General features: G+C 69.8%; 55 protein-coding genes, 5 tRNA genes and 2 pseudogenes (1 of these 62 running past the window's edge). 38 read left to right on the forward strand and 24 right to left on the reverse strand.

The window, feature by feature from the left end:
• Positions 1 to 123: 123 nt before the first annotated feature.
• The 4 genes and pseudogenes from AB0C75_RS16280 to AB0C75_RS16295 form a co-directional block, all read right to left on the reverse strand.
• Positions 124 to 858: pseudogene (locus AB0C75_RS16280) on the reverse strand (cellulose-binding protein); the annotation flags it as partial.
• 180 nt (positions 859 to 1,038) lie between these two features.
• Positions 1,039 to 1,977, reverse strand: a pseudogene (locus AB0C75_RS16285) (glycoside hydrolase family 5 protein); the annotation flags it as partial.
• A 266-nt stretch (positions 1,978 to 2,243) separates the two neighbouring features.
• Positions 2,244 to 2,489 (reverse strand): DUF397 domain-containing protein, encoded by a 246-nt coding sequence (locus AB0C75_RS16290; RefSeq protein WP_362891212.1) that lies wholly within the window; start codon positions 2,487 to 2,489, stop codon positions 2,244 to 2,246.
• Positions 2,486 to 3,307 carry a helix-turn-helix transcriptional regulator gene (locus AB0C75_RS16295; RefSeq protein ID WP_362891214.1) on the reverse strand — a complete coding sequence of 274 codons (822 nt, stop codon included), beginning with the start codon at positions 3,305 to 3,307 and terminating at the stop codon, positions 2,486 to 2,488. The genes AB0C75_RS16290 and AB0C75_RS16295 overlap by 4 nt, the downstream gene beginning before the upstream one ends.
• A 112-nt stretch (positions 3,308 to 3,419) precedes the next feature.
• Between AB0C75_RS16295 and AB0C75_RS16300 the strand changes: the two genes are divergently transcribed.
• From AB0C75_RS16300 to AB0C75_RS16310, 3 genes are read left to right on the forward strand one after another with little or no spacing between them, the layout of a single operon-like run.
• Positions 3,420 to 3,875 carry an ATP-binding protein gene (locus tag AB0C75_RS16300; RefSeq protein WP_362891216.1) on the forward strand — a complete coding sequence of 152 codons (456 nt, stop codon included), beginning with the start codon at positions 3,420 to 3,422 and terminating at the stop codon, positions 3,873 to 3,875.
• 15 nt (positions 3,876 to 3,890) lie between these two features.
• Complete coding sequence (locus tag AB0C75_RS16305; RefSeq protein ID WP_362891218.1) at positions 3,891 to 4,928, forward strand: NAD(P)/FAD-dependent oxidoreductase; 1,038 nt, start codon at positions 3,891 to 3,893, stop codon at positions 4,926 to 4,928.
• Positions 4,925 to 5,560 carry a class I SAM-dependent methyltransferase gene (locus AB0C75_RS16310; RefSeq protein ID WP_362891220.1) on the forward strand — a complete coding sequence of 212 codons (636 nt, stop codon included), beginning with the start codon at positions 4,925 to 4,927 and terminating at the stop codon, positions 5,558 to 5,560. Before AB0C75_RS16305 ends, AB0C75_RS16310 begins: the two co-directional genes overlap by 4 nt.
• Before the next feature lie 180 nt (positions 5,561 to 5,740).
• Here AB0C75_RS16310 and AB0C75_RS16315 read toward each other — a convergent pair whose 3' ends face one another.
• The gene (locus tag AB0C75_RS16315; protein WP_362891222.1) at positions 5,741 to 6,358 is read right to left on the reverse strand and encodes a YceI family protein; all 618 of its coding nucleotides are present in this window, start codon (positions 6,356 to 6,358) and stop codon (positions 5,741 to 5,743) included.
• Between the two features lie 261 nt (positions 6,359 to 6,619).
• On the opposite strand from AB0C75_RS16315, the gene AB0C75_RS16320 reads away from it, so the two are divergent.
• Positions 6,620 to 7,144: a hypothetical protein gene (locus tag AB0C75_RS16320; RefSeq protein WP_362891224.1), complete on the forward strand. Its 525-nt coding sequence runs from the start codon at positions 6,620 to 6,622 to the stop codon at positions 7,142 to 7,144.
• Between the two features lie 90 nt (positions 7,145 to 7,234).
• Here the strand turns inward: AB0C75_RS16320 and AB0C75_RS16325 are convergent, their stop codons facing one another.
• Complete coding sequence (locus AB0C75_RS16325; RefSeq protein WP_362891226.1) at positions 7,235 to 8,566, reverse strand: amidohydrolase family protein; 1,332 nt, start codon at positions 8,564 to 8,566, stop codon at positions 7,235 to 7,237.
• Positions 8,567 to 8,703: 137 nt separating this feature from the next.
• Positions 8,704 to 9,915 carry a glycoside hydrolase family 64 protein gene (locus AB0C75_RS16330; protein ID WP_362891517.1) on the reverse strand — a complete coding sequence of 404 codons (1,212 nt, stop codon included), beginning with the start codon at positions 9,913 to 9,915 and terminating at the stop codon, positions 8,704 to 8,706.
• Positions 9,916 to 10,470: 555 nt separating this feature from the next.
• Between AB0C75_RS16330 and AB0C75_RS16335 the strand changes: the two genes are divergently transcribed.
• Both AB0C75_RS16335 and AB0C75_RS16340 read left to right on the forward strand, forming a co-directional pair.
• Entirely contained in the window at positions 10,471 to 12,054 is a 1,584-nt protein-coding gene (locus AB0C75_RS16335; protein WP_104789386.1) for an acyl-CoA carboxylase subunit beta, read from the forward strand.
• Between the two features lie 66 nt (positions 12,055 to 12,120).
• Entirely contained in the window at positions 12,121 to 12,324 is a 204-nt protein-coding gene (locus tag AB0C75_RS16340) for an acyl-CoA carboxylase subunit epsilon (protein WP_362891228.1), read from the forward strand.
• 113 nt (positions 12,325 to 12,437) lie between these two features.
• On the opposite strand, the gene AB0C75_RS16345 is transcribed toward AB0C75_RS16340, so the two are convergent.
• The 8 genes from AB0C75_RS16345 to AB0C75_RS16380 form a co-directional block, all read right to left on the reverse strand.
• Positions 12,438 to 13,019: an ATP/GTP-binding protein gene (locus AB0C75_RS16345; protein ID WP_362891230.1), complete on the reverse strand. Its 582-nt coding sequence runs from the start codon at positions 13,017 to 13,019 to the stop codon at positions 12,438 to 12,440.
• Positions 13,000 to 13,695, reverse strand: a complete 696-nt coding sequence (locus tag AB0C75_RS16350) for a DUF742 domain-containing protein (protein ID WP_362891232.1) — start codon at positions 13,693 to 13,695, stop codon at positions 13,000 to 13,002. Before AB0C75_RS16350 ends, AB0C75_RS16345 begins: the two co-directional genes overlap by 20 nt.
• A gap of 89 nt (positions 13,696 to 13,784) precedes the next feature.
• Positions 13,785 to 14,198 (reverse strand): roadblock/LC7 domain-containing protein, encoded by a 414-nt coding sequence (locus AB0C75_RS16355; protein WP_006127847.1) that lies wholly within the window; start codon positions 14,196 to 14,198, stop codon positions 13,785 to 13,787.
• Between the two features lie 10 nt (positions 14,199 to 14,208).
• Positions 14,209 to 17,463 (reverse strand): nitrate- and nitrite sensing domain-containing protein, encoded by a 3,255-nt coding sequence (locus tag AB0C75_RS16360; protein WP_362891234.1) that lies wholly within the window; start codon positions 17,461 to 17,463, stop codon positions 14,209 to 14,211.
• A gap of 349 nt (positions 17,464 to 17,812) precedes the next feature.
• The gene (locus AB0C75_RS16365) at positions 17,813 to 18,394 is read right to left on the reverse strand and encodes an ATP/GTP-binding protein (RefSeq protein WP_015611636.1); all 582 of its coding nucleotides are present in this window, start codon (positions 18,392 to 18,394) and stop codon (positions 17,813 to 17,815) included.
• Positions 18,375 to 18,782 (reverse strand): DUF742 domain-containing protein, encoded by a 408-nt coding sequence (locus tag AB0C75_RS16370; RefSeq protein WP_003966010.1) that lies wholly within the window; start codon positions 18,780 to 18,782, stop codon positions 18,375 to 18,377. Before AB0C75_RS16370 ends, AB0C75_RS16365 begins: the two co-directional genes overlap by 20 nt.
• 134 nt (positions 18,783 to 18,916) lie before the next feature.
• On the reverse strand, positions 18,917 to 19,339 hold the full coding sequence (locus tag AB0C75_RS16375; RefSeq protein WP_003966009.1) for a roadblock/LC7 domain-containing protein: 423 nt from the start codon (positions 19,337 to 19,339) through the stop codon (positions 18,917 to 18,919).
• Positions 19,340 to 23,173 (reverse strand): nitrate- and nitrite sensing domain-containing protein, encoded by a 3,834-nt coding sequence (locus AB0C75_RS16380; protein ID WP_362891236.1) that lies wholly within the window; start codon positions 23,171 to 23,173, stop codon positions 19,340 to 19,342.
• A 608-nt stretch (positions 23,174 to 23,781) separates the two neighbouring features.
• Here AB0C75_RS16380 and AB0C75_RS16385 point away from each other — a divergent pair.
• The 10 genes from AB0C75_RS16385 to AB0C75_RS16430 all read left to right on the forward strand — a co-directional run bounded on the left by AB0C75_RS16385 (position 23,782) and on the right by AB0C75_RS16430 (position 29,271).
• A complete protein-coding gene (locus tag AB0C75_RS16385) occupies positions 23,782 to 23,964 on the forward strand; it encodes a hypothetical protein (protein ID WP_362891238.1) in 183 nt (60 codons plus the stop codon).
• Positions 23,965 to 24,068: 104 nt separating this feature from the next.
• A complete protein-coding gene (locus AB0C75_RS16390) occupies positions 24,069 to 24,845 on the forward strand; it encodes a fumarylacetoacetate hydrolase family protein (RefSeq protein WP_362891240.1) in 777 nt (258 codons plus the stop codon).
• On the forward strand, positions 24,838 to 26,310 hold the full coding sequence (gltX, locus tag AB0C75_RS16395; RefSeq protein ID WP_362891242.1) for a glutamate--tRNA ligase: 1,473 nt from the start codon (positions 24,838 to 24,840) through the stop codon (positions 26,308 to 26,310). The genes AB0C75_RS16390 and gltX overlap by 8 nt, the downstream gene beginning before the upstream one ends.
• 232 nt (positions 26,311 to 26,542) lie before the next feature.
• On the forward strand, positions 26,543 to 27,910 hold the full coding sequence (gene mgtE, locus AB0C75_RS16400) for a magnesium transporter (protein ID WP_362891244.1): 1,368 nt from the start codon (positions 26,543 to 26,545) through the stop codon (positions 27,908 to 27,910).
• A gap of 61 nt (positions 27,911 to 27,971) precedes the next feature.
• A complete protein-coding gene (locus AB0C75_RS16405) occupies positions 27,972 to 28,691 on the forward strand; it encodes an HAD family hydrolase (protein ID WP_362891246.1) in 720 nt (239 codons plus the stop codon).
• A gap of 85 nt (positions 28,692 to 28,776) precedes the next feature.
• Positions 28,777 to 28,848 (forward strand) — tRNA-Gln (locus AB0C75_RS16410).
• Between the two features lie 19 nt (positions 28,849 to 28,867).
• Positions 28,868 to 28,940, forward strand: a tRNA-Glu gene (locus AB0C75_RS16415).
• An 81-nt stretch (positions 28,941 to 29,021) separates the two neighbouring features.
• Positions 29,022 to 29,094, forward strand: a tRNA-Glu gene (locus AB0C75_RS16420).
• A gap of 12 nt (positions 29,095 to 29,106) precedes the next feature.
• Positions 29,107 to 29,178 (forward strand) — tRNA-Gln (locus tag AB0C75_RS16425).
• A gap of 20 nt (positions 29,179 to 29,198) precedes the next feature.
• Positions 29,199 to 29,271, forward strand: a tRNA-Glu gene (locus AB0C75_RS16430).
• 67 nt (positions 29,272 to 29,338) lie between these two features.
• Here the strand turns inward: AB0C75_RS16430 and AB0C75_RS16435 are convergent.
• A complete protein-coding gene (locus tag AB0C75_RS16435; protein WP_362891248.1) occupies positions 29,339 to 29,983 on the reverse strand; it encodes a MerR family transcriptional regulator in 645 nt (214 codons plus the stop codon).
• A 123-nt stretch (positions 29,984 to 30,106) separates the two neighbouring features.
• Here AB0C75_RS16435 and AB0C75_RS16440 point away from each other — a divergent pair, with 123 nt between their 5' ends.
• Positions 30,107 to 30,682: a DUF4188 domain-containing protein gene (locus tag AB0C75_RS16440; protein WP_362891250.1), complete on the forward strand. Its 576-nt coding sequence runs from the start codon at positions 30,107 to 30,109 to the stop codon at positions 30,680 to 30,682.
• A gap of 78 nt (positions 30,683 to 30,760) precedes the next feature.
• Here the strand turns inward: AB0C75_RS16440 and ndgR are convergent, their stop codons facing one another.
• On the reverse strand, positions 30,761 to 31,477 hold the full coding sequence (ndgR, locus tag AB0C75_RS16445) for an IclR family transcriptional regulator NdgR (protein ID WP_024490257.1): 717 nt from the start codon (positions 31,475 to 31,477) through the stop codon (positions 30,761 to 30,763).
• Between the two features lie 173 nt (positions 31,478 to 31,650).
• Between ndgR and leuC the strand changes: the two genes are divergently transcribed.
• The 4 genes from leuC (at position 31,651) to AB0C75_RS16465 (ending at position 34,796) form a co-directional block, all read left to right on the forward strand.
• Entirely contained in the window at positions 31,651 to 33,075 is a 1,425-nt protein-coding gene (leuC, locus tag AB0C75_RS16450; RefSeq protein ID WP_362891252.1) for a 3-isopropylmalate dehydratase large subunit, read from the forward strand.
• Between the two features lie 5 nt (positions 33,076 to 33,080).
• On the forward strand, positions 33,081 to 33,674 hold the full coding sequence (gene leuD / locus AB0C75_RS16455; RefSeq protein ID WP_362891254.1) for a 3-isopropylmalate dehydratase small subunit: 594 nt from the start codon (positions 33,081 to 33,083) through the stop codon (positions 33,672 to 33,674).
• A gap of 104 nt (positions 33,675 to 33,778) precedes the next feature.
• Positions 33,779 to 34,006, forward strand: a complete 228-nt coding sequence (locus AB0C75_RS16460) for a hypothetical protein (protein ID WP_362891256.1) — start codon at positions 33,779 to 33,781, stop codon at positions 34,004 to 34,006.
• A 142-nt stretch (positions 34,007 to 34,148) separates the two neighbouring features.
• Positions 34,149 to 34,796: an HU family DNA-binding protein gene (locus tag AB0C75_RS16465; RefSeq protein WP_362891258.1), complete on the forward strand. Its 648-nt coding sequence runs from the start codon at positions 34,149 to 34,151 to the stop codon at positions 34,794 to 34,796.
• Between the two features lie 83 nt (positions 34,797 to 34,879).
• Here AB0C75_RS16465 and AB0C75_RS16470 read toward each other — a convergent pair whose 3' ends face one another.
• Both AB0C75_RS16470 and cofC read right to left on the reverse strand, forming a co-directional pair.
• Entirely contained in the window at positions 34,880 to 35,083 is a 204-nt protein-coding gene (locus AB0C75_RS16470; RefSeq protein WP_147959669.1) for a hypothetical protein, read from the reverse strand.
• A 10-nt stretch (positions 35,084 to 35,093) separates the two neighbouring features.
• A complete protein-coding gene (cofC, locus tag AB0C75_RS16475) occupies positions 35,094 to 35,777 on the reverse strand; it encodes a 2-phospho-L-lactate guanylyltransferase (RefSeq protein ID WP_362891260.1) in 684 nt (227 codons plus the stop codon).
• A gap of 150 nt (positions 35,778 to 35,927) precedes the next feature.
• Between cofC and AB0C75_RS16480 the strand changes: the two genes are divergently transcribed.
• The 3 genes from AB0C75_RS16480 to AB0C75_RS16490 are packed head-to-tail and all read left to right on the forward strand — an operon-like array spanning position 35,928 to position 38,906.
• On the forward strand, positions 35,928 to 36,680 hold the full coding sequence (locus AB0C75_RS16480; RefSeq protein WP_362891262.1) for a lysophospholipid acyltransferase family protein: 753 nt from the start codon (positions 35,928 to 35,930) through the stop codon (positions 36,678 to 36,680).
• Positions 36,677 to 37,687, forward strand: a complete 1,011-nt coding sequence (locus AB0C75_RS16485; RefSeq protein ID WP_362891264.1) for an NAD(P)H-dependent glycerol-3-phosphate dehydrogenase — start codon at positions 36,677 to 36,679, stop codon at positions 37,685 to 37,687. The genes AB0C75_RS16480 and AB0C75_RS16485 overlap by 4 nt, the downstream gene beginning before the upstream one ends.
• 34 nt (positions 37,688 to 37,721) lie before the next feature.
• Entirely contained in the window at positions 37,722 to 38,906 is a 1,185-nt protein-coding gene (locus AB0C75_RS16490) for a D-alanine--D-alanine ligase family protein (RefSeq protein WP_362891266.1), read from the forward strand.
• Positions 38,907 to 38,962: 56 nt separating this feature from the next.
• Here AB0C75_RS16490 and AB0C75_RS16495 read toward each other — a convergent pair whose 3' ends face one another.
• Together AB0C75_RS16495 and AB0C75_RS16500 are read right to left on the reverse strand one after the other, a co-directional pair.
• Positions 38,963 to 39,451: a DUF3515 domain-containing protein gene (locus tag AB0C75_RS16495; RefSeq protein WP_362891268.1), complete on the reverse strand. Its 489-nt coding sequence runs from the start codon at positions 39,449 to 39,451 to the stop codon at positions 38,963 to 38,965.
• Between the two features lie 20 nt (positions 39,452 to 39,471).
• Positions 39,472 to 39,705 (reverse strand): Lrp/AsnC ligand binding domain-containing protein, encoded by a 234-nt coding sequence (locus tag AB0C75_RS16500; RefSeq protein WP_104789405.1) that lies wholly within the window; start codon positions 39,703 to 39,705, stop codon positions 39,472 to 39,474.
• Between the two features lie 252 nt (positions 39,706 to 39,957).
• Between AB0C75_RS16500 and AB0C75_RS16505 the strand changes: the two genes are divergently transcribed.
• The gene (locus AB0C75_RS16505) at positions 39,958 to 40,929 is read left to right on the forward strand and encodes a thiamine-phosphate kinase (protein ID WP_362891270.1); all 972 of its coding nucleotides are present in this window, start codon (positions 39,958 to 39,960) and stop codon (positions 40,927 to 40,929) included.
• Positions 40,930 to 40,939: 10 nt separating this feature from the next.
• Positions 40,940 to 41,749 (forward strand): bifunctional hydroxymethylpyrimidine kinase/phosphomethylpyrimidine kinase, encoded by an 810-nt coding sequence (gene thiD, locus AB0C75_RS16510; protein WP_362891272.1) that lies wholly within the window; start codon positions 40,940 to 40,942, stop codon positions 41,747 to 41,749.
• An 86-nt stretch (positions 41,750 to 41,835) separates the two neighbouring features.
• On the opposite strand, the gene rpmB is transcribed toward thiD, so the two are convergent.
• Positions 41,836 to 42,021 (reverse strand): 50S ribosomal protein L28, encoded by a 186-nt coding sequence (gene rpmB / locus AB0C75_RS16515; protein WP_003965989.1) that lies wholly within the window; start codon positions 42,019 to 42,021, stop codon positions 41,836 to 41,838.
• A 339-nt stretch (positions 42,022 to 42,360) separates the two neighbouring features.
• Here rpmB and AB0C75_RS16520 point away from each other — a divergent pair, with 339 nt between their 5' ends.
• The 9 genes from AB0C75_RS16520 to mutM all read left to right on the forward strand — a co-directional run bounded on the left by AB0C75_RS16520 (position 42,361) and on the right by mutM (position 51,449).
• Positions 42,361 to 43,983 (forward strand): DAK2 domain-containing protein, encoded by a 1,623-nt coding sequence (locus AB0C75_RS16520; protein WP_362891274.1) that lies wholly within the window; start codon positions 42,361 to 42,363, stop codon positions 43,981 to 43,983.
• Positions 43,984 to 44,034: 51 nt separating this feature from the next.
• Complete coding sequence (gene recG, locus AB0C75_RS16525; protein ID WP_362891276.1) at positions 44,035 to 46,269, forward strand: ATP-dependent DNA helicase RecG; 2,235 nt, start codon at positions 44,035 to 44,037, stop codon at positions 46,267 to 46,269.
• Between the two features lie 89 nt (positions 46,270 to 46,358).
• Entirely contained in the window at positions 46,359 to 46,943 is a 585-nt protein-coding gene (gene rsmD / locus AB0C75_RS16530) for a 16S rRNA (guanine(966)-N(2))-methyltransferase RsmD (protein WP_362891278.1), read from the forward strand.
• Between the two features lie 26 nt (positions 46,944 to 46,969).
• Positions 46,970 to 47,449 carry a pantetheine-phosphate adenylyltransferase gene (gene coaD, locus AB0C75_RS16535; protein ID WP_362891519.1) on the forward strand — a complete coding sequence of 160 codons (480 nt, stop codon included), beginning with the start codon at positions 46,970 to 46,972 and terminating at the stop codon, positions 47,447 to 47,449.
• A 97-nt stretch (positions 47,450 to 47,546) separates the two neighbouring features.
• Complete coding sequence (locus AB0C75_RS16540; protein ID WP_362891280.1) at positions 47,547 to 48,695, forward strand: cell division initiation protein; 1,149 nt, start codon at positions 47,547 to 47,549, stop codon at positions 48,693 to 48,695.
• Positions 48,696 to 48,831: 136 nt separating this feature from the next.
• Positions 48,832 to 49,503 (forward strand): DUF177 domain-containing protein, encoded by a 672-nt coding sequence (locus AB0C75_RS16545; RefSeq protein ID WP_362891282.1) that lies wholly within the window; start codon positions 48,832 to 48,834, stop codon positions 49,501 to 49,503.
• A 2-nt stretch (positions 49,504 to 49,505) separates the two neighbouring features.
• Entirely contained in the window at positions 49,506 to 49,679 is a 174-nt protein-coding gene (gene rpmF, locus AB0C75_RS16550) for a 50S ribosomal protein L32 (protein WP_003965982.1), read from the forward strand.
• A gap of 19 nt (positions 49,680 to 49,698) precedes the next feature.
• The gene (rnc, locus tag AB0C75_RS16555) at positions 49,699 to 50,511 is read left to right on the forward strand and encodes a ribonuclease III (protein ID WP_362891284.1); all 813 of its coding nucleotides are present in this window, start codon (positions 49,699 to 49,701) and stop codon (positions 50,509 to 50,511) included.
• An 80-nt stretch (positions 50,512 to 50,591) separates the two neighbouring features.
• Complete coding sequence (gene mutM, locus AB0C75_RS16560) at positions 50,592 to 51,449, forward strand: bifunctional DNA-formamidopyrimidine glycosylase/DNA-(apurinic or apyrimidinic site) lyase (protein ID WP_362891285.1); 858 nt, start codon at positions 50,592 to 50,594, stop codon at positions 51,447 to 51,449.
• Between the two features lie 6 nt (positions 51,450 to 51,455).
• Here the strand turns inward: mutM and AB0C75_RS16565 are convergent, their stop codons facing one another.
• Both AB0C75_RS16565 and AB0C75_RS16570 read right to left on the reverse strand, forming a co-directional pair.
• A complete protein-coding gene (locus tag AB0C75_RS16565) occupies positions 51,456 to 51,839 on the reverse strand; it encodes a VOC family protein (protein WP_362891287.1) in 384 nt (127 codons plus the stop codon).
• Positions 51,840 to 51,882: 43 nt separating this feature from the next.
• The gene (locus tag AB0C75_RS16570; RefSeq protein ID WP_362891289.1) at positions 51,883 to 52,842 is read right to left on the reverse strand and encodes a CAP domain-containing protein; all 960 of its coding nucleotides are present in this window, start codon (positions 52,840 to 52,842) and stop codon (positions 51,883 to 51,885) included.
• Positions 52,843 to 52,997: 155 nt separating this feature from the next.
• Between AB0C75_RS16570 and AB0C75_RS16575 the strand changes: the two genes are divergently transcribed.
• The 3 genes from AB0C75_RS16575 to AB0C75_RS16585 all read left to right on the forward strand — a co-directional run.
• Positions 52,998 to 53,279, forward strand: coding sequence for an acylphosphatase (locus AB0C75_RS16575; RefSeq protein ID WP_362891291.1), 282 nt, complete (start codon positions 52,998 to 53,000; stop codon positions 53,277 to 53,279).
• Positions 53,280 to 53,715: 436 nt separating this feature from the next.
• Positions 53,716 to 53,928: a hypothetical protein gene (locus AB0C75_RS16580; RefSeq protein ID WP_033304037.1), complete on the forward strand. Its 213-nt coding sequence runs from the start codon at positions 53,716 to 53,718 to the stop codon at positions 53,926 to 53,928.
• A gap of 221 nt (positions 53,929 to 54,149) precedes the next feature.
• Positions 54,150 to 55,034: the start of an AAA family ATPase gene (locus AB0C75_RS16585; RefSeq protein ID WP_362891293.1), read on the forward strand. 2,829 nt of this gene lie beyond the right edge of the window; the window shows 885 of its 3,714 coding nt (coding positions 1-885); the start codon lies at positions 54,150 to 54,152; its stop codon lies beyond the right edge, outside the window.

Consider the following 55,034-nt stretch of genomic DNA (forward strand, 5'->3'; position numbering starts at 1 on the left):
GGGTGGCGCTGGCTGTCGTGGTCTGGGGCGCTGTTTCTCCTCGAGTCCGGGGGGGCGGGGGGGGGGGGGGGGGGCCCCCCCCCCCCCCCCCCCCACCGCCCCGAGGGGCCGTCGGGGCGTCGGTCAGCAGTTGACGGGGGTGGAGTCGACGGTCACGTCGTCGAACCACAGGGTGTCGTCGCCGGTCGCGTAGCTCTCCCATCCCAGCCGCAGAGCGGTGGGCCGGGGCGGGGTGGTGTTGACGAGCCACTGCTGGTCGATGTCCGGTGTGGGGTCACCGTCGGCGTGCAGGCCCGGGACGAGTTCGTCGTCGAGCCAGGTGTCGAGGGCGGGGGCCGTGGTGTCGATCGCGAAGCGCAGGCACTGCCAGGTGTCCGTCGGCAAGGGCTTGCTCAGCGCGACACCGGCCGGGCTCTGCGCCGGGAGCGTGGCGTCGTCGCTCTCCCGGTTCCACTGCAACGCGCCGTTCTGGCCGCCGACGCGCAGGCTGCGTCCGTCCTGGGATGCGTCGGGCAGGGAGACGAAGGCGACGTGGTCGGGAGGGAGGGCGGTGGTGTGCCGCACCCACATGCGTACGTACACCACCGGACCGGCCGATGACAGGTCCGCGGCGGCGGCGACGAAGGCGTGGTTGCAGTAGCCGGCCCGGCCGTCGATGCGCAGTGACCGGCTGCCGCTGTGCGCGACCTCGGTGTCGACAGCGGCTGTGCCGGTGCCCTCGCAGTCGGGCGCGGTGAACTGCCAGTCGCCGGACGGGGTGGGACCGGCCTGGTCCTCGAAGTCCGAACAGATCACCGCGCTGCCGCACTCCGCGGCGGGGGACAGGGCGGTGGGGGACGAGGGGGTGAGGGTGGTGGGGGATGTGGCCGGCTCCGCGCTGCTTGCGGTCGTTGCCGTGAAGCCGGATGTCAGCAGTACCGCGGCCGTGAGGGCAGCCGCCCATGGCCGGCGTGGTAAGTGGGGGAGAGGGATGCGCACGTGTGCCTCCGCGTGGGGGGAGTGGGGGTGAGGTGGGGTGGTTTGCGGCCGGCGCCCGGGTCAGCTGGTGGGGAAGTCGTCGGGAGCGCTGATCCGGTTCTTGAGCAGTACGCCGGACTCGGTCAGCACGCCGTCGCTGCTGTAGTCGCCGCCGGCGCAGGTGCCGGGCTGGAACGCCGCGCTGCCCTCGGGGGCGTCGGAGTACGTCCAGTTCGCGTAGCTGATCTTCAGCTGGTCGAGCAGGTCCAGCCACGCCGTGGTGCCCGCCTGGTCCACCGCTCCGTCACCGGTGGCGCTCACCGTGCCGAACTCGGTCACGAACAGCGGCAGTTGTGATGCCGCCCGGCTCACCGTGTCGCGGTAGGAGTCCGCGTGGCTCGCGGCGTAGAAGTGGAAGGCGTACATGAGGTTGGTGGCGTTGACAGGATTGTTGACGACCTCGCTCTCGTCGGAGCCGTCCGAGACCCCCAGCGAGGACCAGCCGCGGGTGCCCACGATGACGACCGCGTCCGGGTCGGCGGCCCGGATCACCGGGATGACCTGCTCGGCGTAGTCCTTGATGGCCGACCAGCTCACGCCGTTGGGCTCGTTGGCGATCTCGTAGATCACGTTGTTCTTGTCGGCGTTGCGGGCGGCGACGGACGCGAAGAACGTCTTGGCGTTGTCGAGGTTGAAGTTGGGGTCGCCGGGGGTGAGCGTGTGAAAATCGATCAGGGAGTAGAGGCCACGGGCCTCGGCCGCGTCGACGAGGTCGTTCACCTGGTTGGTGAAGGCCTCCGGGTCGGTCTCGTAACCGTCCTCCTGTACGTACATGGCGACGCGCAACAGGTCCGACTTCCAGTCGTTCGCCAGCGCGTCCAGGGATGCGTCGTTGTAGCACTCGCTGAACCACTGGATGCCGTGCGTGCTCATGCCCCGGAGCTGGATGGGGTTGTCGTGCTCGTTGCACAGGTTCACGCCGCAGACGTGAAGCTTGCCGTTGACGTCCACGGGGGTGCCGTCGGCGGCCGATGCCGACGCCTGCGTGGAGAGGGATGCTGCCGTGAGGCAGAGGATCGTCGCGCAGGTCGCCAACAAGGCGCGTAGGTGTTTCATGCGTCCTCCTCGTGCTCGTGCGAAGCGGAATCGGTGCGAGGGCAGGGGAGCGCGGATGGTGGGAGCGCTCCCATGAGCCATCGGGTCGAGACCGTACACGGCGTGCCCACGCGCGTACAGAGATACGGCAGGGTTCGGCGAGAGAGGAGTGGTGAGGGGGAGGCGGCGCCTCAGGCGGCGGACGCGACGAAAGTGGCCCAGGCGGCCGGGGGCACGGTGAGGACCGGGCCGTCGGTGACCTTGGAGTCGCGGATGTGCACGGCGGAGGGGTGCGCGGCGACCTCGACGCAGTTGCCGCCCTTGCTGCCGCTGTAGCTGGACTTGTGCCAGTCGTACGCGACTTCCAGGCAGTTGCCGCTGGCGCTGTAGCTGGACTTGAACCAGGTGAGGTATGTGTCGTGTGCTGCGCGCGTCATGACTCTCCAGCCAGGTCGTCCAGTAGGCGCATGCTTTCCTCGGGGGAAATGGCCTGCGAACGCAGCATCCCATATTTCTGTTGCAGCGCGCTGACCTCATCGAGGTCGTCGATCAGGATGCTGACGTGCTGCCCTTCGATATACGCCAGTTGGTCGTGGTCGGGGGTCTCCAGCAGCACCATCGGGCCGTCGAGAGCGGCGTGGGTCTCACGGTTCGTGGGCATGATCTGGAGTCCCAGGAAGGGGAGTTCCGCGCATCGTCGCAGATGCGGGATCTGCTGGCGCAGCACGGACCGGCCTCCGAGAGGCCGGGCAAGGATGGACTCCTCGATCAGGAAGTTGGTCATAGGCCAGGGTTTACGGTCGAACACCCGCTGCCGGTCGAGACGTGCGGAGATCTGCTCCTCCAGCTCGCCACCCTCCGGGGGCGGGTAGAGGCTCGTGAAAACCGCTCGTGCGTACTCCTCGGTCTGTAGAAGCCCCGGCACTACCTGAGTCTCGTACGACAGCAGCGTCACCGCCTCCTGTTCGTACTCCACGAAGTCCTGCACGAACGCCGGGAATCGCTCCCGCTGCGGCACCTTCGCCACCGCGACTCGCAACACACCCTTGGTGCCCAGCAGTTCGTCCAGTTGCGCCGCGAAGTCCCCCTGGAGTGGGCGGCGCCCCTGCTCGATCGAGGCGATCGTGTCCTCGCCGACGCAGAACCGGTCGGCCAGTGATGTCTGGGTGTGGCCGGCCGCGCGGCGGAACGCGGCGAGCTGGGCGCCGATCACATGCCAGGACGTGACCCGCTTGTTCCTCTTTGCCGAGTGCATGAAGTGCCTCTCCCCGTACGCGAACCCCGCCGGACCCGTCAGGGCTCGTACAAACGCGGTGTACGACCTGACGCGGTGACCCACAGTAGTGACGTCCTGTGACAGTCGTCCTGTGAACGAATCAACACAACTCCCCGCCTTCCGCGAGGCGTTCTACCGCCGTGAGCGCAGGTCCGTGCCCCTCGTGCGTCAGTTCGTCCGGGAGGCCCTGATCGACTGGGCGTGCGAGGTGGATGCCGATGACGTACTGCTCTGCGTGAGCGAACTCGCGACCAACGCGCTGGTCCATGGAGTCCCGCCAGGGCGGGGCTTCCGTGTGCAGCTCACCTGGGGCGGCGTGCTCCGGATCGAGGTGCACGACAGCGGGGGCGGCGTGGTCCCGGAGGGGTCTGCCCGTCATCCCCTGCTGCCCGACTCGGAGGGCGGGCGTGGGCTGACGCTGGTCGGGGCGCTGGCCGATGCGTGGGGGGTAGGGGAGCGGGATCCAGGGAAGATCGTGTGGTGCGAGTTTGCTGATTCGGCAAGCAGGTTTGTCGAAAAGGACTCGTGCGCGCACCATCTCCAATAACAGGAGGTGCTCCGCATGAGCGAGAAGAATCAGCGGTACGACGTCGTGGTGATCGGTGGTGGAGCCGCCGGGCTGAGCGGGGCGCTCGCCCTGGCGCGGGCGCGGCGTTCCGTGCTCGTGATCGACGCGGGCAGCCCGCGCAACGCGCCGGCGTCCCACGTGCACAACTACCTGGGCAGGGAGGGCACCCCGCCCTCGGAGCTGCTGACCATCGGCAGGGCCGAGGCGGCGGATTACGGGGCGGAGATCGTCCGGGGAAGCGTCGTGTCGGCCGAGAAGTTGGCCGACGGCTTCCGCGTCGTGCAGGAGGACGGGAGTGCCGTCCACGCCCGTCGCCTGCTCGTGACCACCGGAATCGTCGACGAGCTGCCCGATGTGAAGGGCCTGGCCGAGCGCTGGGGCAACGAGGTGCTGCACTGCCCGTACTGCCACGGGTGGGAGGTGCGGGATCAGGCCATCGGCATTCTGGCGGTCAGCCCCATGGCCGTGCACCAGGCACTGCTCTGGCGGCAGTGGTCGGACGACGTGACGCTGTTCCGGCACGACCAGCCCGACTTCAGCGACGAGGAGTACGAGCAGCTCGCCGCCCGGGGCATCTCCGTGGTCGACGGTCAGGTGGCCGCGCTGGAGGTGGCCGAGGACAAGGTCACCGGTGTGCGGCTGGCTGGGGGCACGGTGATCCCGCGCGAGGCGCTCGTGGTCCAGCCCCGCTTCACCGCACGGTCAGCGGTCCTGGAGAGCCTGGGCCTGGTGCCGACCGAGATGGCGATGGGTGACCAGATCATCGGTACGTACATCGCGGCCGACCCCGCCGGGGCCACCGACGTGCCCGGTGTGTGGGTGGCCGGTAACGTCGCCAACCTCATGGAGCAGGTCGTCGGTGCCGCCGCTGCCGGCCTGAAGGCGGCCTCGATGATCAACATGGACCTCGTCACCGACGACACCGGCTGCGCGGTCGACGCCCGCCGCGCGCCCTTCTCGGCCGAGGCCGAGCGCCAGGTCACCGAGCGTGTGCTCGGGGACCGCCGTCACGGACTTCAGGAGACACGATGACCACCGACAGCACCCGTACCGACGCCGAGATGTGGGACGACCGCTACCGCGAGAGCGACCGGATCTGGAGCGGAAACCCCAACGTCGTCCTGGTCAGGGAAGTGGAGGGCGTCGAGCCCGGGCGCGCCCTTGACCTCGGGTGCGGCGAGGGCGCCGACGCGGTCTGGCTCGCGCGGTCCGGCTGGCGGGTCACCGCCACCGACATCTCGCGGGTCGCCCTGGAGCGGGCGGCGGTCCACGCGGCCGATGCCGGGGTCGCCGACCGGGTCGACTGGCAGTGGCACGACCTGGGGGCCTCGTTCCCCGAGGGGGAGTACGACCTGGTCTCCGCCCAGTTCCTGCACTCGATGGGCGACCTGCCCAGGGAGGAGATCCTGCGCCGGGCGGCCGCGGTTGTCGCGCCCGGCGGCGTACTCCTGATCGTCGGGCACGCGGGCTTCCCGTCCTGGGAGCACGACCACGCGGACATGCACCTGCCCACCACGGACGAGGTGCTGGCGTCCCTCGAACTGCCGGAAGGGGAGTGGGAGGTGCTGCTCAGCGAGGAGCACGAGCGCATCCAGAACGACCCGGACGGCAACCCCACCACCCGCACGGACAACGCACTGAAGCTCCGCCGCCGAGTGCGGTGACCGGAGGGCGCTCGGATTGTTCACGGAAGCGTACTGAAGCGTACTGAAGCGCACCCCTGAGAAGTACGCTTCCGTAACTCCGCGTAGTGATGTCAGGCCTGGGTGCCCAGCCGAGCGCCCGCCGTCTCTCCGGGAGGAGAGGCCGGCGGGCGCGCTCGGGGCAGGGGTTGGTGCCAGGGGTCAGGACTGCGGGGCGCTCTTGATCGCGGAGATGTCGAAGTTCAGCTTGATCTTGTCGCCGACCAGTACGCCGCCGGTCTCCAGCGCCGCGTTGTAGGTCAGGCCCCAGTCGGAGCGCAGGATCTCGGCGCTGCCCTCGAAGCCGACGCGCTGGTTGCCGTAGGGGTCGGTGGCGGTGCCGTTGAACTCCAGGTCGATGGAGAGCGGGCGGGTGACGTCCTTGATCGTGAGGTCGCCGGTGACGCGGTAGCTCTCGCCGCCGAGCTGCTCGGCGGAGGTGGAGCGGAACGTCATCAGCGGGAATGTCTCCGCGTCGAAGAAGTCGCCGCTGACCAGGTGGCCGTCGCGGTCGGCGATGCCGGTGTCCACGCTCGCGATCTTGACGTCGATGGAGGCGGTGGAGGCGGCGGGGTCCGTGCCGTCCAGCGCGAGGGTGCCCTCGTGCTCACCGAAGGAGCCCCGCACGTTGGTGACCATGGCGTGCCGCACGGTGAAGCCGATGCTGCTGTGTGCCGGGTCGATCGTGTAGGTGCCGGTCAGGGCGGCGAGCGCCGGGTCCACGGCAAGGGTGGCGGTGGTGGACGGGGCGTCGTTGTTCTTGCGGTTGAACAGAGCCATGGCTCCTCCTCGGGGGACGGATTCGGACGAGTGGATTCGGACGAATGGATTCAGACGGGTGGGCGTCGAAGCTTCAACCTTCGGCTTTGGTTTAACCTTCAACGACTTTGACTGTAGGCCTCTTTTGTTCAAAGTTCAACATCTGTGTTCATGGTCGTTCTGAGTTCCGTGGAAGGGGGCGGGTGAACCCCTGGCGGACGCGCGTAGAGCTGGGGCACTATCTTCCTGCCATCCATTGTCATGAGCAGGAGGACTCCCCCCATGCAGACCCGTCCCCGACTCCGCTCCGCTCTCGCCGCTCTCGCCCTCGTGCTCGGCGCGCTCTTCGCGCCCGGCGTCGGCATCCTGGGCGGTGGCGCCACCGAGGCGCATGCCGCCACCAAGCTGACCCACTCCGAGGCGACCTCGCGCTTCACCTCCTCCGGTGTCACCTGGTCGTCATCGGGCGGCTGTTCCGACCGGAACGTCTCCACCTGCACGTCCTTCGACCAGCTGAACCTGGCCAGTGCCCAGGGCGCCCAGACCCTGAAGAGCGCCACGGGCTGCGCGCTCAACATCACCGGGGGCACCGAGACCGGGCACGCCGACGGCACGTACTCGCACTGGAACGGCTACAAGCTGGACTTCGGCAAGAGCACCTGCCTGACGAACTACGTGACGGGCGTGTTCACCTACATCGGGCAGCGCGGCGACGGCGCCGCGCAGTACGAGTCCGGCTCCGGCAACGTCTACGCGGACGAGGGCAACCACTGGGACGTGACGTACTACAACTGCGGCGGCTGCTGAGCCGCTCCGTACGCACGAGGTGCCCCGTCCCCGGCATGACGGGGACGGGGCACCTCGTGCGTCGTGGTGGCGACGGTCCAGGCCTGCGGCTCAGGGGCAGAGGGCGGGCAGGACGCTGTCGCCGAGGACGCCGGCGCGGTCGACGGCGATCCGGCCCTCCTTCAGCACGGCCAGGATGTGGGCAGGCTCGCCCAGGGACGCGATGTCGGACAGGGGGTCGACGTCCGTGACCACGAGATCGGCCGCCCGGCCGGCCACCAGGGTGCCGGTGACCTCGTCGACACCGCACAGCCGCGCGGCGTCCCCTGTCGCCGCCACGATCGCCTCCATGGGCGTCAGGCCTGCGATGTCCACGAGCAGCCCCAGCTCCTGGAGGTTGCGGCCGTGTCCGACCGCCAGGCCGCTGTCGGTGCCCATCGCCATCCTGACCCCCGCCGACGCCGACCTGGCGACCGACTCCTGGGCGATCCGGTGCCAGCGCACCCCCTTCTCGTACGCCGATGGGGACGTGCGCGCCGGGTCCAGGTCCTGGGTCGTCTCCAGCAGCGTGGGCACCAGATACTGGCCCCTCGCCACCATTTCCGCCCGCAGCTCGTCGTCCAGGGCGTAACCGTGCTCGATGCTGGTCACACCCCCGTGGACGGCGGCCTCGATGCCGGGCCGCCCGATGGCGTGCGCGGCGACCGGCAGACCGCCGTAGGCCTGGGTCTCCTCGACCGCCGCCCGGATCATCTCGGGGCGCAGACCCAGCCACTCGGGCTGGTCGTGCGGGGAGGTCACCCCGCCGCTGCTGGCGAGCTTGACGCAGTCGGCGCCCGCCGCGACCAGGTCACGGACCCGGGCGCGCATGTCGTCGACGGAACCGACCAGGCTGCGTGGGCTCTCGGGAAAGGTCACGGCCACGGCGAGTCCGTCGATCCCTCCGGCGAGGGTGAAGTCGGCGTGGCCGGCCCGCTGGCTGAGCATGGTGACCGAGACCAGCAGCCGGGGTCCGGGGACCCTCCGCTCCGCCACGGCCTGCCGGAAGCCCGCGTCCAGGCCCATCAGGTCCCGGGCGGTCGTCACCCCGTTCTCCAGGGTGACGCGCAGCCGGTCCAGGACCTTCAGGGTCCGGTAGGTCGGCAGTTCGAGCAGGCCTTGCAGGGGGTTGCCCGCCGGGCCCGGCAGGGCGAAGTGCACATGGGTGTCGATGAAGCCGGGGCACACCGTCCGGCCGCCCAGGTCCAGGCGCGTCGGCGGGCTGAGGTCCGCGGGCAGGTGTGCGGCGGGGCCGGCCCAGCGGATGACGGCCCCCTCGATCAGCAGTGCCGCGTCCGGTACCGGGGCGCTGCCGGTGCCGTCGATCAGGCGCAGGCCGTGGAGGAGGACCGGGCGGCCGGAGTCGCCGGGACCGCCGGCCGGTGTCTCGTGAGGGGAGGGCATCTTGCAACGTTCCGCCGAGAGGGCCGCCGGTGCAGGCCTGACGGGGCCGTACGGGTGGAGGACGCGGCCGTGCCCGCCCGCCGGGAAGGGCGGCGGGCGGGCACGGCATCACGGGCAGGAGCAGGGGCGGGGAAGGGTCAGGAGCCCACGCTCACCGTGAAGCGCTGCGGGTTGCCGTCGTGCGCCGCACCCGACACGTCGGGCTCGCCGTCCGGGCGTACGTCGTCGTACGGGAAGGCGTAGCCGATCGGCGAGTTCGCGTGGACGACGCGCGACCAGTGGTTGGTCACCGCTTCCTTGTAGTAGTCCTCCACCGATGTGCCGTTCGGCTGGCTGGGGTGGCTCAGCATGATCGAGCGGTTGAAGCCCGCGGCGATCCTGGCCAGCAGTGCCTTCTTGTCGTCCGAGTCGGCCGGGTCGTTCGTGAAGGGACCGTGGTTGCAGGTGAAGATGTCCTTCGACGTCGGCTTGACGAACGTGTGGCCTCCGTCGAAGGTCAGCGTGTCGCCGTTGACCCGGCCCGTCAGGGTGCCGCGGCCGCCCTGGAGGTCGATCTGCAGGTCGGTGGAGCTGTACTTCTCCCAGACCTCGTCGATCTGCGCGGTGAACAGATCGCGGAACGGCATCTCGTCCGGGCGGTCGAAGAACGGCGCCATCAGGTTCTGCGGCGAGATGACCCGCAGGACCTCCCCGTCCTCGCCACGGGTGATCAGCTCGTCCCAGGGCTGCCCGTCGGCGGCGGCCTGGGCCGTGAGGTCGTCGGCGATGCGCTGGACCGCGCCGTCAGGGAGCGGTGCCACGGTGTGGCTCTCGTCGCCGTCCAGCGTCAGCCCGATCGGCAGCGCCGTCACCAGGTCGACATAGCTGATGTTCGCGTACAGCTGCTCCGGATTGAAGGTGAACTCGCAGAACGACCAGGTCCTGCCGTAGTTCGGGTCGGTGGGCGTCGCGAAGGCCGGCTCGACCAGGGACGGGCCCGGGTTGACGTAGAAGTCCAGCTTGTCGTCGCGTACGAAGTAGACCCTCGCCCCGTACATCTGGGGCAGGGTCAGGACGACCGGGTCGCCGCCCGCGGCGTTCAGCGGGATGGCGCAGTCCACGGGCAGCGGGGTCTGCGCCTCGGCGGGGGATTCCGGGTGGTAGACGCTGCCGTCGGGCCGCAGCAGCACCCAGGCGTCCGTGCCCTGCTCGTGGCCGGTGACATACGCGTGCACCGTGCCGGGCAACGAGCGGTTCTCCAGGGCCAGTTCGCAGGTCGCGGCGGCTGCCGACGTACGCGGGCTCAGGGAGCTGCCCCAGAGGGGGTAGGTGAGAGCGGTCGCGGAGGCGGCGGCGCCCGTCAGGAACATTCTGCGCGAAATCACGAAGGAACTCCCGAGGTGTGGGGGGTGGCAGACAGGGACAGGAGTGGTGCGGGGAGATGGAGCGGTGGGGCTGCCTGCGGTGCGACCACTCTCGCGATGCCTCCGGTGGGCGTCAAGAGTTAGGACTGAGAGCGCTCTCAAGAAGTCATTGTTCTTCACAACTCGACGTCGTCGGGCGGCGTTTGGCCACGCCTGGTCGATCGTCGGGAGCATGGAGTGAACAGGTACTGAACGCGTCGGCGGCCGGCGGCCCGGCCGTATGCGGGTACCGTCTGCCTGACCCGGGGCCGGGGACCTCCGGGGGCCAATTGCGGTGCCCCGGGGTCGCCCGCCCCGGTGGATCCGCGGCGTGGCGCGCGGAGTGCCATGTGGCCGGGGCCACACTCCCTGCTTTGTCGAAGGCCTACAACGCACAAGCCCTGGGAGCTGGCAGATGGGATGCATGACGCCCGGCTTCTGTCAGGTGCCACCAGGAAACCGGGCAGGAGACTGTCCGGTGTGGACGGCAGATTTGTGCGACCGGGTTCGTAGGGTCGACGTATGACCGTTGTGGACGAAATCCCGGGCGAGCCGAGTGACACGCGTGGCCGGGTGGCCGAACTGCTGGCGCTGCGCGAGCAGGCCCGGCGTGGACCGAGCGACCGGGCGACCGAGGCGCAGCACGCCAAGGGCAAGCTGACGGCACGGGAACGCATCGAGCTGCTGCTGGACGAGGGATCGTTCAAGGAGGTCGAGCAGCTGCGCAGGCACCGGGCGACCGGCTTCGGCCTGGAGGCCAAGAAGCCGTACACCGACGGTGTCATCACCGGCTGGGGCACGGTCGACGGGCGGACGGTCTTCGTCTACGCGCACGACTTCCGGATCTTCGGCGGGGCGCTCGGCGAGGCGCACGCCACGAAGATCCACAAGATCATGGACATGGCCATCTCGGCCGGTGCCCCGCTGGTCTCGCTGAACGACGGAGCCGGCGCCCGTATCCAGGAGGGCGTGAGCGCGCTCGCCGGATACGGCGGGATCTTCCAGCGCAACACCCGTGCCTCAGGTGTCATCCCGCAGATCAGCGTGATGCTCGGCCCGTGCGCCGGCGGCGCGGCCTACAGCCCCGCCCTCACCGACTTCGTGTTCATGGTCCGCGAGACCTCGCAGATGTTCATCACGGGCCCTGACGTCGTCAAGGCGGTCACCGGCGAGGAGATCACCCAGAACGGCCTCGGCGGCGCCGATGTGCACGCCGAGACCTCGGGCGTCGCGCACTTCGCGTACGACGACGAGGAGACCTGCATCGCCGAGGTCCGCTACCTGATCGGCATGCTCCCGTCCAACAACCGGGAGAACCCGCCCGTCGTCCCCAGCGACGACCCGGCCGACCGGCGCGGCGACGTCCTGCTGGACCTGGTTCCGGCCGACGGCAACCGCCCGTACGACATGCACAAGGTCATCGAGGAGCTCGTCGACGACGGCGACTTCCTGGAGGTCCACGAGCGCTGGGCCCGCAACATCGTCTGCGCCCTGGCCCGGCTCGACGGCCAGGTCGTCGGCATCGTGGCCAACCAGCCGCAGGCGCTGGCCGGTGTCCTGGACATCGAGGCGTCCGAGAAGGCCGCGCGATTCGTCCAGATGTGTGACGCCTTCAACATCCCCATCGTCACTCTCCTGGACGTACCCGGCTTCCTCCCCGGCGTCGATCAGGAGCACGGTGGGATCATTCGGCACGGCGCGAAGCTGCTCTACGCCTACTGCAACGCCACCGTGCCGAGGATCTCGCTGATCCTGCGCAAGGCCTACGGAGGCGCGTACATCGTCATGGACAGCCAGTCCATCGGCGCCGACCTCACCTACGCGTGGCCCACCAACGAGATCGCCGTGATGGGCGCCGAGGGCGCCGCCAACGTCATCTTCCGCCGTCAGATCGCCGACGCCGAGGACCCCGAAGCCATGCGGGCCCGCATGGTCAAGGAGTACAAGGCCGAGCTGATGCACCCCTACTACGCGGCCGAGCGCGGCCTGGTCGACGACGTCATCGACCCCGCCGAGACACGCGAGGTACTGATCGCCTCGCTCGCCATGCTCCGCAACAAGCATGCCGACCTGCCGTCCCGCAAGCACGGCAACCCCCCGCAGTAGTCGCGGCCGCCGCGGCGACCCCGCCCGCGTACCGTGACCCACCTGCCCACGAAGACGGAGACATCCATGAGCGTCACCCCCGCCGATTCAGTCCTGCGTGTCGAGAAGGGCCAGGCCGGCCCCGAGGAGCTGGCCGCCATCACCGCGGTGCTGCTCGCCCGTGCGGCAGCCAGGACCGACGAGCCCGCCCACCGCGGCCGTACCACCGCCGGATGGCGCCGACTGGAGCGCACCCCCGGATTCCGTGCTCCGCACAGCTGGCAGGGCTGAGAGCGGCCGGACAGGCCGCTCCACGGCCCACCGGGCCCAGCGCGACGAAGGCCCCGTACTCCTCCTCCGAGGAATACGGGGCCTTCGCCGTGCGCCGGGATGTGGCCGGGAGGTCAGCGCAGCCGGGCCATGAGTGCGTGTTCGACCAGGGTGATCAGGCCGCTCTTGGCGTCGGCGCGGTGCCGCGCGTCCGTGGTGAGGATCGGGGTGTCCGGCCCGATCTGGAGTGCTTCGCGTACTTCGTCGGGTGTGTAGGGCTGGTGTCCGTCGAAGCCGTTGAGGGCGATGACGAAGGGCAGGCCGCTGTTCTCGAAGTAGTCGACGGCGGGGAAGCAGTCGGCGAGGCGGCGGGTGTCGACGAGGACGACGGCGCCGATGGCGCCGCGGACCAGGTCGTCCCACATGAACCAGAAGCGGTCCTGTCCGGGGGTGCCGAACAGGTAGAGGATCAGGTCCTGGTCCAGGGTGATGCGTCCGAAGTCCATGGCCACCGTCGTGGTGGTCTTGTCCCCGGTGTGTGTCAGGTCGTCGATGCCCGCGGACGCGGACGTCATCACGGCTTCGGTGCGCAGCGGATTGATCTCCGAAACGGCACCGACAAACGTGGTCTTACCCACGCCGAAGCCCCCTGCCACCACGATCTTCGCCGAGGTAGTGGAGCGGGCCGCTCCGCCGCTAGAGCTTGCGAAGTCCACTGAGCACCCTTTCGAGCAGTGTCACATCTGGTTGGCCGCCGGCGGTCTCGTCGCCGCCGGGCTGATGGATAGCGACGAGTCCGGCCTCGGCCAGGTCGGCGACGAGGATCCGGGCAACGCCGAGGGGGATCGAGAGCAGGGCCGAGATCTCGGCCACCGACTTGATCTCGATGCAGAGCCGGCAGATCCGCTGGTGCTCGGGCAGCTGCCCTTGCAGCCTGGCGGGATCTGCCGTGGTGCTGACCAGTGCCTCGATGGCGAGCTGGTACCGCGGCCGGGTCCGGCCGCCGGTCATGGCGTACGGACGGACCAGCGGGTTGTGCGTCGCGGGCTTGGCGGGCTGAGGGGCCTGCCGCTGCACGGGCTGGATGCGGGACGGCGGTGCCTCGTACCGCTGCGGCGGCTGATGCTGCTGCGGCGGCTGCTGGTGGTGAGGCTGCTGCTGGTGGTGAGGCGGCTGCTGGTGGTGAGGCTGCTGCGGCCACCCCGGGCCCGGCTGCTGCGGCTGCTGCTGCCAGCCGCCCTGCTGGGGCTGCTGGTAGGGCTGATACGGCTGGTAAGGCTCTTGCGGGCCCTGTCTGCCGGTCATGGAGGGGTTGTCGAAACGGTTGTCACCCTGCTCACCCGGAACCCGCTGACCGCCCTGGTACGGGTGTCCGCCTGTGGGTGCTGCCACGTTTCCTCCTCCGCCTGCCGTTCGCCATCCCAGTGGTATCGCGCCACCGCACCTTATGGCGCGGTGACGAGAAACGCACTGTCTGTCTGTTAGTTAAGAAGACTTCCCTGGAGTTCGGCGCGCAGATCCGGGGTAAGGACACTTCCTGCACGGTCCACGAGAAGTGCCATTTCATACCCAACCAGGCCGATGTCGGCGTCCGGATGGGCAAGAACGGCGAGTGAAGATCCGTCAGAGATGGACATGATGAAGAGGAATCCTCGCTCCATCTCCACAACGGTCTGATTCACGGCGCCGCCTTCGAAGATCCGTGAAGCTCCCGCGGTGAGCGACGTCAGACCGGAGGCGACAGCCGCCAGCTGATCGGCGCGGTCGCGCGGGAAACCTTCGGACATCGCCAGCAGGAGTCCGTCGGCGGAGACCACCACCGTGTGCGACACCCCAGGGGTGTTGTCCACGAAGTTGGTGATCAACCAGTTGAGATTCTGCGCCGCCTGGCTCATCGGGCTCACACTAACGCTCCTGGTTGTAGGTATTACTTGTGTCCGACCCCGCGGTACGTCCCCGCAGGACACCCCGGCGCAGGTTGCTCAACCTGCCCCGTACGTCCTCGGGTGCGCGGGAGACCTGTGGGCCGCCCTGCTGGGTCTGCTCCGCCGTGCCCTCGACCAGATTGGCCTTGGGCACGCGCCGGGGGAGTCCGGAAGGAGTGATCCCGCCCGCCTTCGGATCCCGGAGCTGCTCGGCCCGCTCCCAGCGCTCGTCGTTCGCCGAGCGCCAGTCGTCGGGGCTCTCCCCTTCGGCGTGCTCAGCCTGCTGCTGCGGCTCTTCCTGCTGCGCCTGCGGCTGCTCCCGCTGCTCGGGTGCGGCGGGCCGCTCGTTTCCGCGGCCGGTGGGCTGCCAGTGCTGCTGGCCCGCACCGCGCCGAGGGAGACCCGCGTCGGTCAGGTCGAGACCGGGGCTCGGGGCGGGCCCCGGGCGTTCGAAGCCTACGCGGTCCTCGGTCTGCGCGGGAGAGCTCGCGGCAGCCTCCGCTTCGGGCTGCGCCACGGGCTCGAAGGCCCCCTGGTAGCCGCCCTGTGCTGCCCAGTCGCCCTGGTGGGAAGGGCTGTCCTGCGAAGCGAAGGAGCCGGCGTACTGCTCCTGCCCGCCGTCCGGAACGGCGTACGTGGCTTCCGTATAACCGTTCTGGCCGTTCTGCTGCGGATCCTGGTAGCCGTTGCCCGTGGCGTACGGGTCGTAGCCGCCCTCGTAACCGGGCTGCGTGAACTCCTGCCGCTGGTCAGGGGCGAACTGCTCGGGGGCGTACTGCTGCTGCTCCTGGCCGTACTGCTCCTGGCCGTACTGCTGCTCCGGCGCGTACTGCTCCTGGGAGTAGCCCTGCCGCTGTCCCGCGCCTTCGTCCTGGAACGCCGGCTCGCCGCCCGCCTGCGCCTCCAGCGCGGCCCGCCGCTCCTCACGCATGAGCGAACGGTTGACCGGGTCCAGCTGCGGAGAGTCCGCCACCGAGGTCTCGTACCGGGAGTCGTCGAAGCCGAGCTCCGCCGCCGTGCGCATCGGAAGCTGCTGTGGCCTCGGGTCGAACGCCGGCTGTTGCTGCTGCTCGGGCATGATCGAGGAGACGGTGAAGTCGTCCTGTGCGATCCCCTCGCCGCCGCCGCCGCCGTGGGTGATCGCGTCGGGCAGCATGACCAGCGAGGTCGTGCCCGCCTGCTCGCCCGAGGGGCGCAGCTGGACGCGGATGCCGTGCCGGTCGGCCAGTCGGCCGACCACGAACAGACCCATCCGCTGGGACACGGCGGCATCCACGGTCGGCGGGTTGGCCAGCTTGTGGTTGATGTCCGCGAAGTCCTCGGCGGTGAGACCGATGCCCTTGTCGTGGATCTCGACCATGACGCGGCCGTCGGGCAGCCGGGTCGCGGTGACCCGCACCTTGGTCTGCGGCGAGGAGAACGTGGTGGCGTTCTCCAGCAGCTCGGCAAGCAGGTGCACGAGGTCGGTCACGGACTGGCCGTGGATGTCGGTCTCCGGCACCCCGGTGAGCTCGATGCGCTCGTAGGACTCCACCTCGGAGGAGGCGGCCCGCAGCACGTCGACCAGCGGCACCGGCTGGTTCCAGCGGCGGCCGGGCTCCTCGCCCGCGAGGACGAGGAGGTTCTCGCCGTTGCGGCGCATACGCGTGGCCAGGTGGTCCAGCTTGAAGAGGGTCTCCAGCTGGTCCGGGTCGGCCTCGTTGTTCTCCAGGTCGGTGATGAGGGTCAGCTGACCCTCGATGAGTGACTGGTTGCGGCGCGAGAGGTTGGTGAAGATCGCGTTGACGTTGCCCCGCAGCATGGCCTGCTCGGCGGCGAGCCGGACGGCCTCGCGGTGCACCTGGTCGAAGGCGCGGGCGACCTCGCCGATCTCGTCCTGGCTGTTGATCGGGATCGGCTGCACCCGGGTGTCGACCCGGCCGGGCTCGGTCCGCGACAGCTGGTCGACCAGCATCGGCAGCCGCTGCTCGGCGATGCCGAAGGCGGCCGTACGCAGCCGGCGCATCGAGCGGCTCATCTGGCGGGCCATGAGACCGGCGATGATGAAGGCCGCCAGCAGCGAGACGATCACGATCGCCGCGTTGGTGATGGCGTCGTTCCTGGCATCGGACGAGATCTCCGCGGCCTCGGCCACGGCCTTGTCGACCAGCTCGTTCTCGACCGTCGTGTAGCCGTCGAACTTGGCGGTGGCAGCGGCCATCCAGGTCTCGGGAGTGATGCCCTTGGCCTTGAGCTCGTCGGGCTGCTTGCCCTGGCCGATCTGCTGGGCCATGCCGTCGAAGACGGAACCGTCGACGCTCGGCGGCGTCACGAAGGGCTTGCCGGCCGCCTTGGCCTGCGCCTTGGCGGCCTTGAGCTGCTCCGCACCCTCGGCGGCCTTGCCGGCCATGACCTCCTTGAGGCGTGCCGAGTCGGCCTCCGTACCACCGGAGACGAACTCACCGAGGGCGATCTGCTCCAGATAGTTGTACGAGCTGAACGCCGTCACCTGGCCGTTGAAGTGGCGCTCCTCCTGGCTCGGGCGCACCAGCAGATGCGTGCCGATCGAGCGCTGAAGCGATTCTGCGGCCTTGGCCAGCTCGATCGCGTACACGGTCCGGCCGTAGCTGGTGATGTTGCCGGTACCCAGGCCGAGCTCGTTGGAGAACTCCATCAGCGAGTGCTGGACCGAGGTGTAGCCCTCTTCCGTCTTCACCGGGTCCATGGCCTCGGCGTAGGCGGACTTACGCAGGTCGGGGAGGAGCGGCTCCTCCGCCTTGAACAGCTTCAGGCGGCGGTGGAGGCCCGCCTTGTCCGGCATGTCCTGCACGGCGGCGTCGAACTTCGCCGCGGCGCCGTCCGTGGTGGCCCGCACCTTCTCCACCTCGGCGGCGGTGCGCTCGTTGGACAGAAGAGGTACGGCGGTGAGGTCGCGCTCGTTCAGCAGTGCCTGTCCGTACGCCGCGGCCGCGCGGACGACGAGGGCCGTCTTCTCCGCCTCCTGGGCCTCGTTCCAGGTGTCGATCGACCCCTTCACCTGGAAGCCGCCCATGACCAGACCGACGAGGGCCGGAATCAGGAGGATCGCGTTCAGCCGGGTGGGCACCCGCCAGTTACGCGGGGACAGCCGACTGGTGCTGCCACCTGCCGGCTCCGCCACGGACGACGTGTCCGCGGGCGGGGGCAGCGTGGCGCGCGGCGGCGTGAAGTTGCCCCGCTCCGGCTGCGCCGCGGAGCCCTCGTTGCTTCGCCTCACTCGACCAACAACCTCTCGGCGTCGGCACCTACGCTGTGCCGGATTATCGTTCAGGGGCCGTACTACTGGGTAGTTCGAGGCATTGCAGCACGGGGACCGGTCGCGTTCCAAACAGTCGGAATGATTGATTCCGGCTGTGAGTCACCTCCGATAAAACGGGCATAAAGAGCGAGCCCCGCCAAAAGGCGAGGCTCGTATGAGCGCAGCGGTACCGGCCGTGTGCTGCGGGTATCGATGCGCCTTCAATTCTCTTTCGAAATGTTATGAACACGGGGGCGGATCGTGTCGGACGACACAGGCCGCCCCCGTGTGACTACAACAACTTCCGTAGATCGCTACCGACTTACGACTACTTCAGCCGGGCCATGAGTGCGTGTTCGACCAGGGTGATCAGGCCGCTCTTGGCGTCGGCGCGGTGCCGCGCGTCCGTCGTGATGATCGGGGCGTCGGGGCCGATCTGGAGTGCTTCGCGTACTTCGTCGGGTGTGTAGGGCTGGTGTCCGTCGAAGCCGTTGAGGGCGATGACGAAGGGCAGGCCGCTGTTCTCGAAGTAGTCGACGGCGGGGAAGCAGTCGGCGAGGCGGCGGGTGTCGACGAGGACGACGGCGCCGATGGCGCCGCGGACCAGGTCGTCCCACATGAACCAGAAGCGGTCCTGTCCGGGGGTGCCGAACAGGTAGAGGATCAGGTCCTGGTCCAGGGTGATGCGTCCGAAGTCCATGGCCACCGTCGTGGTGGTCTTGTCCCCGGTGTGTGTCAGGTCGTCGATGCCCGCGGACGCGGACGTCATCACGGCTTCGGTGCGCAGCGGATTGATCTCCGAAACGGCACCGACAAACGTGGTCTTACCCACGCCGAAGCCCCCTGCCACCACGATCTTCGCCGAAGTGGTGGCGCGGGCCGTACCGCCACTAGAGCTTGCGAAGTCCACTGAGCACCCTTTCGAGCAGTGTCACATCCGGCGCGCCGCCGGCCTCTCCGTTGCCCGGCTGGTGGATGGCCACCATGCCGGCTTCCGCCAGGTCAGCCACGAGGATCCTGGCCACGCCCAGGGGCATGGACAGCAGGGCCGAGACCTCGGCCACCGACTTGACCTCGCGGCACAGGTGGCAGATCCGCTGGTGCTCGGGGAGCAGCGTCCCGAGGTGGGCGGGGTCCGCTGTGGTGCTGACCAGTGCCTCTATCGCGAGCTGATAGCGCGGCCGGGTCCTGCCGCCGGTCATGGCGTAGGGACGGACCAACGGCTGGTCGCCTTCACCGTCGTACGACGCGTGATGCAGCGCGCCGTACGGATCGGGTGAGGCGGGTGGCGGGGTCATAAATCCTCCGGGCGTGACAGCAGGATGTCGGCTTGCCGTCTGAAGGTGGCCGGTGAGGGGCTGTGTCGGCCGGACGGGTGAGGGTTTTGAGTAGTACCTGGGGGGATCGCGTCAAGTGTCTGCCGCATGGCCGTCTAGTGCAGCAGACTTCCTTGTAGTTCGGCACGGAGGTCAGGGGTGAGGACGGTCCCCGCACGGTCGACGAGGAGTGCCATCTCGTACCCGACCAGACCGATGTCCGCGTCCGGGTGGGCAAGGACGGCGAGTGACGAACCGTCGGAGATGGACATGAGGAAGAGGAAACCTCTCTCCATCTCCACAACAGTCTGGCTCACGGCGCCGCCTTCGAAGATCCGTGAGGCTCCCGCGGTGAGCGACGTCAGACCGGAGGCGACAGCCGCCAGCTGATCGGCGCGGTCGCGCGGGAAACCTTCGGACATCGCCAGCAGCAGGCCATCCGCTGAGACCACCACCGTGTGGGACACCCCTGGGGTGTTGTCCACGAAGTTGGTGATCAGCCAGTTCAGATTCTGCGCGGCCTGACTCATGGGGCTCAACTAACGCTCCTGCTGGTGAGTGGGGCCGAGTTGGAAACTGCCGGTAGACGAGCCTGTGTTGGCCTGTCGTCCCTGCTGGATGCCCCGGCGGAGATTGGTCAGACGGCCGCGTACGTCATCCGGCGCACGCGAAACCTGAGGTCCGGACTGATGATTCTGCTGCTGAGCAGTGCCCGGCACCAAATTGGCACGTGGGACACGGCGGGGCAGTCCGGAAGTCGTGATGCCGCCGGCGGCGGGCTTCTTCGCCCGTTCCGCCTGGCGTACGAGGTCGTCGTTGGGTGAGGCGCGCCAGGAACTGGTGACCCCGGTGTCGGCCGCACCACGCCTGGGCATGGGCGGCGGCGGTATGTCGGCGGGCTGGGGAGCGGCCGGTGCCGGCGGCTCCGCGGCGGGCGGCTGCTGGCCGCCCTGCTGCGGTCCGTGGAACCAGTTCGTCTCCAGCGTGTCGTACAGCGGTGTACGTCCGTCACCTGGACCGGCCGGCGGCAGCGGTGCGCCGAAGTCGGCGTTGTCGTCGCGGCGCGGTTCGGGAGCCTGCGGGCGCTGCTGGTTGCCGAAGCCGTCGTCCTGCGGCGGGCGCTGGTTGCCGAAGCCGTCGTCCTGCGGACGCTGCTGGCCACCGAAGCCGTCGTCCAGCGGGCGCTGGTTGCCGAAGCCCTGCTCGCCCTGCGGGGCCGGGGCACGGAAGCCCTGGTCCTGCTGGGGCCGGTTGCCGAAGTCCTGGTCGCGCTGTGGCAGTGGGGCGTTGAAGTCCGGGCGGGCGAACTGCGCGGTGCCCGCCGGGTCCTGTGCCTGAGGTGCCTGCGGCGCTTGCGGCGCCGGCGGAGCGGAGTAGTCAGGACGGGCGAACTCCGAGGTGGAGCCCGGGCCCTGGCGGTCGTCCATCGGCGGGCTGAACGACTGGTCGGGCGGGCTGAACGGCTGGTTCGGTGCGGAGGTGCCGGGCCGGGCGAACCGACCGGCGTCGTGCTCCTCGTGACCACGTGGCGAGTCCGGCTGTGTACGCCGGGGAGCACCCTGCTCCTCGACACCCCAGCTCGTGCTCTGCGGGCGCTGGGGCTGCGGGTTGCCGCCGGGCAGCTCGGCCCGGGGGCCGCCCACGGGCGGCAGCTGGCGACCGGGGCCGCCGGGGCCGCCGGCACCACCGGGGCCGCCGGACTGCTGCGGACCGCCCTGGCCGAGCTGAGCCTGCTGGGACTGCGGAGTCTGCCGTGCGGGCGGGCCGCTCGGCGGGCCGGAGTGGCCGAAGAGGTTGGGCCGGCCCGAGTCCGCACCGCCCGAGGGGTCCTGCGGGGGGCGTGCGCCGGGGCGGGCACCGCCGGCGAAGGCGCCGGCGAGGCCGCCGCCCTGACGCGGCGGAGGAGCGTCCTGGCCGCCACGGGTGGGCAGCCCGGGGTTCTGCCGGCCGGGTCCCTGGCCCTGCTGCGGCTGACGCTGTCCGACATCACGCGAGGGCAGCGCGGCCCGGGCGGACGAACCCGCACCGACCTGGCCGCGCGGGGCGCCCGATGCAAGACCCTTGGCGGGAGCCTGCGTGGGGCCGGCGAGCCCGGGACGCTGACCGCCGCCGGCGGCGGGAGCACCCGCACCCGCGAGGAGTCCACCGGGGGTACCGGCCTGCGGCCCCTGCTTCGACGGCGGCTGCTTGCCGCCGTGCGCGACCTCCATGGGCAGCATGACCAGCGCGGTCGTGCCGCCGGAGTCGGAGGGCCGCAGCTGGATACGGATGCCGTGACGCAGGGACAGCCGGCCGACCACGAACAGGCCCATGCGGCGGGAGACCGAGACGTCCACGGTGGGCGGCGACGCGAGCCGCTCGTTGATCGCGGCCAGGTCCTCGGGGGAGAGGCCGATACCGGTGTCATGGATCTCGACGAGCACACGGCCGTCGGGCAGCGCGTGACCGGTGACCCGGACCTTCGTCTGCGGCGAGGAGAACGACGTGGCGTTCTCCAGCAGCTCGGCGAGCAGGTGCACGAGGTCGTTGACGACGCGGCCCGCGACCTCGGTGGCGGGCACCGCGGCCAGTTCGATGCGCTCGTACTGCTCCACCTCGGAGGCGGCGGCACGGAGCACGTCGACCAGTGGCACGGGCCGGGTCCACCGGCGGCCGGGCTCCTCGCCCGCGAGGACGAGGAGGTTCTCACCGTTACGGCGCATACGGGTCGCGAGGTGGTCGAGCTTGAAGAGCGAGGACAGCTGGTCCGGGTCGGCCTCGCGGGACTCCAGTTCGGAGATGAGCGAGAGCTGGCGCTGGATCAGGCCCTGGCTGCGGCGCGAGAGGTTGGTGAACATCGCGTTGACGTTGCCTCGCAGCAGCGCCTGCTCGGCGGCCAGTCGGACCGCCTCGCGGTGCACGTCGTCGAAGGCCGCGGCCACCTGGCCGATCTCGTCCCTGGAGTGCACACCGACCGACTCGACGGAGGTGTCGACGTCCTGCGGGTCCGTCTCGGAGAGCTGCTTGACGAGCTCGGGCAGCCGGTCCTGGGCGACCCGGGTCGCGGTCTCCTGGAGCCGGCGCAGCGAGCGGATCATGGACCGGGCCACGACGAAGGCGCCGACCAGCGACACCCCGAGGACGATCAGGATGATCGCACCGTTGATGATCGCCTCGCGCTGCGACTCCTCCTTGAGCTCGCGGGCCTTGCTCTCCATCTCACCGAGGAGCGTCTCCTCGATGGTCTTCATGGCCTGGATCTTGTTGGAGCTCTGGTCGTACCAGTCCATGTACGTGCGGGCCTTGCCGCTGCCCTCCATGCCCAGCGGGCTGTCGAGCACCTTCTTCGCGTACATGTCGGCGGCGGTGATCTCGGGATTACCGTTGTCCAGCGGTGCCAGCAGCTCGGTGGAGCTCTTGCCGGTGGACTCGTAGGTCGTCTCGAACGTCTTGAGGGTCGTGCTCGCCTTGCTGAGCGCGTTGCGCCCGTACGCCTGGTCGTTGTCGTTCAGGTGCGTCTCGTTGCTGTCGCCGCCCGGCAGCGCCGCGGCGATGATGGCGCGCTCGACGGAGGCGTACTCCTTCGAGGACGAGAAGGCGGCCAGCGCACGCGTTCGCTTGATCATTTCCGGGTTGCTGGTGGCCTGCGCCATGTCCTGCGAAAGGCTCAGCAGCGAGGTGATCAGCTGACTGTACTGGTCGATGGTGTTGAGACTCGGGCTCTCGCCCGCGTACGCGTCCTTACGGATGCTGGTGATGGCGCCCAGCTGGTTGCCGATCTGGCTGACGCTCGAGTGGATGCTGTCCAGGGCCGCGTCGCCGGGGGTGTTGCCGATCTGGTCGGTCGCCTCGAAGAAGGCGTCCCTGGCGCGGTCGGTGCGCTCCCGGGGCTGGGTGACCTTGTAGTCGGTGGCCTTCACGCCGTTGGTCAGCGGGCCTGCCGACTTGTCGCGCTCGTCCTGGAGCGCTGTGGCGAGCGCGGTCGCCTTCTTGGTCATCTGGCTGAGCAGCTGCATGTGCTCCAGCTGGTCCATGTCGTTCATGGACTCGTTGATCCGCAGCCCGCCCAGTGTGGTCGCCGCGACCACGGGGAGGGCGAGCAGGGAGACCAGACGCGTACTGATGCGCCAGTTGCGCAGTGCGATCCGTGAGCCGGCGGTGGTGGGGCCGGCCGGCTTGAGGGGCGGCGTGGTGTCCGCGCCGCCGGCGCTCGCCGTGCCTGCGCTCGTACCGCCGGGGCTCGGGGTGCCGGAGCGCTGCGCGCGGTCGCCGCCATCACCCGCCGCGCCGGGATTCTGGGCGTGCTGGGGCGAGGAGCCGCGGTCGTTCCCGCCGCGCGGCTCCTGATCCGCCGGAGTTTCCCCTCGGCCCTGGCGGGGCTGGGGCGACCCCATGCCATCCCTCTTGAAACGTCCCTGCACTAGCGTCGCAACCTCTGGACCAGGCGTCCCTCCGCGCATGGCGCGACCGGACGGTGTCGGCGTCGTGGGGCGCTGGACGCGCCCCATGGTGGTCGTGAGTGACCGGCGTACTTCCCCCTCCCGCCGCCACTCGGCGCTGCGTTGCGCCCCTGCGCACCGGGCCTGAAACCCGCGGCGGTGCGTGGAATTCCAGCACAGTGGAGGATCTCCAACAAGGCCCGCGTACCGGGCTGTGACCTGGGTGACACGGTGTGATGGCTGAGTAACAAGGTGTGGAGCGTGTTCACGGTCAAAGTGGACGATTACGGGTGAGTTCCGCGCGGGGGCCAGGTGTCCCAGACGCCATGATCGGGAGCGGAATAGTGGATTCAGCCCCGTATTGTCTGCTTTGCATCCCATGGTCAACTGCCTGGAATGGACGTTTTGTCGTCAACTTCGTGAGCAAACTCACATCATGATCGTGGTCTTATCCCGGCCGGGGCGGGGAATCGGATGTTTAGCCTGGCGCTTTACAGGGATAGCGAATCCGACAACCGGCGCACCTCAGGGCAGCGCCCCAGCGGCAAGGACGCACACGGCAGATGAAGACGACGACGACGTTCCGCAACATCGCCAACCCCCGGCGCACGACGCTCGCGCACCTCGACGACGCGGGAGCACTGGAGACGCCGGAGCGGCAGGAGCACAGCGTCGACCTGCCCACCCGGACCGCCAACCCGCGCCGCACCATCCTCATGGAAGCCCCGGCCGCCCCCGCGGCGTGACGCGCTGAGGGCCCCCTCTCGCCGCGCGGGCGCCTCGCCCGGCGAGGCGCTAGCCTGGAGCGTCAGTCTTCAGTCAGCCAGCAAGTGAGGGGCGACAGCATCCCGTGCGCATCGCCAGGTTCTCCATCGACGGCAATGTCGCCTTCGGCGCGGTCGAGGGCGACAGCCCCGACAGCCTCGTGCTCGACATCATCAAGGGCATCCCGTACAGCGACTTCGAGCTCTCCGGGACCAAGGTCCCGCTGAAGAAGGTACGGCTGCTGCCGCCCGTGCTTCCGAACAAGGTCGTGGCCATCGGCCGCAACTACGCGGAACACGCCGCCGAGTTGGGCAACGAGGTCCCGGATGTGCCCGTCGCCTTCTTCAAGCCCACCACTTCGGTGATCGGCTCCGGCGACGCCATCGAGTACCCCTCCTTCTCCGAGGAGCTGCACCACGAGGCCGAGCTGGCCGTGGTGATCGGCCGCATGTGCCGGGAGGTCCCGCGCGAGCGCGTCAAGGACGTCATCTTCGGCTACACCTGCGCCAACGACGTCACCGCGCGTGACGCCCAGCGGCGCGAGAGCCAGTGGGCCCGGGCGAAGGGCTTCGACACCTCCTGCCCGCTCGGCCCCTGGGTGGAGACCGACGTCGACCCCGGCAACCTGGCCATCCAGGCCACGGTCAACGGCGAACAACGCCAGCTCGGCCGGACGAGCGACATGATCCGCTCCGTCGAGGACCTTGTCGTCCACATCACGGAAGCCATGACGCTGCTCCCGGGCGACGTGATCCTCACCGGGACCCCCGCAGGGGTGGGACCCCTGCACGTCGGCGACGAGGTCGCCGTCACCATCGAAGGCATCGGCACTCTCACCAACAAGGTGATCAAGCGTGGTTAACGGACCTGTCCGTGTACGTTTCTGTCCCTCCCCGACCGGTAACCCCCACGTGGGCCTGGTCAGGACAGCCCTCTTCAACTGGGCCTTCGCCCGGCACCACCAGGGCACCCTGGTCTTCCGTATCGAGGACACCGACGCGGCCCGTGACTCCGAGGAGTCCTACGAGCAGCTGCTCGACTCGATGCGCTGGCTCGGCCTCGACTGGGACGAGGGCCCCGAGGTCGGCGGCCCGCACGGCCCGTACCGCCAGTCGCAGCGGATGGACCTCTACAAGGACGTGGCCCACAAGCTCCTGGACGCCGGACACGCGTACCACTGCTACTGCACCACCGAGGAGCTCGACGCCCGCCGCGACGCCGCCCGCGCGGCCGGCAAGCCGTCGGGTTACGACGGGCACTGCCGCGACCTGAGCGACGAGCAGAAGGCGGCGTACGAGGCCGAGGGCCGCACCTCGATCGTCCGCTTCCGGATGCCCGACGAGGCGATCACCTTCACCGACCTGGTCCGCGGCGACATCACGGTCCAGCCGGAGAACGTCCCGGACTACGGCATCGTCCGTGCCAACGGCGCTCCCCTCTACACGCTGGTCAACCCGGTCGACGACGCCCTGATGGAGATCACCCACGTCCTGCGCGGCGAGGACCTGCTCTCCTCCACCCCGCGGCAGATCGCCCTCTACCGGGCGCTCACCGAGCTGGGTATCGCCAAGGACACCCCCGCCTTCGGCCACCTCCCGTACGTCATGGGGGAGGGCAACAAGAAGCTCTCCAAGCGCGACCCGCAGGCCTCGCTCAACCTCTACCGCGAGCGCGGCTTCCTGCCCGAGGGGCTGCTCAACTACCTCTCGCTGCTCGGCTGGTCGATCGCCGAGGACCGCGACATCTTCGGCCGCGACGAGCTGGTGGCCGCGTTCGACATCGGCGACGTCAACGCCAACCCGGCACGCTTCGACTTGAAGAAGGCCGAGCACATCAACGCCGAGCACCTGCGCATGCTCGACGTGAAGACCTTCACCGAGGCCTGCGGCCCCTGGCTGAAGGCACCCTTCGCCCCCTGGGCGCCCGAGGCCTTCGACGCGGCGCAGTTCGCCGAGATCGCCCCGCACGCCCAGACCCGTGTGACGGTTCTCTCGGACATCACGGCCAACGTCGACTTCCTCTTCCTGGACGAGCCGGTCGAGGACGAGGCGTCCTGGAACAAGGCCATGAAGGCGGGCTCCGACGCCCTGCTGGTCACGGCCCGTGCCGAGCTCACCGCCGCCGAGTGGAACGCCGACGCGCTCAAGACGGCCGTTCTCACCGCCGGTGAGAAGCACGGCCTGAAGCTCGGGAAGGCGCAGGCCCCGGTCCGCGTCGCCGTCACCGGCCGCACGGTCGGTCTGCCGCTCTTCGAGTCCCTGGAGATCCTGGGCCGCGAGAAGACGATCGCCCGCATCGACGCCGCGCTGGTCAAGCTCGCCGCGTAGCTTCGCCGCGTGGTTCCGTACGCACGCCGGAGGCCGGGATTCCCCCAGGGGGTCCCGGCCTCCGGCGTCGGCCGTCCGGGATAGCCTGCGACCCGTGTCCGCCAGGTGGCGCGGTGTACGGCGATGGATCAGGGAACGGGGGTGGTGCTGCGATGAGCAGCGAGCCCCCTCCACGTCCGTAGTCCTGTCGACGTCGATGTTCTGATCCCACCGCTGTGCCTAAGGACCCGCCATGCCGCAGTCGAACGTGCCCCAGGAGCCGAGCGCGGAGCCGGCCGACCCGTTGTGGGACCTCGTGAAGGACCAGCGACTGGGTGCCGCCCAGAAGTGGCTGGAGAGGTACCCGCCGCATGTGATCGCCGACGAGCTGGCGCGCATGGACGCGGTCGACGCCTGGGTGGCGTTCCGTCTGCTGGGCAAGGACCGGGCGCTCGAGGTCTTCGAGGAGCTGGAGCCGGTCGACCAGCAGCTGATCCTGGAAGGGCTGCGGGACCGCTCCTTCCTGGATCTCATCGAGGGCATGGATCCGGACGACCGGGCCAGGATGCTGCGGGAAGCTCCCGCGAAGGTCGTCAAGCGGGTGCTGGCCGGGCTGAGCCCCAACGAACGCAGGATGACCTCCGCGCTCCTCGGCTACCCGGAGGGCTCCGTCGGCCGCTACATGACCCCCGAGGTGGTGGCCCTGCCGCAGGACCTGACCGTCGAGCACGCGCTGCGGACCGTACGGGCGAAGGGTGCGGACGCGGAGACGGTGTACACGTTGCCCGTGGTGGACTCCGGGCGGCGGCTGACCGGCATCGTGGAACTGCGTGAGCTGGTGCTGAACGCGCCGGACGCACTGATCTCCCACCTGGTCGTGACCGAGCCTGCCTCCGCGTACGCCACCGACTCCGCCGAGTCCGCGGCCCGGCTGATGAGGGAGACCAACGACCTGAACCTGCCCGTCGTCGACAGCGAGGACCGGCTCGTCGGGCTGTTCACCATCGACGACGCCGTCGAGGTCATCGAGGCCGCCGACACCGAGGACATCGCCCGGCAGGCCGGTGCCGCTCCGTGGGCCGGTCACTACATGGCCGCCTCCGTGTGGCAGCTCGCCCGCTACCGGGCGCTGTGGCTGAGCCTGCTGCTGGTCGCGGCGACCCTCACGGTCGGCGTGACCCGGGCGTTCGAGGCCACTCTGGAACAGGTCGCCTCCCTCGCCCTGTTCATCCCCATGCTCATCGGTGCGGGTGGCAACGCCGGCGCCCAGGCCGCGACCGCCTGCGTACGCGCTCTCGCGGTCGGCGAGGTCCGCGGCTCGGACCTGATGAAGGTGATCTGGCGCGAGTGCCGGGTGGGCCTGGTCCTCGGCTCGCTGCTGGCCCTGCTCGGCCTGGTGCTGGGCACCGTGTTCGTCAGCGCGAAGATCGCCCTGGTGGTCGGCATCACCCTGGTCCTCATCTGCGGATGGGCCGCGACCATCGGCGGTGCCATGCCGCTGCTGGCCAAACGGCTGCGGATCGACCCGGCTGTCGTCTCCGCCCCCATGGTCACCACCCTCGTCGACGCCACGGGCCTGATCCTCTACTTCCTGACGGCCAGAGCCGTCCTGGGCGTCTGACCACACCTGGAACACCGCAAAGCCCACCACGCCCGCCGCCTCGGCACATACGCTGGTGGGCATGCCGATCCGAGCGGTTCTCTGGGACATCGACGACACGCTCTTCGACTACTCGGGAGCCGACCGCGTCGGCATGCACCAGCATCTGGCGAGCGAGGGCCTGCCCGAGGGGTACGACTCCGTCGCTCATGCCCTCGATGTGTGGAAAGCGGTCACGGACGTGCAGTGGGCGCGGTTCGCGGCCGGGGAGCTCGACTTCCAGGGGCAGCGGCGCGAGCGGGTACGCGCGTTCCTGGGGCGGCTGCTGAGCGACGCCGAGGCCGACGAATGGTTCGGCCGGCACGTCGCGCACTACGAGGCCGCGTGGGCGCTCTTCCCGGACGCCGTGCCGGTCCTGGACCGGCTGGCCGGGAGCTTCCGGCAGGCGATCCTGTCGAACTCCACCATCCGCAACCAGGACCGCAAGCTGCGCACACTCGGCGTGCGGGACCACTTCGAGGCGGTGGTGTGCGCCGTGGAGATCGGGGTCGCCAAGCCCGCCGCTGCGGCCTTCCACGCCGCCTGCGAGGCTCTGTCCCTGGACCCGCACGAGGTGGCGTACGTCGGCAACGAGCCCGACATCGACGCCGGAGGTGCGGTGGCCGCCGGGCTGACGGGGATCTGGCTGGACCGCGCGGGGCAGGGCGGGCGTCCTGAGCTCGTGCGGATCATGGGTCTGGACGAGCTTCCCGGCCTGCTGGCGGGCGATACCCGTTTTGGAGCGCCGGACACCTTCAGGTAATGTTCTTCCTGCGCCACCCGAGCGGGCCGAAAGATCCGACCGGGAAGCGCAGACAGGAATAGGGCCCCCAGGGGTTGTGTTTCAGTGGGCTATGGTGTAATTGGCAACACTACGGTTTCTGGTACCGTCATTCTAGGTTCGAGTCCTGGTAGCCCAGCGCAAGACCGAAGTAACAAGCCCCCGTTGTGTAGCGGCCTAGCACGCTGCCCTCTCACGGCAGTAGCGCCGGTTCGAATCCGGTCGGGGGTACAGATCCATCCCGCGAGAACGGGGTCGCACCCATGTTCTCGCGGTGACAACACCCGGTTATCGCCGGGTGGGATCGCCAGGGCCCCCGTTGTGTAGCGGCCTAGCACGCTGCCCTCTCACGGCAGTAGCGCCGGTTCGAATCCGGTCGGGGGTACTTGTCACACCATGGGCTATGGTGTAATCGGCAACACTACGGTTTCTGGTACCGTCATTCTAGGTTCGAGTCCTGGTAGCCCAGCGCAAGTCAGCAGTAACCACGCCCCCGTTGTGTAGCGGCCTAGCACGCTGCCCTCTCACGGCAGTAGCGCCGGTTCGAATCCGGTCGGGGGTACAACACAGCAGTAGGGAAAGGCCCTTCACCCTGGTGGAGGGCCTTTCGCATGGGCCCTCGTAGGCGCTCATCCGATCCCGTACCGCTGCACCGACTCCTCCGCCTGGGCGAGCCTGCGCAGCGACGCCAGCAGCGGCTCGTAGAGCACGGCCGATGCCACGGCGGCCTCCACCTGCTCGTCCTCCGTGGGGTACTCCTCCAGTGCGTCCAGGTCCTGCACCGCCATCTTGCGCATGAGGCGGGCCTGTTGGGCGAGGTACGCCGTGTCGCAGGGGTAGCCGAGGCGGACGAGCGTGGCCAGCGAGGCGACCAGCGAGCGGTGCGCGGGGGAGAGTTCACCGAGCTCCAGGGCCGTCGTCCAGCCCAGTTCCGTGAAGAGCCGGGCGACTTCGGCGCGCGCGGTGGCGGTCTCCGGGGCCTCCTCGTCAGGCTCGGGGCCGTGCGGCAGCGCCCACAGGGAGGCACCCAGCCGGATCGTGCGGCCCAGCGACGCGTCGTCGACATGGGCCAGCACCTCGCGGGCCGTCGCCACCGGGAGGCGCCCGACCTGGAGGAGGGCCCGCACCAGGCGCAGCCGGCGCAGATGGCCCTCGTCGTAGTCGGCCTGTGTCGCGGTGACCCGGGCGCCGGCGGGAAGCAGCCTCTCGCGCAGGTAGTACTTGATCGTCGCGGTGGAGACCCCGCTCCGCTCACTGAGTTCCGACAGCCGCATCCTCTGTGCCTTCCCTTGCGCCGCCCCGTTGGGCGGTGTCACTATCCCACCATTGGATAGTTGAACTCTCCAACCGTTCTCCTCAACCGTGAATGCTCCGACCTGCGACGAGGGTGGTACTCCATGTTCGCGAAGATCAATCCCGGAAGGACGACCGCGGCGGCGGAGGGTGATGTCGTCGTCCTGCTGATCGGGATGCGCATCAACCACTTCTGGGGTGTGCACCACTGGCTGCCCGTCTTCGCGGCGATGCCGCGGATGCTGCGGGAGTTGGGCAAGGACCCGGACCGGGGTCTGCTCGGCTACACCCTGCTGTCCGGTTCGCCCCGGACGTACTACGTGGTCCAGTACTGGGAGTCGAAGGAGAAGCTGTACGCGTACGCCGCGGCTCCCGACATGTTCCACCGCAGAGCCTGGGCGATGGTGAACCGCAAGGAGAAGAAGTCCCGGCAGCATGTGGGGCTGTGGCACGAGAGCTACGTCGTGCCCGAGGGCTCGTACGAATCGATCTACGCCGATATGCCGGCCTACGGCCTTGCGGCGGCGACGGGTGCCCTGCCGATCGAGAAGAGGGGGCGCAGGGCCGCGGACCGCTTCGCGCATCGCTCGTCCGGGAAGGGGGCACCGGAGGATTCCGGGGAGTCGGCACCGGAAGAAGGGGGCCGCCACGGCGTTGGGGCGGCCTCGGGGAGGGAATAGCGGGGGCGGCGAGCCGACTTCGGGCGGCCGCGGGCCCCGTCCAAAACGGTGCGGGGTCGGACCCGTGCGGTGCGGGGGTCAGCCCGTGCGGCGCAGGGCCTCGCTCAGCCGCGCTGCCGAGTCGATGATGGCCTGGGCGTGCATCCTGCCGGGGTGGCGGGTGAGTCGCTCGATCGGCCCGGACACGGACACCGCGGCGACCACCCGGTTCGACGGCCCGCGGACCGGGGCCGAGACGGAGGCCACGCCGGGCTCGCGCTCGCCGATCGACTGGGCCCAGCCCCGCCGGCGTACGCCTGAGAGCGCCGTCGCGGTGAAGCGGGCCCCCTGCAGACCCCGGTGCAGGCGCTCCGGTTCCTCCCAGGCCATCAGGATCTGCGCGGATGAGCCCGCCTTCATCGTGAGCGTGGAGCCGACCGGCACGGTGTCCCGCAGTCCGGACAGCCGCTCCGCCGCCGCCACGCAGATCCGCATGTCGCCCTGCCGGCGGTAGAGCTGCGCGCTCTCGCCGGTGATGTCGCGCAGATGTGTGAGTACGGGTCCGGCCGTCGCCAGGAGCCGGTCCTCGCCGGCCGCGGCGGCGAGCTCCGAGAGCCGGGGGCCGAGAATGAACCGGCCCTGCATATCCCTTGCCACCATGCGGTGGTGTTCGAGTGCCACGGCCAGTCGGTGTGCCGTGGGCCGTGCGAGCCCTGTCGCTGCGACCAGCCCGGCGAGGGTGGCCGGACCGGACTCCAGGGCGCTCAATACCAGAGCTGCCTTGTCGAGAACGCCGACGCCGCTAGAGTTGTCCATACGACGATACTCGCGTCTCACTCTGTGAAACGCAAGTTCAATTTTCCACGGAAGTTGCGAACCTGTACGTGCGGCCCCGCAACGGCCCGCAGCCACCGCCCCGCTCGGGGGTCCGGACGGCGGCACCCGAATCTCTAGTTGGGCCGGCGAGGATGCCGGCCGGAGGGAAAGCGATGGGTAGGACACTCGCGGAGAAGGTCTGGGACGACCATGTCGTCCGGCGCGCCGATGGCGAGCCCGACCTTCTCTTCATCGATCTGCACCTGCTGCACGAGGTGACCAGCCCGCAGGCGTTCGACGGTCTGCGCCAGGCCGGCCGGCCTGTGCGGCGACTCGACCTCACCATCGCCACCGAGGACCACAACACCCCGACCCTCGACATCGACAAGCCGATCGCCGACCCGGTCTCCCGCGCCCAGCTGGAGACCCTGCGCAAGAACTGCGCGGACTTCGGCGTCCGGCTGCACCCGCTGGGAGATGTCGAGCAGGGCGTCGTGCACGTGGTCGGCCCGCAGCTCGGCCTGACCCAGCCCGGCGCCACGGTGGTCTGCGGTGACTCCCACACCTCCACCCACGGCGCCTTCGGTGCGCTGGCCTTCGGTATCGGCACCAGCCAGGTCGAGCACGTCCTGGCCACCCAGACGCTGCCGATGGCCCGCCCCAGGACCATGGCGATCACGGTCGAGGGCGAACTCCCGGACACGGTGACCGCCAAGGACCTCATCCTGGCCATCATCGCCCGGATCGGCACCGGCGGCGGCCAGGGCTACATCCTGGAGTACCGCGGCTCCGCCATCGAGAAGCTCTCGATGGAGGCCCGGATGACCATCTGCAACATGTCGATCGAGGCCGGCGCCCGCGCGGGCATGATCGCCCCCGACGAGACCACCTTCGCCTACCTGCGGGGCCGTGACCACGCCCCCCGTGGTGAGGACTGGGACGCGGCGGTGGAGTACTGGAAGACGCTGCGCACCGACGACGACGCCGTCTTCGACGCCGAGGTGGTCATCGACGGCGCCGCGCTCGCGCCGTTCGTCACCTGGGGCACCAACCCCGGCCAGGGAGCGCCCCTGTCGGCCAACGTCCCCGACCCCGCTTCGTACGAGGACGCCTCGGAGCGCCACGCCGCCGAAAAGGCCCTGGAGTACATGGGGTTGACCGCGGGACAGCCGCTGCGCGAGATCAGCGTGGACACCGTGTTCGTAGGTTCCTGCACCAACGGCCGCATCGAGGACCTGCGCAACGCCGCCACGATCATCGGCGGCCGCAAAGTCGCCGACGGCGTACGGATGCTGGTCGTCCCCGGCTCCGTACGGGTCGCCCTGCAGGCCGTCGAGGAGGGCCTGGACAAGGTCTTCACCGCGGCGGGCGCCGAATGGCGGCACGCGGGCTGCTCGATGTGCCTCGGCATGAACCCCGACCAGCTGGCCCCCGGTGAGCGCTCCGCCTCCACCTCGAACCGGAACTTCGAGGGCAGGCAGGGCAAGGGCGGCCGCACCCACCTGGTCTCCCCGCAGGTCGCCGCCGCCACTGCGGTGCTGGGCCATCTGGCCTCGCCCGCCGATCTGTCCGACGTCCGTACGCCCGCCGGAGTCTGAGAGCCATGGAAGCATTCACCGCACACACCGGCCGGGCCGTCCCGCTGCGCCGCAGCAACGTCGACACCGACCAGATCATCCCCGCGCACTGGCTGAAGAAGGTCACCCGCGACGGCTTCGAGGACGGGCTCTTCGAGGCCTGGCGCAAGGACGAGAACTTCGTCCTCAACCGCCCCGAGCGCGAGGGTGCCTCGGTGCTGGTCGCCGGACCCGACTTCGGCACCGGCTCCTCGCGTGAGCACGCGGTCTGGGCCCTGCAGAACTTCGGCTTCAGGACCGTCATCTCTCCCCGTTTCGCCGACATCTTCCGTGGCAACTCCCTGAAGAACGGTCTGTTGACCGTGGTCCTCGACCAGGAGGTCGTCGACCGGCTCTGGGAGCTCACCGAGGCCGACCCCACGGCCGAGGTGACCGTCGATCTGGAGAAGCGCCAGGTTCTCGCGGAGGGAATCACGGCCGACTTCGAGCTCGACGAGAACGCCCGCTGGCGACTGCTGAACGGGCTGGACGACATCAGTCTCACTCTTCAGAACGAAGCGGACATTGCGACTTATGAGGCGGCCAGGCCGTCACACAAGCCGCGTACAATTGACGCCTGAGCAGCGCTTTTCCCGAACTGCGCCCCCTGCCATCCGGCAGGGGGCGCAGTCGCTTGTTGAGACCCCCTCGGGCGACAACTCGCCCCAGATGGCACAATCGGTGCATGGAACGCGACAGCCAACTCGAGCTCTATGGCCAAGTCGCCGACCGATTGAAAGAAGCACACGCAAAGGTGCGCGCGCTGCAAGTCCCGGAGAGCGTACGGATGGCGCTCTCCCGGAAGCTGCTGGTCGTCACGGCCGCGGCTAAGCACGATCTCCCGGGCGCGGCAAGGCGTCTGGACCGGTTGATGAAGGACCTCGACGAGGGCCGATTCCCCGAAGGTGACTGACTCTGTGGACGGCGCAGCGGTCGACTTCGTTGCGGCACTAGGGTGATTAGCCCGTTTCGTGTTTGATTTGCGGTATATATCTGCCTAACGTGCGAAAAAGCCTGAACAGTTTCGTTCCGGCAATGTCTCCGAAGGGGAAGACGTGAACAAGGCGCAGCTCGTAGAAGCGATTGCCGACAAGGTCGGAGGCCGTCAGCAGGCCGCAGACGCTGTCGACGTGGTACTCGACGCGATCGTCCGTGCGGTCGTCGCGGGAGACCGTGTCTCGGTCACGGGCTTCGGCTCGTTCGAGAAGGTCGACCGCCCCGCCCGTTACGCCCGCAACCCGCAGACGGGCGAGCGCGTGCGGGTCAAGAAGACCTCGGTGCCGCGATTCCGCGCGGGACAGGGCTTCAAGGACCTGGTGAGCGGTTCCAAGAAGCTCCCCAAGAACGACGTGGCCGTGAAGAAGGCCCCCAAGGGCAGCCTCTCGGGCGGTTCTTCCACCCGTACGACGGCGAAGGCGGCAGCGAAGAAGGCCACCGCCAAGAAGGCCACGGCGCGCAAGACCACGGCGGCCGCCAAGAAGGCGACCCCGGCGAAGAAGACCACGGCCAAGAAGACCACCGCCACGGCCAAGAAGACCACGGCGGCGGCGAAGAAGTCGGCCCCGGCGAAGAAGACGGCCACCAAGAAGACCGTCGCCGCCAAGACGGCGCCCGCCAAGAAGACCACGGCGAAGAAGGCGCCCGCGAAGAAGACCACGGCACGCAAGACCACCGCCAAGAAGGTCACCGCACGCAAGAAGTGAGACCGGGCACCGCTCGTTCCTCATACACGCGCCGGGCCGGGCTCCCCTCGGGGAGCCCGGCCCGCGGGCTGTTCAGGGGCTGCTCAGAGCGTCTGCAGCGTCACCAGCGTGATCCGCAGAGAGGCGCCCTCGCCCTCGGTCTCGATCCGCACCCGCTGCCCCGGACGCAGCAGCCGCAGCCCGCCCGCGTCGAACGCGGGCGCGTCGAAGTCCACCGGTGTGCCGTCGTCGAGGAGCACACTGCCGGTGCGGGTCTCGGAGTCGTACGTGAACGAGGTCGCCTGCATGAGCGGCAGCCTATCTGTCCGCGACAGGGGCCACCGGGGTCGTCAGCGCGGCCGTGAACCGCCCCACCCCCAGCACCAGCGCGGCCCCCAGGTCGACACCCGTGTCCACGTCCCTGCGGACCGAATCGATGCCAGGCAGCGAGACCTCCACCGCGCCGGACGCCAGATGGCGCGCCCGCGACGCCCCGCCGAAGGCCGGACGCAATTCGGCCCCTGGTGTCGCGGAAAGAAATGTGGTGCCGATTCCCTGTGCATCGGGGACAAAAGCGCGGGGGAAAGCAGCGGAGAATTCGAGCACCCGAGCCAATTCATCCGGACGCAGCGCGGGCAGATCCGCGTTGAGCACGGCCACCGCCGCGCCACCGCGCCGTGCCCGCACCGCACGCGCGCCGTGCTCCATCGCGGCGTCGAGCCCGGCCGCCGGGGTGTCGGCCACGGTCCGCGCGCCGAGCGCGGCCAGCGCGGCCCCGGCCACCGGGTCGTCCGTGACGACCACCACATCGCGCACGGCGGGACAGGACAGCGCCGCCGACACGGTGTCCTGTGCGAACGCCAGGGCCAGGCGCGGACGGAGATCCCCGCCCACCGCCCGGCCGAGCCTGCTCTTGGCCCGGGTGAGCGGTTTCAGCGGGACGACCAGTGACCAGGGGCCGGTCGGGTCGGTGTTCGTGGCGATCTCCCCCTCCGTACGCATCAGCCCATATTCTCGCCTGCCGGTACGACAACCCGGAGGTCCGCCCCCACGGGTGAGGCGTACGGTGTTCTCCACACAGCAGGGGCCCAGGGGTGGGGCAGCACCGTCCCGAGCCCCGCAGCAGCTCAGTTCCTAGAGAAAGGCCCCCGAGTGCCCCGCCGCAGAATCGGCTTCTGGTACCGCCTGGCGGCGGTGATCGCAAAACCGCCCCTGGTGGTTCTGTTCAAGCGGGACTGGCGGGGAATGGAACACATTCCGGCCGATGGCGGATTCATCACCGCGGTCAATCACAACTCCTATCTGGACCCGCTGTCCTACGGGCATTTCCAGTACAACACGGGACGTGTGCCGAGGCTGCTCGCCAAGGCCGGACTGTTCAGGACGCCGTTCGTCGGAATGATCCTGCGGGGCACAGGACAGATCCCCGTCTACCGCGAGACGACCAACGCGCTCGACGCCTTCCGCGCCGCCGTCGACGCCATCGAGCGGGGCGAATGCGTCGCCTTCTACCCCGAGGGCACACTCACCCGCGACCCCGACATGTGGCCGATGGCCGGCAAGACCGGCGCCGCCCGGGTCGCGCTGATGACCAAGGTCCCGGTCATCCCCGTCGCCCAGTGGGGCGCCAACCTCGCGATGCCGCCCTACGCCAAGGAGAAGAAGTTCCGGCTGTTCCCCCGCAAGACCCTGCGGGTGCAGGCCGGTCCGCCGGTCGACCTCTCCGGCTACTACGGTCTCGAACCGACGCCCGACGTCCTGCGCCGGGCGACCGAGACCATCATGGCCGCGGTCACCTCCCAGCTGGAGGAGGTGCGCGGCGAGAAGGCCCCCGCGGAGCCTTACGATCACCGCAAGGCCCGCGCTGAACAGCGGCGCAAGGCAGAGGGAAAGGGAACCACGTGACGCACCCCGCGAAGGTGGCCGTCTTCGGAACCGGCTCATGGGGTACGGCGTTCGCCATGGTCCTCGCCGACGCCGGCTGTGAGGTCACCCTCTGGGCCCGTCGCGCCGAGGTCGCCGAGGCCGTCAACACCACCCGCACCAACCCGGGGTACCTGCCGGGCGTCGAACTGCCCGACCCGGTCCGTGCCACGACCGACCCCGCCGAGGCGCTGCGCGGCGCCGACTTCGCCGTCCTCGTGGTGCCCTCGCAGACCCTGCGCGCCAACCTCGCGGACTGGGCGAGGCATCTGGAGCCCGGCACGGTGCTCGTCTCCCTGATGAAGGGCGTCGAACTCGGCACCGCCAAGCGGATGAGCGAGGTCATCGAGGACGTCACCGGGGTCACCAGGGACCGGATCGCCGTCATCACGGGGCCCAACCTCGCCAAGGAGATCGCCGAACGCCGTCCCGCCGCGGGCGTCGTCGCCTGCTCGGACGAGGATGTCGCCCGGCGCCTCCAGGCCGCCTGCCACACCCCGTACTTCCGGCCGTACACCAACACCGACGTCGTCGGCTGCGAGCTCGGCGGCGCCGTGAAGAACGTCATCGGCCTCGCCGTGGGCATCGCCGACGGCATGGGCCTCGGTGACAACGCCAAGGGCTCCCTCATCACCCGCGGCCTCGCCGAGACCACCCGGCTGGGACTCGCCATGGGCGCCGACCCGCTCACCTTCTCCGGAATGGCAGGGCTCGGCGACCTCGTGGCGACGTGCTCGTCGCCGCTCTCGCGCAACCACACCTTCGGCACCAACCTCGGGCGGGGGATGACGCTCCAGGAGACCGTCGCCGTCACCAGCCAGACGGCGGAGGGCGTCAAGTCCTGCGAATCGGTGCTCGATCTGGCACGCAGGCACGGGGTCGACATGCCCATCACCGAAACGGTCTTCGGCATCGTGCACGAGGGCAAGCAGCCGATGGTCGCCCTCAAGGAGCTGATGTCGCGCAGCGCCAAGCCCGAGCGACGCTGACTCAGGCCCTACCAGCAGGTACGCTCGTCGCGATATGAGCAGCCAGAACCTCCCCCAGAGCCCTGAGAGCCCCCTGAGCTCCGAGCAGAGCTCCGAGCCGGGCCGCAAGCCGCGCGTGGCCGTCGTGTTCGGCGGCCGTAGCTCCGAACACGGCATCTCGGTCGTCACGGCCGGTGCCGTCATGAGCGCCATCGACCGGACGAAGTACGACGTCCTGCCGATCGGCATCACCAGGGACGGGCGTTGGGTCCTCACGTCCGACGACCCGGCCCGCATGGCCATCACGGACCGGCAGGTCCCCGACGTGGACCAGCTGGCCGACTCCGCGCGGGGCGCCGTGACGCTGTCCGTCGACCCCGGCAACCGTGACGTCGTGGTGAGCGAACCCGGTTCGGTGCCCACGGTCCTGGGCGAGGTCGACGTCGTCTTCCCTATGCTGCACGGGCCCTACGGCGAGGACGGCACGCTCCAGGGGCTCCTGGAGCTCTCCGGTGTGCCCTACGTCGGCGCGGGCGTGCTGTCCTCGGCCGTCGGCCAGGACAAGGAGTACATGAAGCGGGTGTTCACCTCCTTCGGGCTGCCGGTCGGCCCGTACGAGGTCGTCCGCCCCCGGGAGTGGGAGTCGGACCAGCCGGCCGCCCGCAAGCGCATCATGGAGTTCGCCGCCGAACACGGCTGGCCGCTCTTCGTGAAGCCCGCCCGAGGCGGCTCATCGATGGGCATCACCAAGGTCGACGACGCAGCAGGGCTCGACGAGGCGATCTGGGAGGCCCGCAGGCACGACCCGAAGTTCCTCGTGGAGTCCCTGCTGAGCGGCCGGGAGATCGAGTGCGGCGTGCTGGAGTTCGAGGACGGACCGCGCGCCAGCGTGCCCGCGGAGATTCCGCCCGTCACCGCCCACGACTTCTACGACTTCGAGGCCAAGTACATCGACTCGGCGGCAGGCCTTGTGCCCGCGCCGCTCACCGACGAGCAGACCGCCGAGGTGCGAAGGCTCGCCGTCGAGGCCTTCGAAGCCGCCTCCTGCGAGGGCCTCGTGCGCGCCGATTTCTTCCTCACCGAGGACGGCACGTTCGTCATCAACGAGATCAACACCATGCCGGGCTTCACGCCGATCTCCATGTTCCCCCGCATGTGGCAGGCGAGCGGAGTGGAGTACCCGGAGCTGGTGGACCGGCTGATCACGGCCGCGCTGAACCGCTCCACCGGCCTGCGCTGACGCCTGCTGAGGGCTGTCCCGCGCGGGGGCAGCCCTTCAGAGGCTGTCCGCAGCCCTCAGACGCTGTCCGGGACCGTCTTCTTCACGGGTGCGGCGAACGCCGACAACGGGGTGATGTCATGGGCGTAGTCCGTCCCGAGCGTCACCTCGACATACGCCTTGCGGTAGGTGGTCGTGAACCGGGGCCCCGCCTCGTCGGACTGCTCCAGCAGCCAGTTGACGCCGTCCGCGTCCACGGCCTTCGACTGGGAATCGTCCATCCTCGCGGGCCGGGGGACACCGCAGCGCAGTACGATCGCCCCGTTCCCCCAGCCGGCGGTCAGGTCCGAATCCGGTGAGGGGTCACTCCGTTCCAGATCGTCGACGGTCTCCGGCAGCTCCTCGTGCAGTTCCCCGCAGTACCCGGCGGCCTCGGACGACGGCGTGGGAACCGCCACCGAGGGCTGGGAACCACCGGCGGAACAGCCCGCCACGGCCAGGAGGCCCAGGGCGGCGGACGGAGCAAGAAGACGGGATCGGGGGGACCGGCGGCGGATGTGAGTCACCGGACCAGCGTAGAGGGGGGTCAGAGGTGGACGACCGGGCAGGTCAGGGTACGCGTGATGCCGTCCACCTGCTGGACCTTGGCGACCACCATGCGGCCGAGCGCGTCCACGGTGTCGGCCTGCGCGCGCACCACCACGTCGTAGGGGCCTGTGACGTCCTCTGCCTGGATCACTCCCGGGAGCTTCGCGATGGTCTCGGCGACGGTCGACGCCTTGCCCACCTCGGTCTGGATAAGGATGTACGCCTGTACCACGGAACCTCCAGGGCGGCCACGAGGATCATGTGGGGGAAAGGGACGCCACGTTATCGCGTCGTCCCGGGCCGAGGGGAGACCTACGGGCCGGTTGACGCCCTCAGCGTGGCGTACGCACCACAGAAGTTGACGTATCTCTTGACGGTACCGACAGCGGTTGGGGCTCGCGACCGCAAGCCCACCGGTGCCGGCCGTCGGCCGCTGAAGCAGCCCGGACAGGTGTCCGGTGCGATAGATGAGAGGTGAGACTCGGTGAAGGGAACCGTGGGCGAGTTGGGGGAGTTCGGGCTCATCAGAGAGCTCACCTCCCGGCTCACCACCACTCCGGCGGTACGGCTGGGACCCGGCGACGACGCCGCGGTCGTGGCCGCTCCCGACCGCAGGGTCGTGGCCAGTACAGACATCCTGCTGGAGGGCCGGCACTTCCGCCGCGACTGGTCGACGGCGTACGACGTAGGCCGCAAGGCCGCCGCCCAGAATCTCGCCGACATCGCGGCCATGGGCGCCGTGCCCACGGCGCTGCTGCTCGGCCTCGTCGTACCGGCGGACCTGCCGGTCACCTGGGCCGCCGAGCTGATGGACGGGCTGCGCGACGAGTGCCAGGTCGCCGGTGCGGCGGTGGTCGGGGGTGACGTCGTCGGCGGCGACACCATCACCGTCTCGATCACCGCGCTCGGCGACCTGCGCAACCACGAGCCCGTCACCCGGTCCGGAGCACGGCCCGGCGACGTCGTGGCCGTCACCGGATGGCTCGGCTGGTCCGCGGCCGGATTCGCCGTGCTCTCCCGGGGGTTCCGCTCACCGCGCGCCTTCGTCGAGGCGCACCGGCGCCCCGAGCCGCCGTACCACGCGGGCCCCGCGGCGGCCGGGCTCGGCGCCACGGCCATGACCGACGTCAGCGACGGACTCGTCGCCGACCTCGGGCACATCGCCGAGGCCAGCAAGGTCCGTATCGACCTGCGCTCCGGGCTCATCGACATCCCCTCGCAGATGTCCGACATCGGGCAGGCCGTCGGGGTCGACCCGCTCCAGTGGGTGCTGACCGGGGGAGAGGACCACGCGATCGTGGCGACGTTCCCCGCCGACGTGAAGCTCCCTGCCCGCTGGAAGGTCATCGGAGAGGTCCTCAACCCGTCAGCGCTGCCCCAGGTCACCGTCGACGGGGCGCCCTGGACGAGCAAGGGCGGCTGGGACCATTTCGGATCCATCGAGGACGCGCAGTAGATTCCGGGGCATGAGCGCACCTGCCCCGATACCGCCCCGTGTCCTCACCGTCGCCGGATCCGACTCCGGCGGCGGTGCGGGCATCCAGGCAGACCTGAAGACGATGCTCGCCCTCGGCACTCACGGAATGAGCGTGCTGACCGCGGTGACCGCCCAGAACTCACTGGGCGTGCAGGGTGCCTGGGACCTGCCGGCGGACGCCGTACGCGCCCAGTACCGCAGCGTCGTCGACGACATCGGTGTCCAGGCGGTGAAGACCGGCATGCTCTCGTCGGCCCTGCTCGTCGACACCGTCGCCGAACTCCTCGCGGCGACCGGCGCACCCGTCGTCGTCGACCCGGTCGGGGTGTCCAAGCACGGGGACGCGCTGCTCGCCGCCGAGGCCCTCGACTCCGTACGCACGAAGCTGCTGCCCGTCGCCACGGTCGCCACCCCGAATCTCGACGAGGTGGCACAGCTCACCGGCATCACCGTCACCGACGAGGCGGGGATGCGCCGGGCCGCAGCCGGGATCCTCGGCCACGGACCGCGCTGGGCACTGATCAAGGGCGGTCATCTGCCCGGCGAGGCCGTGGACCTGCTGACGGACGGCTCCGAGGAGCACTGGCTGCGCGCCCCGAGGCTGGACAACCGGCACACCCACGGCACGGGCTGCACCCTGGCCTCCGCCATCGCCTGCGGCCTCGCCCGCGGCCAGGACGTCCCGACCGCCGTGCGGGGCGCGAAGGAGTACGTCACCGGCGCGATCCGGGCCGGCTTCGCGCTGGGGAGCGGGATCGGCCCCGTCGACCACGGCTGGCAGGCGCGCACCGGGCGCTGAGATCCCGGCGGAGCACAGCAAAAAGCCGGTCCACCGAGGTGGACCGGCTTTTTGGGCAACCGGAAGGCTGCGCTACGACGGGAACGTCAGCGCGCGACCTTGCCGGCCTTGATGCACGAGGTGCAGACGTTGAGCCGCTTCGGCGTCCGACCGACCACTGCACGCACGCGCTGGATGTTGGGATTCCAGCGACGGGACGTACGGCGGTGCGAGTGCGAAATGCTGTTGCCGAAGCTCGGCCCCTTGCCGCAAACGTCGCAGTTGGCAGCCACGGGTCACTCCAAAGACTTCAGATGCACTTACAGTGAATTCCGGCGCGCCGGAATCATTTTACTGAAGTGGCGGTACCGGAGGAATGGCCCGACTTTCATCGGGCAACCGAAGCAGCATACAACGGCTGCGTCGGAGATACGAAACTACCACGGCTCACCGTGCACTCCGTCCCGCACCTGCGCCCGCCGGGCCCGCACACGAGGGCTACCCTGCGGTGCAGCCAGCCCCCCCACGGCCGTCCCCAGGGTCTCTCGTCTGGATCATGCCGGGCTCGCGGGGTTCCGGCACCGCACCTCGATCCGGCCTGATCCACACGAAAGACCCAAGGAGGACCAACGGTGCCGCAGAGCCCCGACGATCTCGACGCCGTCGCGGTGCGCACCTGGTGCTCACTGGCCCTGGAGGCCCTGGGGCGGGAGCGGGCGGCCATCGACGCCATCAACGTCTATCCCGTCGCCGACGGGGACACCGGCACCAACCTCTACCTCACCGTCGAGTCCGCCGCCGCGGCCGTCGAAGCGGTCTTCGCCGCCCATGAGACCGGCACCACCGTGCCCGCGCACGCCGACGCCGTGCGGGCGATGGCCCACGGCGCGCTGATCGGCGCCCGGGGCAACTCCGGGACCATCCTGGCCCAGCTGCTGCGCGGCATGGCCGCGGCGCTCTCCGACTCGGGCGACGCCCCCCATCTGCGGACCGCGCTGGCCGAGGCCGCGGCGGCCGCCAGGCTGGCCGTCGCCCACCCCGTCGAGGGCACGGTGCTCACCGTCGCCACCGCGGCCGCCGAGGCGGCCGGGGCCACGGATGAGGGCGCGAGCCTCGGGGCGGTGGCCGACGCGGCGTACGAAGGCGCACGTGCCGCCTTGGCGGCGACCCCCGGCCAGCTCGCCGTCCTCGGGCGGGCCGGCGTCGTCGACGCGGGCGGCCAGGGGCTGGTGACCGTGCTCGGCGCCCTGCTGGAAGCGGTCGGCGGGCGTGTGCCGGAGCGCGTGGTCCGACCCGCCCCCGACGTCCTGCCCCTGACCGGCGACTGCGCGGACGCCGGCCAGGGCAGCGGTCCCGCCTTCGAGGTCATCTATCTGCTGGAGGCCCGCGACGACGCCGTGGCCCGGCTGCGGAGCCGGCTGGACGCCCTGGGGGACTCCCTCGTCGTGGTCGGCGGCGACGGCCTGTGGAACGTACACGTCCATGTCGACGACGCGGGGGCGGCCGTCGAGGCCGGGGTCGAGGCGGGCCGGCCTTACCGGATCCGCATCACCCACTTCGCCGCCGACCGGGGTTCGGCCCCGCGTGAGCCCGCCCAGCGCGCGGTCGTCGTCGTCGTACCCGGCGACGGGCTCTCCGGCCTGTGCGCCGAGGCCGGGGCGACCACCGTGCTGGCCCGCCCGGGAGAGCCGCCCGCCAGCGGCGAACTCGTCGACGCCATCCGCAGGGCCCACGCCCGCGAGGTGGTCCTCCTGCCGAACGACGCACAGCTGCGCCACACCGCCGCGGCGGCCGCCGAACAGGCCAGGGGCGAAGGCATCCGCGTCGCCCTGGTCCCCACCCGCGCAGCGGTCCAGGGCATCGCCGCGCTCGCCGTCCACGAGCCCGGTCGCAGCTTCGACGAGGACGTCGTCGCGATGACCTCGGCGGCCGGCGCCACCCGCTACGCCGAACTCGCCGTCGCCGAGCGGCAGTCGTGGACCATGGCGGGCATCTGCCAGGCCGGTGACATCCTCGGCCTGATCGACGGGGACGTCGCCGTCATCGGTGAGGACGTCCCGGGCACCGCCCGTACCGTCCTGGACCGGATGCTGTCGGCCGGTGGCGAACTCGTCACGCTGGTCCTGGGCGAGGACGTGTCCGATGCCCTGGCCGACGAGCTGAGCGCACACGTCAGGGAGGGCTACCTCGCCGTCGACACGGTCGTCTACCGGGGCGGCCACCAGGCGGCGCCGCTGCTGATCGGCGTCGAGTGACACGTCGGGCGGGGCGGCGTGCGGAGACATCTGTCAGTGGCGTGGTGTGCAATGGACCGCGTGTCCGCTTTCGATGAACCCCTCAAGAAGCTGCTCGGCGGAGCCACCGCGAAGGTGATGGCCGAACACCTCGACCTGCACACGGTCGGTGATCTGCTGCACCACTACCCGCGGCGCTACGAGGAGCGGGGCCGTCTCACGGCCCTCACCGACCTGCCGCTGGACGAGCATGTGACGGTCGTCGCACAGGTCGCGGACGCGCGGATCATGATGTTCAACAACGGCCGCGGCAAGCGGCTCGAAGTCACCCTCACCGACGGGAGCGGCCGGCTCCAGCTGGTCTTCTTCGGTCACGGCGTCCACAAGCCCCACAAGGAGCTCCTGCCGGGCCGCCGGGCGATGTTCGCGGGCAAGGCCTCCGTCTTCAACAGGAAGATGCAGCTCGCGCACCCCACGTACCAGCTCCTCGACGCGAAGGACGGCGACGAGGCGGACGAGGCGGCGGATGTGACCGAGGCCGTCGACGCCTTCGCGGGGCAGCTGCTGCCGATCTACCCCGCCTGCAAGCAGCTCGACTCCTGGCGGATCGCCAAGGCCGTCGACACGGTCCTGCCCAGCGCGCAGGAGGCGGTCGACCCGCTGCCCCCGGCACTGCGCGAGGGGCGCGGCTTCGTCCCGCTGCCCGAGGCGCTGCTCAGGATCCACCGCCCGCAGACCAAGGCGGACATCGCGGCGGCACGGGACCGGCTGCGCTGGGACGAGGCCTTCGTCCTCCAGGTCGCGCTCGCCCGCCGCCGTTACGCCGACACCCAACTCCCGGCAGTGGCCCGCGGCCCCGTCCCCGACGGACTGCTCGACGCCTTCGACGCCACGCTCCCCTTCACTCTCACCGAGGGCCAGCAGAAGGTCACCGAGGAGATCTTCGGCGCCCTGGCGACGGAACACCCCATGCACCGGCTGCTCCAGGGCGAGGTCGGCTCGGGCAAGACGCTGGTCGCGCTGCGCGCCATGCTCAGGGCCGTCGACGCGGGCGGCCAGGCGGCGATGCTCGCGCCCACCGAGGTGCTGGCCCAGCAGCACCACAGGTCCATCACCGAGATGATGGGCGAGCTCGCGGAAGGCGGCATGCTGGGCGGCTCCGACCTCGGGACGAAAGTCGTGCTGCTCACCGGTTCCATGGGCACGGCGGCCCGCAGGCAGGCGCTGCTCGACCTGGTCACGGGCGAGGCAGGGATCGTCATCGGCACCCACGCGCTGATCGAGGACAAGGTCCAGTTCCACGACCTGGGCCTGGTCGTCGTCGACGAACAGCACCGCTTCGGCGTGGAACAGCGTGACGCGCTGCGGTCCAAGGGGAAGCAGCCGCCCCACCTGCTGGTCATGACCGCCACACCCATTCCCCGTACGGTCGCGATGACCGTCTTCGGCGATCTGGAGACCTCCGTACTCGACCAGCTCCCCGCCGGCCGCTCCCCGATCGCCAGCCATGTCGTCCCCGCCAAGGACAAACCCCACTTCCTCAGCCGCGCCTGGGAACGCGTCCGTGAGGAGGTGGAGAACGGCCACCAGGCCTACGTCGTGTGCCCCCGGATCGGCGACGACGCCGACGAGGCGGGGGAGAAGAAGGGCAAGGCCGGGAAGAAGCAGGCCGCCCCCGACGACGCGGAGAAGAGGCCGCCGCTCGCCGTGCTGGACATCGCCGAACAGCTCGCGAAGGGCCCTCTGACAGGTCTGCGCGTCGAGGTGCTCCACGGCAGGATGGCGCCCGACGACAAGGACGACGTCATGCGCCGGTTCGCCGCGGGCCAGGTCGACGTCCTGGTCGCCACCACCGTCATCGAGGTCGGGGTGAACGTCCCCAACGCCACCGCGATGGTGATCATGGACGCCGACCGCTTCGGGGTCTCGCAGCTGCACCAGCTCCGTGGCCGCGTCGGGCGCGGAAGCGCCCCCGGTCTCTGCCTGCTGGTCAGCGAGGCCCACGAGGCGAGCCCCGCCCGGGCCAGGCTCTCCGCGGTCGCCGCCACCCTCGACGGCTTCGAGCTCTCCCGCATCGACCTCGAACAGCGGCGCGAGGGCGACGTGCTCGGTCAGGCCCAGTCCGGTGTCCGCTCGTCCCTGCGGGTGCTCAGCGTCATCGACGACGAGGAGGTCATCGCGGCGGCCCGTGAGGAGGCCGTCCGTGTCGTCGCGGCCGATCCCGGGCTCGATGAGCTGCCCGAGCTGCGCACCGCGCTGGACGCCCTGCTCGACAAGGACAGGGAGGAGTACCTCGACAAGGGCTGACCGGGCGGATGGCGGGGGACGCCATATCGTGGGAGCACGGCGCACGTCCCGTCCTGTGCGCCGCCCGCGACCCGAGGAACGAAGAGCCCATGACCCGCGTGATCGCCGGCTCGGCCGGCGGACGCCGCCTGGCCGTCCCGCCAGGCACCGGCACCCGCCCCACATCCGACCGTGCGCGCGAGGGGCTGTTCTCCACCTGGGAGGCGCTCCTGGGCACGCTCGACGGCATCCGTGTCGCCGATCTCTACGCGGGCTCCGGAGCCATCGGCCTGGAGGCACTCTCGCGCGGAGCGGCCCACGCGCTGCTCGTGGAGGCCGACGCCAAGGCCGCGCGCACCGTCCGTGACAACATCCGCACCCTCGGTCTGCCGGGCGCCGAATTCCGTACGGGCAAAGCCGAACAGATCGTGACGGGACCGGCGCCGGCGGATCCCTACGACGTGGTTTTCCTCGATCCGCCGTACGCTGTCACCGACGACGATCTTCGGGAGATTCTGCTCACACTCCGTGCTCAGGGGTGGCTCACGGGCGATGCTCTCGTCACGGTGGAACGGAGCACCAGGGGCGGGCAATTCAACTGGCCCGACGGATTCGACCCACAGCGGGCCCGTCGCTACGGCGAAGCCACGTTTTGGTACGGTCGCGCCGCCTCTACGTGCGAAGACGCACGATGACCGCACCGGAGAGCGAGGGAACCACGTTGCGCCGCGCCGTCTGTCCGGGGTCGTTCGACCCCATCACCAACGGACATCTCGACATCATCGGACGAGCCTCGAAGCTGTACGACGTCGTGCACGTCGCCGTGATGATCAACCAGTCCAAGAAGGGGCTGTTCACCGTCGACGAGCGGATCGAGCTGATCCGCGAGGTAACGGCCGACTTCGGCAATGTGGAGGTCGAGGCCTTCCACGGCCTGCTGGTCGACTTCTGCAAGCAGCGCGACATCCCGGCGATCGTGAAGGGCCTGCGGGCCGTGAGCGACTTCGACTACGAGCTGCAGATGGCCCAGATGAACAACGGTCTCTCGGGCGTCGAGACACTCTTCGTGCCGACGAACCCGACCTACAGTTTCCTGTCGTCCTCCCTGGTCAAGGAGGTCGCGACCTGGGGCGGCGACGTGGCGCACCTGCTGCCGCCGACGGTCCACGAGGCCCTCGTGGAGCGTCTCGGCGAGAAGTGATGCGCTGACTGTCCGTCACCAGGTGTCGGGCGGGAGGCGACTGGCCTTACAGTCGTCCCGTCCGTCTCCAACAGCAGCAGAGAGTGGCGAGCACACGGTGGACGTGCAGAAGAAGCTCGACGAGATCGTCGAAACGGTCGGGAACGCCCGCTCCATGCCCATGTCGGCGTCCTGCGTGGTCAACCGGGCCGAACTGCTCGCGATGCTCGAGGAGGTGCGCGAGGCCCTGCCCGGCTCGCTGGCACACGCCGAAGAGCTCATCGGCGGCCGTGAGCAGCTCGTCGAGCAGGCCAGGCAGGAGGCCGAGCGGATCATCGAGTCCGCCCGCGCCGAGCGCGGATCGCTGATCTCCGGCACCGAGATCGCCCAGCGGTCCCAGGCCGAGGCCGACCGGATCCTGTCCGAGGCCCGCAGGGAGGCCGACGAGGTCCGCGGCGAGGCCGACGAGTACGTCGACAGCAAGCTCGCCAACTTCGAGGTCGTCCTCACCAAGACCATCGGTTCCGTCGACCGTGGCCGCGAGAAGCTCCTGGGCCGCAGCGAGGGCATCGACGAGCACGGTTACGAGGACCCCGACTTCGCCGAGGCACCTGAACGCAGCGCCGACCCCGAGACGCTCCGTCGGCGGGCCGACGACTACGTCGACACCAAGTTCGGCGCCTTCGAGGCCGTGCTCGCCAAGACCCTGGAGGCCGTCGGCCGGGGCCGTCAGAAGCTGCTCGGCCGGGTCGCGACCGATGAGCTCGGCGCGCACATGGCCGCCCAGGACGCCGCGGCCGGCGGACAGCGGACGAGCGACGCCGACCACTGGGCGGGGCTCGCCGACACCGCCACCCCCGACCCGCACCGGAACCCCCAGCAGCCCTCGTACGCGGAGCCCGCGCGGCAGGACTACGCGGAGCCCGCGCAGCAGGACTACGCGCCGGCCGCCGGCTACCAGGACCCCGCACAGACCGGCTTCCCGGTCCAGGGGCAGCCCGAGCCGCAGTACGCGCAGACGTACGGTTACCAGGACCCGCAGCAGCAGCTCCAGGCCGACCCCTACGCCGGCTACCAGCAGCAGCCGGACGCGTACGGCGCCTACCAGCAGCAGGCCTACGACCCGAACCAGCAGCAGCAGGAGTACTGGCCGCAGCAGGGCCAGATCCCCGCGCAGCAGGCCGAGAGCGCGCTCGACGAGACCAGCCTCTTCGACACCGGCATGATCGACCTGGAACAGCTCCGCCGCTACGAACAGGGCCGCTGACCGGAGCGGGAGAACCGGATTGGGAGCTGGGCGGTACGTCCAGTATCCTGGCTCTTCGGTCGCGTGTATGTCCGCGATCCCGGCTGCCCTCTTTCCGTCAGGACAGGGGCGGCCCTCCCGAAACCGCACCACGCACATGATCTCGAAAGCAGGAAAAGCCCTGAACGGCCATCTCGATCACCGCAGCCCTCTCGTGTTCGATACGCGCGAGCTGGGCCGGCGTCCTGGTGCCATGAAGCGGCTGACCCGCACGGTGGAAGCTCCCGGTTCGCCGGTCCTCGGTATCGACGGGGTCATCGGCGTGCGGGAGAAGGCGCCCGTGGCGCTGGACCTCCGCCTCGAATCGGTCATGGAAGGGGTGCTTGTCACAGGCACCGCCCGTGCGACGGCCGAGGGGGAGTGCGTAAGGTGTCTGGAGCCGCTGGCCATCGAGGTCGAGGCGGACTTCCAGGAGATGTTCTCGTACCCTGACGCCGATGACCGGAACCGCAGCAGGACCGCGGACCCGGTCGACGACGCCGAGGACGACGAGGACAGGTTCTTTCTCGAGGACGACTCGTTCGATCTCGAGCCTGTGCTGCGTGACGCGGTGGTGCTCGCACTGCCGCTGCAGCCGGTGTGCAAGGAGACCTGCGCCGGTCTGTGTTCCGAATGCGGAATCAGGCTGGACGAGAATCCGGACCACCACCACGATGCCGTCGACATCCGTTGGGCGGCACTGCAAGGACTCGCCGACACCGTTCAGGACGGCGAGAAGGACAACATGGGCGGCGCCGAACCGGGCGTCGACGAGAAGCAGGAGAAGTAGCCGTGGCTGTTCCGAAGCGGAAGATGTCGCGCAGCAACACGCGCCACCGCCGGTCGCAGTGGAAGGCTGCGGTCCCCACCCTGGTTTCGTGCGAGCGTTGCCAGGAGCCGAAGCTCCAGCACATTGCGTGCCCGAGCTGCGGCACCTATAACAAGCGCCAGGTCCTCGAGGTCTGAGCGGCTGGTGAGAGGCCCGATGTCTGAGTTGTCCAGCTCCAAGAAGCACAACGACAACATCAACACAGCCTCGTCCCACACGCTTCTGGAAGGGCGGCTCGGGTATCACCTCGAGTCCGCCCTTCTGGTGCGTGCGCTGACCCATCGCTCGTACGCGTACGAGAACGGCGGTCTGCCCACCAACGAGCGGCTGGAGTTCCTCGGGGACTCGGTGCTCGGCCTGGTGGTCACGGACACGCTGTACCGCACCCACCCCGACCTGCCCGAAGGCCAGCTGGCCAAGTTGCGGGCCGCGGTGGTCAACTCGCGTGCGCTTGCGGAAGTGGGCCGCGGCCTCGAACTCGGCTCCTTCATCCGGCTCGGCCGTGGTGAAGAGGGCACGGGTGGCCGGGACAAGGCTTCCATCCTCGCCGACACCCTTGAAGCGGTGATCGGCGCCGTCTATCTCGACCAGGGCCTCAGCGCGGCCTCGGAGCTGGTCCACCGGCTCTTCGACCCGCTGATCGACAGGTCCTCCAACCTCGGAGCCGGCCTGGACTGGAAGACCAGTCTCCAGGAGCTCACCGCGAGCGAGAGCCTCGGAGTCCCCGAGTACCTCGTCACGGAGACCGGCCCCGATCACGAGAAGACCTTTACTGCTGCAGCTCGCGTCGGTGGTGTCTCGTACGGCACCGGCACCGGTCGCAGCAAGAAGGAAGCGGAGCAGCAGGCGGCAGAGTCCGCCTGGCGTGAGATCAGCGCCGCCGCGGAAGCACGGGAGGTTGCGGCCGAGGCCACAGCCGACGGAGGGACCGCCGACGTCCCTGCCGACCCGTCGCCGAATTCGGCCTGAACCGTCGGAGAGCCCCCCGGTGTCCTGTGCACCGGGGGGCTCTCGCTGTCTTCCCCCCCCCCCGTGCCGAAGGAGTCACCGTGCCCGAACTGCCCGAGGTCGAAGTCGTGCGGCGGGGTCTGGAGCGCTGGACCGCGGGCCGCACCGTCGAGGACGTCGAGGTCCTGCACCCACGCGCCGTCCGCCGGCACCTCGCGGGCGGCCCGGACTTCGCGGCCCGGCTCCGTGGTCTGCGCTTCGGCACGGCGATGCGCCGCGGCAAATACCTCTGGGTCACCCTCGACGAGGCGGACTCCTCGCTCCTGGGCCATCTCGGCATGAGCGGCCAGCTTCTCGTGCAGCCCGAGGAGGCCGTCGACGAGAAGCACCTGAGGATCAGGGTCCGCTTCGACGACGCGCTCGGCACCGAGCTGCGCTTCGTCGACCAGCGGACCTTCGGGGGTCTTTCGCTGCACGGGAACACCCCTGACGGCCTGCCCGACGTCATCGCGCACATCGCGCGCGACCCCCTGGACCCGGCCTTCGACGACACCGCCTTCCACCTGGCGCTGCGTCTGCGGCGTACGACGGTCAAGCGCGCCCTGCTCGACCAGTCCCTGATCAGCGGCGTCGGCAACATCTACGCCGACGAGGCGCTCTGGCGCAGCCGGCTGCACTACGAGCGGCCGACCGCGACCCTGACCCGCCCCAGGACCGCGGAGCTGCTCGGCCACGTCCGGGACGTGATGCGTGAGGCCCTGGACCAGGGCGGTACCAGCTTCGACAGCCTGTACGTCAACGTGAACGGCGAGTCCGGTTACTTCGACCGGTCGCTGGACGCCTACGGACGCGAGGGCGAACCCTGCCACCGCTGCGGTACGCCGATCCGACGGCGGCCGTGGATGAACCGCTCCAGCTACTTCTGCCCGCGCTGTCAGCGTCCGCCGCGCATTTCCTGACGCGTCTCAGAGCGGCTGGAGCCGCCTGCGCAGGAGGCAGAACTCGTTGCCCTCCGGGTCGGCCAGGACGTGCCAGCTCTCGTTGCCGCTCTGGCCGACGTCGGCGGGCCTGGCGCCGAGCGCGAGCAGCCGCTCCAGCTCGGCGTCCTGGTCGCGGTCGGTGGCGTTGACATCGATGTGCAGCGGCAGCTTCCCGGCGCGCGGGGCGCTGCTGGGGCTGAGGATCAGGGTGGGCTGCGGGCCGCCGAAGCCGGCGTCGGGCGGCCCGATCTCGATACTCCCGTCGTCCTCCCGGCCGATTTCCGTGTAGCCGAGCACCTCGCTCCAGAACGCGGCGAGCCGCTCGGGGTCGGCGACGTCGATGACCAGTTCACTGATGCGGCATGCCATGCCCGTCAGTGTACGAAGAGGTATTCGGACGGCCGGGGATTTCTCAGAAGCCGAAGTCCTGTGTCCACCAGGGGCCGCCGGAGCCGAGGTGGACCCCCACGCCGAGCGTCTTGTAGTCGCAGTTGAGGATGTTCGCGCGGTGGCCTTCGCTGTTCATCCAGGCGTCCATCACGGCCTGCGCGTCTGCCTGGCCCCGGGCTATGTTCTCGCCGCCGAGACCCTTGACACCGGCCGCCTCGGCGCGGTCCCAGGGGGTCGCCCCGTCGGGGTCGGTGTGGCCGAAGAAGTCGCGTGCCGCCATGTCCTCGCTGAAGTCCTGGGCGAGCGCGGTCAGCGAGCTGCTCGTGGTGACCGGGCTGCAGCCGACCTTCGCGCGCTCCTTGTTGACCAGGCCGATCACCGCGGCCTGCGCGGTCGTGGCGGACGGGCTCGGCGACGCGGTGGCCGTGCGGCTCGGGGTGGCGGAGGAGGACTTCGAAGCCGTCGGGGCCTTGGCCGTCGGGCTGGAGGAGGTCTTCTTCGGCTGCGCGGCGGGCGCCTTCGTACGCTCCGGTGCCTTGGTCGCCGGCTTCGACGCACCGGCGGACTGCTTCTCGCTCGTCCTGCTCGGGGTCGCCGAGGGGGAGGTGGAGGACTTCGCCGCGGACTTCGAGGGTGCCGCGGAGCGGCCGGAACCCCGGTCCGCCTGGTCCGACGCGGAGGCCGAGGTGCGGCTGGTCGGTTCGGCGGACGAGTCGCCCTGGGTCAGCAGATCGGGCGCTCCGCCCGCGTGCACCTGGTCGGCGGCCCCGCCGTCGCTGACGCTGTAGCTGTCGCCACCGGGCAGCAGGCCCGAGGCCACGGCGACCGCACCGACGGCCACGGCCGCGGACACGCCGAGAAGCCCGGCGCGTACGGGCATCCCGGTCCGCTTCTTCCGGCGTGCGCCCCGCGGTCCGTCCTGCCCTTCAGCCGCGTGCTGCTCAGGGGCGGGGGCCGCGCCTGCGCGTCGATGCCGTCCCATGCGCTGTGCCTTCCTCGTGCTCCGGGCGTCGTGCCGACGTCACCGTATTCAAGATCAAACTCACCCGTTCGGGTGAGGCTATTGCGAGGGGACCCTACGCCATGGCGGATTGGGGCGACGTGCTCGTTGAACAATTGGCCGGTTAGCGTTCGGGCATGAACGAAGACGCACGACTCGTCGTTTGGGTACGCGGCCGAGTACAGCAAGTAGGGTTCCGCTGGTTCACCAGGGAAAATGCTCTGGGGATCGGAAAGCTCACCGGCTTCGCCCTCAATCTCGACGACGGCCGGGTACAGGTGGTCGCCGAAGGGCCGCGTGAGAATTGCCACCGCCTGCTCGACTGGCTCGGCTCCGACGACACACCCGGCCGCGTGGATGGTGTGACTGAGATCTGGGACACCCCGCGCGGTGGATACGAGGGATTCGCGATCCGCTGACACCGCCGGAAACACCCGGCAGGATCCGCTGCGCGCACGACGGGTGGCGGACGGTTCACGGAGGGCGCGCGAGAGCCCCGCACCCGAAATGACCTGCGGAGAAAGCCGGCATTCGGACATGGTTGCCAAGACGCGCACCTCGTGCCAGGCTGCGGCATTGACGAAGATCTCCACGCCCTTCGGGACCCGCAGGAGAGCCACGCCGCGTGATCGTCAGGCCGCGTGCCCCCGGGACACCCGGGCCCCTGGCGTGTGATCGTGTTGACCGTCAAACTTTTTGGTGAGACGCTGAAAACCCCGCGCACCTTAGCTGTTCGGCAGAGCTGGTGACAGCAGAACAGCAGTGAATACAGAAGCACTGCCGAGCACCGCGGGTGCGATTCCCTCACGACCCACACCGCATCGGTCGGTCGCTCAGTGTGGAGGACCATCCATCATGGCAAAGGCGCTTCTCGGTTACGTCGGCGGTTCCGATCCGCGACTCCTCGCCGAGATGCGACGGCTTCAGAAGCGTGTTCAGGACCTGGAATCCGAGCTCGTACGGATCCAGGACGAGAACGACGCGCTCAACGCCGCCGCTCAGCACCAGGAGTCGCTGCTCGACAGCATCGACATCGACGTACCCCAGGCGGAGCCCGCGCTGACCTGACCCCAGGGCCCTGCCAGGGCCGGCGGGGCCAACACGCCAGCCGCTCGGGACACCCACTATGACTGCACAGCCGCACCGTGCAGGATTTACAAGGGACGCTTCGGCGTCCCTTCTTTCTTTCCCCCCGGGGCCGTCGTCGGCCATATCACTCTTCGCTTACCGTCTGATGTGCCCTGCACCTTCATCAGCGAAACCGAGAGTGAAAGGTAGAGTCCGGCGGCGTGCACCTCAAGGCCCTGACCCTCCGTGGTTTCAAATCGTTCGCCTCCGCCACGACCCTGCGGTTCGAACCGGGGATCACCTGTGTCGTCGGCCCCAACGGGTCGGGTAAATCCAATGTGGTGGACGCGCTCTCCTGGGTCATGGGTGAACAGGGAGCCAAATCCCTGCGCGGCGGCAAGATGGAAGACGTGATCTTCGCCGGTACCACGGGAAGGCCGCCTCTGGGGCGTGCGGAAGTGTCGCTGACCATCGACAATTCCGACGGCGCGCTGCCCATCGACTACGCCGAAGTCACGATCACCAGGATCATGTTCCGCAACGGCGGCAGCGAATACCAGATCAATGGCGACACCTGCCGGCTGCTCGACATCCAGGAACTCCTCTCGGACTCCGGTATCGGGCGCGAGATGCACGTCATCGTGGGCCAGGGCCGTCTCGACTCGGTCCTGCACGCCGATCCGACGGGGCGCCGCGCCTTCATCGAGGAGGCGGCCGGTGTGCTCAAGCACCGTAAGCGCAAGGAGAAGGCGCTACGGAAACTGGAGGCGATGGGCGCCAACCTCGCCCGCGTCCAGGACCTCACCGACGAACTGCGGCGCCAGCTCAAGCCGCTGGGCAGGCAGGCGGCCGTGGCCCGCCGGGCCGCGGTGATCCAGGCCGATCTGCGGGACGCCCGACTGCGGCTGCTCGCCGACGACCTGGTGCGGCTGCGCGAGGCGCTGCGCGGCGAGATCGCCGACGAGGCGGCCCTCAAGCGCCGCCGGGAGGCGGCGGAGGCCGACCTCAGGGCCGCGCTCGCGCGCGAGGCCGACCTGGAGGACGAGGTACGCCGGCTGGCGCCACGGCTCCAGCGGGCCCAGCAGACCTGGTACGAACTCTCGCAG

This window comes from Streptomyces sp. NPDC048565, assembly GCF_040650935.1.
Taxonomy (GTDB): domain Bacteria; phylum Actinomycetota; class Actinomycetes; order Streptomycetales; family Streptomycetaceae; genus Streptomyces.

Coding starts and splice junctions, on each gene's coding strand:
- AB0C75_RS16290 (WP_362891212.1), bottom strand. CDS start 2,489: ATGACGCGCGCAGCACACGACACATACCTCACCTGGTTCAAGTCCAGC.
- AB0C75_RS16295 (WP_362891214.1), bottom strand. CDS start 3,307: ATGCACTCGGCAAAGAGGAACAAGCGGGTCACGTCCTGGCATGTGATC.
- AB0C75_RS16305 (WP_362891218.1), top strand. CDS start 3,891: ATGAGCGAGAAGAATCAGCGGTACGACGTCGTGGTGATCGGTGGTGGA.
- AB0C75_RS16310 (WP_362891220.1), top strand. CDS start 4,925: ATGACCACCGACAGCACCCGTACCGACGCCGAGATGTGGGACGACCGC.
- AB0C75_RS16315 (WP_362891222.1), bottom strand. CDS start 6,358: ATGGCTCTGTTCAACCGCAAGAACAACGACGCCCCGTCCACCACCGCC.
- AB0C75_RS16320 (WP_362891224.1), top strand. CDS start 6,620: ATGCAGACCCGTCCCCGACTCCGCTCCGCTCTCGCCGCTCTCGCCCTC.
- AB0C75_RS16325 (WP_362891226.1), bottom strand. CDS start 8,566: ATGCCCTCCCCTCACGAGACACCGGCCGGCGGTCCCGGCGACTCCGGC.
- AB0C75_RS16330 (WP_362891517.1), bottom strand. CDS start 9,915: ATGTTCCTGACGGGCGCCGCCGCCTCCGCGACCGCTCTCACCTACCCC.
- AB0C75_RS16335 (WP_104789386.1), top strand. CDS start 10,471: ATGACCGTTGTGGACGAAATCCCGGGCGAGCCGAGTGACACGCGTGGC.
- AB0C75_RS16340 (WP_362891228.1), top strand. CDS start 12,121: ATGAGCGTCACCCCCGCCGATTCAGTCCTGCGTGTCGAGAAGGGCCAG.
- AB0C75_RS16355 (WP_006127847.1), bottom strand. CDS start 14,198: ATGAGCCAGGCGGCGCAGAATCTCAACTGGTTGATCACCAACTTCGTG.
- AB0C75_RS16370 (WP_003966010.1), bottom strand. CDS start 18,782: ATGACCCCGCCACCCGCCTCACCCGATCCGTACGGCGCGCTGCATCAC.
- AB0C75_RS16380 (WP_362891236.1), bottom strand. CDS start 23,173: ATGGGGTCGCCCCAGCCCCGCCAGGGCCGAGGGGAAACTCCGGCGGAT.
- AB0C75_RS16385 (WP_362891238.1), top strand. CDS start 23,782: ATGAAGACGACGACGACGTTCCGCAACATCGCCAACCCCCGGCGCACG.
- mgtE (WP_362891244.1), top strand. CDS start 26,543: ATGCCGCAGTCGAACGTGCCCCAGGAGCCGAGCGCGGAGCCGGCCGAC.
- AB0C75_RS16405 (WP_362891246.1), top strand. CDS start 27,972: ATGCCGATCCGAGCGGTTCTCTGGGACATCGACGACACGCTCTTCGAC.
- AB0C75_RS16435 (WP_362891248.1), bottom strand. CDS start 29,983: ATGCGGCTGTCGGAACTCAGTGAGCGGAGCGGGGTCTCCACCGCGACG.
- AB0C75_RS16440 (WP_362891250.1), top strand. CDS start 30,107: ATGTTCGCGAAGATCAATCCCGGAAGGACGACCGCGGCGGCGGAGGGT.
- ndgR (WP_024490257.1), bottom strand. CDS start 31,477: ATGGACAACTCTAGCGGCGTCGGCGTTCTCGACAAGGCAGCTCTGGTA.
- leuC (WP_362891252.1), top strand. CDS start 31,651: ATGGGTAGGACACTCGCGGAGAAGGTCTGGGACGACCATGTCGTCCGG.
- leuD (WP_362891254.1), top strand. CDS start 33,081: ATGGAAGCATTCACCGCACACACCGGCCGGGCCGTCCCGCTGCGCCGC.
- AB0C75_RS16460 (WP_362891256.1), top strand. CDS start 33,779: ATGGAACGCGACAGCCAACTCGAGCTCTATGGCCAAGTCGCCGACCGA.
- AB0C75_RS16470 (WP_147959669.1), bottom strand. CDS start 35,083: ATGCAGGCGACCTCGTTCACGTACGACTCCGAGACCCGCACCGGCAGT.
- cofC (WP_362891260.1), bottom strand. CDS start 35,777: ATGCGTACGGAGGGGGAGATCGCCACGAACACCGACCCGACCGGCCCC.
- AB0C75_RS16490 (WP_362891266.1), top strand. CDS start 37,722: ATGAGCAGCCAGAACCTCCCCCAGAGCCCTGAGAGCCCCCTGAGCTCC.
- thiD (WP_362891272.1), top strand. CDS start 40,940: ATGAGCGCACCTGCCCCGATACCGCCCCGTGTCCTCACCGTCGCCGGA.
- recG (WP_362891276.1), top strand. CDS start 44,035: ATGGACCGCGTGTCCGCTTTCGATGAACCCCTCAAGAAGCTGCTCGGC.
- rsmD (WP_362891278.1), top strand. CDS start 46,359: ATGACCCGCGTGATCGCCGGCTCGGCCGGCGGACGCCGCCTGGCCGTC.
- AB0C75_RS16545 (WP_362891282.1), top strand. CDS start 48,832: ATGATCTCGAAAGCAGGAAAAGCCCTGAACGGCCATCTCGATCACCGC.
- rnc (WP_362891284.1), top strand. CDS start 49,699: ATGTCTGAGTTGTCCAGCTCCAAGAAGCACAACGACAACATCAACACA.
- AB0C75_RS16565 (WP_362891287.1), bottom strand. CDS start 51,839: ATGGCATGCCGCATCAGTGAACTGGTCATCGACGTCGCCGACCCCGAG.
- AB0C75_RS16570 (WP_362891289.1), bottom strand. CDS start 52,842: ATGGGACGGCATCGACGCGCAGGCGCGGCCCCCGCCCCTGAGCAGCAC.
- AB0C75_RS16575 (WP_362891291.1), top strand. CDS start 52,998: ATGAACGAAGACGCACGACTCGTCGTTTGGGTACGCGGCCGAGTACAG.
- AB0C75_RS16580 (WP_033304037.1), top strand. CDS start 53,716: ATGGCAAAGGCGCTTCTCGGTTACGTCGGCGGTTCCGATCCGCGACTC.